The 57472-nt window shown below is 70.7% G+C and carries 50 protein-coding genes and 1 tRNA gene (2 of these 51 running past the window's edge); 15 read left to right on the forward strand and 36 right to left on the reverse strand.

Features of this window, described 5'->3' with window-relative positions; all coding sequences use genetic code 11:
- A protein-coding gene (gene cydD, locus ACIBF5_RS14065; protein WP_396811487.1) for a thiol reductant ABC exporter subunit CydD crosses the window boundary here: on the forward strand, window positions 1-1212 show its 3' portion. Its footprint begins 465 nt before the window's first position; the window shows 1212 of its 1677 coding nt (coding positions 466-1677); the start codon falls outside the window, past its left edge; the stop codon is at window positions 1210-1212.
- Window positions 1209-2987 (forward strand): thiol reductant ABC exporter subunit CydC, encoded by a 1779-nt coding sequence (gene cydC / locus ACIBF5_RS14070; protein WP_396811488.1) that lies wholly within the window; start codon window positions 1209-1211, stop codon window positions 2985-2987. Before cydD ends, cydC begins: the two co-directional genes overlap by 4 nt.
- A 229-nt stretch (window positions 2988-3216) precedes the next feature.
- Here the strand turns inward: cydC and ACIBF5_RS14075 are convergent, their stop codons facing one another.
- Window positions 3217-3558, reverse strand: coding sequence for a PadR family transcriptional regulator (locus ACIBF5_RS14075; protein ID WP_396811489.1), 342 nt, complete (start codon window positions 3556-3558; stop codon window positions 3217-3219).
- A 154-nt stretch (window positions 3559-3712) separates the two neighbouring features.
- Here ACIBF5_RS14075 and ACIBF5_RS14080 point away from each other — a divergent pair, with 154 nt between their 5' ends.
- The 3 genes from ACIBF5_RS14080 (at window position 3713) to ACIBF5_RS14090 (ending at window position 8821) form a co-directional block, all read left to right on the forward strand.
- Window positions 3713-4717, forward strand: a complete 1005-nt coding sequence (locus ACIBF5_RS14080) for a DNA primase (RefSeq protein WP_396811491.1) — start codon at window positions 3713-3715, stop codon at window positions 4715-4717.
- A 40-nt stretch (window positions 4718-4757) separates the two neighbouring features.
- The gene (locus tag ACIBF5_RS14085; protein ID WP_396811493.1) at window positions 4758-7460 is read left to right on the forward strand and encodes a transposase; all 2703 of its coding nucleotides are present in this window, start codon (window positions 4758-4760) and stop codon (window positions 7458-7460) included.
- Window positions 7461-7606: 146 nt separating this feature from the next.
- A complete protein-coding gene (locus tag ACIBF5_RS14090; protein ID WP_396811495.1) occupies window positions 7607-8821 on the forward strand; it encodes an ABC transporter substrate-binding protein in 1215 nt (404 codons plus the stop codon).
- Between the two features lie 373 nt (window positions 8822-9194).
- On the opposite strand, the gene ACIBF5_RS14095 is transcribed toward ACIBF5_RS14090, so the two are convergent.
- The 4 genes from ACIBF5_RS14095 to ACIBF5_RS14110 all read right to left on the reverse strand — a co-directional run bounded on the left by ACIBF5_RS14095 (window position 9195) and on the right by ACIBF5_RS14110 (window position 14135).
- Window positions 9195-9782, reverse strand: coding sequence for an ATP/GTP-binding protein (locus ACIBF5_RS14095; RefSeq protein ID WP_121157209.1), 588 nt, complete (start codon window positions 9780-9782; stop codon window positions 9195-9197).
- Between the two features lies 1 nt (window position 9783).
- Window positions 9784-10161: a DUF742 domain-containing protein gene (locus tag ACIBF5_RS14100; RefSeq protein WP_396811496.1), complete on the reverse strand. Its 378-nt coding sequence runs from the start codon at window positions 10159-10161 to the stop codon at window positions 9784-9786.
- Window positions 10162-10266: 105 nt separating this feature from the next.
- Window positions 10267-10671 carry a roadblock/LC7 domain-containing protein gene (locus tag ACIBF5_RS14105; protein ID WP_121157211.1) on the reverse strand — a complete coding sequence of 135 codons (405 nt, stop codon included), beginning with the start codon at window positions 10669-10671 and terminating at the stop codon, window positions 10267-10269.
- The gene (locus ACIBF5_RS14110; RefSeq protein WP_396811499.1) at window positions 10668-14135 is read right to left on the reverse strand and encodes a nitrate- and nitrite sensing domain-containing protein; all 3468 of its coding nucleotides are present in this window, start codon (window positions 14133-14135) and stop codon (window positions 10668-10670) included. Before ACIBF5_RS14110 ends, ACIBF5_RS14105 begins: the two co-directional genes overlap by 4 nt.
- A 577-nt stretch (window positions 14136-14712) precedes the next feature.
- On the opposite strand from ACIBF5_RS14110, the gene ACIBF5_RS14115 reads away from it, so the two are divergent.
- A complete protein-coding gene (locus ACIBF5_RS14115; RefSeq protein ID WP_396811501.1) occupies window positions 14713-14988 on the forward strand; it encodes a hypothetical protein in 276 nt (91 codons plus the stop codon).
- Window positions 14989-15015: 27 nt separating this feature from the next.
- Here the strand turns inward: ACIBF5_RS14115 and ACIBF5_RS14120 are convergent, their stop codons facing one another.
- Window positions 15016-16092: an adenosine deaminase gene (locus ACIBF5_RS14120; RefSeq protein WP_396811503.1), complete on the reverse strand. Its 1077-nt coding sequence runs from the start codon at window positions 16090-16092 to the stop codon at window positions 15016-15018.
- An 84-nt stretch (window positions 16093-16176) separates the two neighbouring features.
- On the opposite strand from ACIBF5_RS14120, the gene ACIBF5_RS14125 reads away from it, so the two are divergent.
- Complete coding sequence (locus ACIBF5_RS14125) at window positions 16177-17064, forward strand: putative RNA methyltransferase (protein ID WP_396811505.1); 888 nt, start codon at window positions 16177-16179, stop codon at window positions 17062-17064.
- A gap of 45 nt (window positions 17065-17109) precedes the next feature.
- On the opposite strand, the gene ACIBF5_RS14130 is transcribed toward ACIBF5_RS14125, so the two are convergent.
- From ACIBF5_RS14130 to trpS, 11 genes are all read right to left on the reverse strand, one after another.
- A complete protein-coding gene (locus ACIBF5_RS14130) occupies window positions 17110-17790 on the reverse strand; it encodes a DUF4272 domain-containing protein (RefSeq protein WP_396811507.1) in 681 nt (226 codons plus the stop codon).
- Between the two features lie 123 nt (window positions 17791-17913).
- The gene (locus ACIBF5_RS14135; protein WP_396811509.1) at window positions 17914-19194 is read right to left on the reverse strand and encodes a thymidine phosphorylase; all 1281 of its coding nucleotides are present in this window, start codon (window positions 19192-19194) and stop codon (window positions 17914-17916) included.
- A gap of 112 nt (window positions 19195-19306) precedes the next feature.
- Window positions 19307-20023 (reverse strand): cytidine deaminase, encoded by a 717-nt coding sequence (locus tag ACIBF5_RS14140; RefSeq protein WP_396811688.1) that lies wholly within the window; start codon window positions 20021-20023, stop codon window positions 19307-19309.
- Between the two features lie 65 nt (window positions 20024-20088).
- The gene (locus tag ACIBF5_RS14145; RefSeq protein ID WP_396811510.1) at window positions 20089-21369 is read right to left on the reverse strand and encodes an ABC transporter permease; all 1281 of its coding nucleotides are present in this window, start codon (window positions 21367-21369) and stop codon (window positions 20089-20091) included.
- 3 nt (window positions 21370-21372) lie between these two features.
- Window positions 21373-22731: an ABC transporter permease gene (locus ACIBF5_RS14150; protein WP_396811512.1), complete on the reverse strand. Its 1359-nt coding sequence runs from the start codon at window positions 22729-22731 to the stop codon at window positions 21373-21375.
- Between the two features lie 76 nt (window positions 22732-22807).
- Window positions 22808-24364, reverse strand: coding sequence for an ABC transporter ATP-binding protein (locus ACIBF5_RS14155; RefSeq protein ID WP_396811690.1), 1557 nt, complete (start codon window positions 24362-24364; stop codon window positions 22808-22810).
- A 278-nt stretch (window positions 24365-24642) separates the two neighbouring features.
- Complete coding sequence (locus ACIBF5_RS14160) at window positions 24643-25707, reverse strand: BMP family protein (RefSeq protein WP_396811692.1); 1065 nt, start codon at window positions 25705-25707, stop codon at window positions 24643-24645.
- A gap of 690 nt (window positions 25708-26397) precedes the next feature.
- On the reverse strand, window positions 26398-26838 hold the full coding sequence (locus ACIBF5_RS14165; RefSeq protein WP_396811514.1) for a hypothetical protein: 441 nt from the start codon (window positions 26836-26838) through the stop codon (window positions 26398-26400).
- A 298-nt stretch (window positions 26839-27136) separates the two neighbouring features.
- A complete protein-coding gene (locus tag ACIBF5_RS14170) occupies window positions 27137-28042 on the reverse strand; it encodes a YihY/virulence factor BrkB family protein (RefSeq protein ID WP_396811516.1) in 906 nt (301 codons plus the stop codon).
- A gap of 80 nt (window positions 28043-28122) precedes the next feature.
- The gene (locus tag ACIBF5_RS14175; protein ID WP_396811517.1) at window positions 28123-28677 is read right to left on the reverse strand and encodes a 2'-5' RNA ligase family protein; all 555 of its coding nucleotides are present in this window, start codon (window positions 28675-28677) and stop codon (window positions 28123-28125) included.
- A 150-nt stretch (window positions 28678-28827) separates the two neighbouring features.
- Window positions 28828-29853, reverse strand: coding sequence for a tryptophan--tRNA ligase (trpS, locus tag ACIBF5_RS14180; protein ID WP_396811519.1), 1026 nt, complete (start codon window positions 29851-29853; stop codon window positions 28828-28830).
- Window positions 29854-29983: 130 nt separating this feature from the next.
- Here trpS and ACIBF5_RS14185 point away from each other — a divergent pair, with 130 nt between their 5' ends.
- Together ACIBF5_RS14185 and ACIBF5_RS14190 are read left to right on the forward strand one after the other, a co-directional pair.
- A complete protein-coding gene (locus tag ACIBF5_RS14185; protein WP_396811521.1) occupies window positions 29984-30631 on the forward strand; it encodes an RNA polymerase sigma factor in 648 nt (215 codons plus the stop codon).
- The gene (locus ACIBF5_RS14190; protein WP_396811523.1) at window positions 30624-31874 is read left to right on the forward strand and encodes a WD40/YVTN/BNR-like repeat-containing protein; all 1251 of its coding nucleotides are present in this window, start codon (window positions 30624-30626) and stop codon (window positions 31872-31874) included. The genes ACIBF5_RS14185 and ACIBF5_RS14190 overlap by 8 nt, the downstream gene beginning before the upstream one ends.
- A 7-nt stretch (window positions 31875-31881) precedes the next feature.
- On the opposite strand, the gene ACIBF5_RS14195 is transcribed toward ACIBF5_RS14190, so the two are convergent.
- The gene (locus tag ACIBF5_RS14195) at window positions 31882-32994 is read right to left on the reverse strand and encodes a hemolysin family protein (RefSeq protein WP_396811525.1); all 1113 of its coding nucleotides are present in this window, start codon (window positions 32992-32994) and stop codon (window positions 31882-31884) included.
- Between the two features lie 213 nt (window positions 32995-33207).
- Here ACIBF5_RS14195 and galE point away from each other — a divergent pair, with 213 nt between their 5' ends.
- On the forward strand, window positions 33208-34197 hold the full coding sequence (galE, locus tag ACIBF5_RS14200) for a UDP-glucose 4-epimerase GalE (protein WP_396811527.1): 990 nt from the start codon (window positions 33208-33210) through the stop codon (window positions 34195-34197).
- Window positions 34194-35378, forward strand: a complete 1185-nt coding sequence (gene galK / locus ACIBF5_RS14205; protein ID WP_396811529.1) for a galactokinase — start codon at window positions 34194-34196, stop codon at window positions 35376-35378. Before galE ends, galK begins: the two co-directional genes overlap by 4 nt.
- Before the next feature lie 64 nt (window positions 35379-35442).
- On the opposite strand, the gene ACIBF5_RS14210 is transcribed toward galK, so the two are convergent.
- The 9 genes from ACIBF5_RS14210 to ACIBF5_RS14250 all read right to left on the reverse strand — a co-directional run bounded on the left by ACIBF5_RS14210 (window position 35443) and on the right by ACIBF5_RS14250 (window position 43986).
- Window positions 35443-36750 carry a sulfate adenylyltransferase subunit 1 gene (locus tag ACIBF5_RS14210; protein WP_396811531.1) on the reverse strand — a complete coding sequence of 436 codons (1308 nt, stop codon included), beginning with the start codon at window positions 36748-36750 and terminating at the stop codon, window positions 35443-35445.
- Window positions 36750-37661 (reverse strand): sulfate adenylyltransferase subunit CysD, encoded by a 912-nt coding sequence (gene cysD, locus ACIBF5_RS14215; RefSeq protein ID WP_396811533.1) that lies wholly within the window; start codon window positions 37659-37661, stop codon window positions 36750-36752. The genes ACIBF5_RS14210 and cysD overlap by 1 nt, the downstream gene beginning before the upstream one ends.
- Before the next feature lie 73 nt (window positions 37662-37734).
- Entirely contained in the window at window positions 37735-38574 is an 840-nt protein-coding gene (locus ACIBF5_RS14220; protein ID WP_396811535.1) for an inositol monophosphatase family protein, read from the reverse strand.
- A 123-nt stretch (window positions 38575-38697) separates the two neighbouring features.
- Window positions 38698-39288: an aminoacyl-tRNA hydrolase gene (gene pth / locus ACIBF5_RS14225; RefSeq protein WP_396811537.1), complete on the reverse strand. Its 591-nt coding sequence runs from the start codon at window positions 39286-39288 to the stop codon at window positions 38698-38700.
- A 78-nt stretch (window positions 39289-39366) separates the two neighbouring features.
- A complete protein-coding gene (locus tag ACIBF5_RS14230) occupies window positions 39367-40065 on the reverse strand; it encodes a 50S ribosomal protein L25/general stress protein Ctc (RefSeq protein ID WP_396811539.1) in 699 nt (232 codons plus the stop codon).
- A 267-nt stretch (window positions 40066-40332) separates the two neighbouring features.
- Window positions 40333-41313, reverse strand: coding sequence for a ribose-phosphate diphosphokinase (locus ACIBF5_RS14235; RefSeq protein WP_396811541.1), 981 nt, complete (start codon window positions 41311-41313; stop codon window positions 40333-40335).
- A 49-nt stretch (window positions 41314-41362) separates the two neighbouring features.
- Window positions 41363-42922 (reverse strand): bifunctional UDP-N-acetylglucosamine diphosphorylase/glucosamine-1-phosphate N-acetyltransferase GlmU, encoded by a 1560-nt coding sequence (gene glmU / locus ACIBF5_RS14240; protein ID WP_396811543.1) that lies wholly within the window; start codon window positions 42920-42922, stop codon window positions 41363-41365.
- Window positions 42923-43031: 109 nt separating this feature from the next.
- Window positions 43032-43103, reverse strand: a tRNA-Gln gene (locus tag ACIBF5_RS14245).
- Window positions 43104-43119: 16 nt separating this feature from the next.
- Window positions 43120-43986, reverse strand: coding sequence for a helix-turn-helix domain-containing protein (locus ACIBF5_RS14250; RefSeq protein ID WP_396811545.1), 867 nt, complete (start codon window positions 43984-43986; stop codon window positions 43120-43122).
- 152 nt (window positions 43987-44138) lie between these two features.
- Between ACIBF5_RS14250 and ACIBF5_RS14255 the strand changes: the two genes are divergently transcribed.
- A complete protein-coding gene (locus ACIBF5_RS14255) occupies window positions 44139-45110 on the forward strand; it encodes an acyl-CoA desaturase (RefSeq protein WP_396811546.1) in 972 nt (323 codons plus the stop codon).
- Between the two features lie 52 nt (window positions 45111-45162).
- A complete protein-coding gene (locus ACIBF5_RS14260) occupies window positions 45163-45849 on the forward strand; it encodes a TetR family transcriptional regulator (protein WP_396811548.1) in 687 nt (228 codons plus the stop codon).
- Between the two features lie 58 nt (window positions 45850-45907).
- Here the strand turns inward: ACIBF5_RS14260 and ACIBF5_RS14265 are convergent, their stop codons facing one another.
- The 5 genes from ACIBF5_RS14265 to rsmA all read right to left on the reverse strand — a co-directional run bounded on the left by ACIBF5_RS14265 (window position 45908) and on the right by rsmA (window position 50950).
- Window positions 45908-46381: a DUF4383 domain-containing protein gene (locus ACIBF5_RS14265; RefSeq protein WP_396811550.1), complete on the reverse strand. Its 474-nt coding sequence runs from the start codon at window positions 46379-46381 to the stop codon at window positions 45908-45910.
- 120 nt (window positions 46382-46501) lie between these two features.
- Entirely contained in the window at window positions 46502-46960 is a 459-nt protein-coding gene (locus ACIBF5_RS14270) for a DUF4383 domain-containing protein (RefSeq protein WP_396811552.1), read from the reverse strand.
- A 140-nt stretch (window positions 46961-47100) separates the two neighbouring features.
- Window positions 47101-48933: an ABC-F family ATP-binding cassette domain-containing protein gene (locus ACIBF5_RS14275; RefSeq protein WP_396811554.1), complete on the reverse strand. Its 1833-nt coding sequence runs from the start codon at window positions 48931-48933 to the stop codon at window positions 47101-47103.
- Between the two features lie 104 nt (window positions 48934-49037).
- Window positions 49038-49994 carry a 4-(cytidine 5'-diphospho)-2-C-methyl-D-erythritol kinase gene (locus tag ACIBF5_RS14280; RefSeq protein WP_396811556.1) on the reverse strand — a complete coding sequence of 319 codons (957 nt, stop codon included), beginning with the start codon at window positions 49992-49994 and terminating at the stop codon, window positions 49038-49040.
- Window positions 49995-50080: 86 nt separating this feature from the next.
- A complete protein-coding gene (gene rsmA, locus ACIBF5_RS14285; RefSeq protein WP_396811558.1) occupies window positions 50081-50950 on the reverse strand; it encodes a 16S rRNA (adenine(1518)-N(6)/adenine(1519)-N(6))-dimethyltransferase RsmA in 870 nt (289 codons plus the stop codon).
- A 197-nt stretch (window positions 50951-51147) separates the two neighbouring features.
- Between rsmA and ACIBF5_RS14290 the strand changes: the two genes are divergently transcribed.
- Entirely contained in the window at window positions 51148-52308 is a 1161-nt protein-coding gene (locus ACIBF5_RS14290; RefSeq protein ID WP_396811560.1) for an Lrp/AsnC family transcriptional regulator, read from the forward strand.
- 108 nt (window positions 52309-52416) lie between these two features.
- On the opposite strand, the gene ACIBF5_RS14295 is transcribed toward ACIBF5_RS14290, so the two are convergent.
- Window positions 52417-53352 (reverse strand): TatD family hydrolase, encoded by a 936-nt coding sequence (locus tag ACIBF5_RS14295; RefSeq protein WP_396811562.1) that lies wholly within the window; start codon window positions 53350-53352, stop codon window positions 52417-52419.
- A 170-nt stretch (window positions 53353-53522) separates the two neighbouring features.
- Here ACIBF5_RS14295 and ACIBF5_RS14300 point away from each other — a divergent pair, with 170 nt between their 5' ends.
- Window positions 53523-54773 carry a hypothetical protein gene (locus ACIBF5_RS14300; RefSeq protein WP_396811564.1) on the forward strand — a complete coding sequence of 417 codons (1251 nt, stop codon included), beginning with the start codon at window positions 53523-53525 and terminating at the stop codon, window positions 54771-54773.
- 36 nt (window positions 54774-54809) lie between these two features.
- On the opposite strand, the gene ACIBF5_RS14305 is transcribed toward ACIBF5_RS14300, so the two are convergent.
- From ACIBF5_RS14305 to ACIBF5_RS14315, 3 genes are all read right to left on the reverse strand, one after another.
- Window positions 54810-55835 carry an ABC transporter substrate-binding protein gene (locus ACIBF5_RS14305; protein ID WP_396811566.1) on the reverse strand — a complete coding sequence of 342 codons (1026 nt, stop codon included), beginning with the start codon at window positions 55833-55835 and terminating at the stop codon, window positions 54810-54812.
- A gap of 106 nt (window positions 55836-55941) precedes the next feature.
- On the reverse strand, window positions 55942-56772 hold the full coding sequence (locus tag ACIBF5_RS14310; RefSeq protein ID WP_396811568.1) for an ABC transporter ATP-binding protein: 831 nt from the start codon (window positions 56770-56772) through the stop codon (window positions 55942-55944).
- A protein-coding gene (locus tag ACIBF5_RS14315) for a FecCD family ABC transporter permease (protein WP_396811694.1) crosses the window boundary here: on the reverse strand, window positions 56769-57472 show its 3' portion. It continues 319 nt past the right edge of the window; only the last 704 of its 1023 coding nucleotides appear in the window; its start codon lies off the right edge, out of view; its stop codon occupies window positions 56769-56771. Before ACIBF5_RS14315 ends, ACIBF5_RS14310 begins: the two co-directional genes overlap by 4 nt.

Genomic DNA, 57472 nt, shown 5'->3' on the forward strand with positions numbered 1-57472 from the left:
GACTGGAGCTCCGCACTGATCATCGCGGCCACTCTGCCGCTCATCCCGGTCTTCGGGGCGCTGCTCGGCTGGCAGGCCCAAGCCGCCACCGAGCGGCAGTGGCGCCGACTCAGCATGCTCGGCGGGCACTTCCTGGACATGGTCGCCGGCCTGCCGACCCTGCGTGCGTTCGGCCGGGCCCGCGCCCAGGTCGACGTGGTCCGGCGGATGGCCGACGGCCACCGGGCCGCGACCATGAAGACGCTGCGGATCGCGTTCCTCTCCGGGCTGGTCCTCGAACTGGTCGCCACCCTCTCGGTCGCCCTGGTCGCGGTCCCGATCGGGCTGCGCCTGCTGCACGGGGGGCTGGCCCTGCAGACCGCGCTGCTGGTACTCCTGCTCGCCCCGGAGGCGTACCTGCCGCTGCGGACCGCCGGCAGCCGCTTCCACGCCAGCATGGAGGGCCTGACCGCGCTCGACGACGCCCTCACCGTGTTAGGAGGGGCCCCCTATACATCGGAATCCGATAACAAGGGGCCCTTCCTTACTCCCGGCGAGATTCGGTTCGAGGGGGTGACGGTCGAGTACGAACGCGGTGTCGCGCTGCGGGACGTGTCGCTCACCATCCGGCCCGGTGAACGAATCGCGGTGATCGGACCGAGCGGGGCCGGCAAGAGCACGCTGCTCGGCCTACTCCTCGGCAACGTCGCCCCGACCAGCGGTCGGATCACCATCGACGGCGTCGACCTCGCCACCGCCGACCTGGAGCAGTGGCGCCGGCAACTGGCCTGGGTGCCACAGCGGGCACACCTCTTCGCCGCCTCACTGACCGACAACATCCGCCTCGGCCAACCCGACGCACCGATCGAGGCGGTCCGCGCCGCCGCCAGCGCCGCCGCACTCGACGACGTCCTCCAGGACCTGCCGGACGGGCTCGACACCCTGCTCGGCGAACGCGGCCACGGCCTCTCCAGCGGACAACGACAGCGGGTCGCCCTGGCCCGCGCCTTCCTGCGGGACGCGCCGATCGTGCTCCTGGACGAACCCACCGCCCGGCTCGACGGCGGTTCCGAGGCCGCCGTACTCGCCGCGACCCGGCAACTCGTCGCCGGTCGCACGGCCGTGCTGGTCGCCCACCGGCCGGCGCTGCTCGCCGAGGCGGACCGGGTGATCCGGGTCGAGGACGGACGGGTGACCGAACTCACCGCCGGCCGGACGGAGGTGGCGGTGTGAGCACGCGGGACAGGCAACGCCTCGGATCTGAGCGGGCGGTGCTCCGGCTGGCGCGACCGTACCTGGGTCGACTGGTCGGGGCCGGGCTGCTCGCCGCCGGGACAGAACTCGCCGGGCTCACCCTGATGGCCACCGCCACCTGGCTGCTGATCACGGCCGCCGGGCAACCGCCGCTGGACGTACTCACCGTGGCGATCGTCGCGGTCCGGGCACTGGCGATCGGCCGGGGCGTACTGCGCTACACCGAGCGGCTCGCCGGACACGACGCCACCCTGCGCATCATCACCGACGTACGGGCCAGGGTCTTCGCCACCCTGGCCAACCGGCGTACGACCAGCGACCAGCACACCGGCGACGCGCTGAGCCGGCTCGTCTCCGACGTGGAGGCGGTACAGGACCTGCTCCTGCGGGTCCTGGTGCCGGGCGCGGCGGCGGCCGTGGTGAGTCTGCTCGCCATCGCCGGCACCGCCGCCATCGCACCGGCCGCGGCACTGCCGCTCGCGCTCGGCCTGCTACTCGCCGGGGTGGCCCTCCCGTCCGCCGCCACCGCCCTGACCCGGCGGACCGCCGACCGGGTCGCCCCACTGCGCGGCGCGCTCGCCGTGGACGCGGTCGACCTCACCCACGGCGCCGCCGACCTGGCCGCCTTCGGTGCCACCCGGGCCGCCCTGGAACGGGCCGACGGACGCGCCCGTGAGCTGGCCGGACTCGAACGGCGGCTCGCCGCCGCCGGTTGGGCGATCGACGGGCTCGGGGTGCTGCTCTCCGGCGCGACGAGTGCCGCCGTGGTCGTCACCGCCCTGCACGCCGGGGTCGACGGAGTCCTGGTCGGCGTACTCGCGGTCGGCACCCTGGCCGCGGTCGAGGTGACCCTGGCCCTGGTCGGCGCCGCCCGCCAGTGGACCCAACTCCGTGCCGGCCTGCGCCGGGTCGCCGTACTCCTGGCCGAGGACCAGAACGCCGAGGACCAGAACGAGGACGACGCCGGGCTGACCGCGTCCTCCACGGAGGGCGTCGGCTGCGCACTGGACGAGGTGACGGTCCGGTACCGGGCCGGCGCACCGGCCGCACTCGACCGGGTGAGTCTCGAACTGCCGGCCGGTTCCCGGGTCGCCGTGGTCGGGCCGAGCGGGGCCGGCAAGAGCACCCTGATCGGCGTACTGACCGGGGCGGTGCGACCGGAGAGCGGTCGGGTCACCCTCGACGGGCGGGACGTACGGGCGTACCGCCCCGAGGAACTGCCCCGGATCGTCGGCGGACTGCTCGCCGAGGCGTACGTCTTCCACGCGACGGTACGGGAGAACCTGCTGCTCGGCCGGGCCGACGCGGACGACGACGAGTTGGCCACCGCGACCGCTGCCGCCGGTCTGCTCGACTGGGTACGCCAACAGCCGGCCGGCTGGGACACCGTCGTCGGCGAGGACGGCGGTCAGCTCTCCGGTGGCCAACGGCAACGGCTGGCGCTGGCCCGTGCCCTGCTCGCCCGCCCCCGGGTGCTGGTGCTGGACGAACCCACCGAAGGGCTCGACCCCGAGGCCGCCGACCGGGTGCTGGTCACGGCCACCGGCGCGGTTCCGGCCGACCATGCCGTGCTCCTGGTCACCCACCGGCTACGCGGCCTGGACCGGTACGACCAGATCCTGGTCCTCGACGGCGGACGGGTGATCCAGCGTGGGCGGCACGAGGATCTGCTCGGGCAACCCGGCTGGTACCGGGAACAGTGGCTCACCCAGGAGGCGGCCGAGGGCGGCTACCTCGCCCTCTCCGCACACTGACCCGACACTGAGACGGGTCGGGGACGGGACTCGGGAATCCGCCGGACCTCAACGTGCGCTCCGTCGGCGACGGCGGGCTACCTGGCCGCCGATGATCGCGGCCTGGATCATCCTGAACACGACCTTCGGGCTGTTGGCCTGGATGACGGTACGGGTCATCGGAGCGACCCGACTCCGGCCGCTCGCCGGATGATCGACACGTACGCGCACCGTCTGGGCCCGCCGTCGGTCAGGCTGACACCTCGGCGGGGCCGTCGACGCCGAGGAAACGGCCGACCGTCGAGCTGAGTTCCTGCCAGCTCGTACGTTCACCTGCCAGGGCCCGGTGGCCGGCTCCGGTGAGCTGGTACGTCCGCCGCTCCCGCCCGTTCACGGTGCTCCAGGTGCTGTCCACGTATCCGGCTCGCTCCAGCCGGCGCAGGGCGGGGTAGATGGTGCCGGTGGGTAGGTTGAGCGTGCCGCCGCTGCGTACCTTGAGCGCCTCGATGATGGCGTAGCCGTGCAGCGAGCCTCCTTCGAGCACCGAAAGCAGGAGTGCGTCGAGATGGCCGTGCAGCGCCTGGGCCTTCATAGGTAGCAAGGCTACTAATAGATGGTGGCCTCGCCAACGGGGTGCCGGCACCCGGCTCACAGAACGGCCGACTAGGGTGTGTGCGCAGAGTCACCCACCCGACAGTCCCACCCCGATCGGGTGCCGCAAACCTTGAGTGCACACGGAGGTCAGCGTGGCCCGCCAGTCGCCCCACCGGCCCGACGCCGACGAACCCGACACCGAGTTCGACGAGAGCAGCCGGCCCACCGACACCGCGACCGAGAGCACGGCGGACGCGGCAGCCGACCCCGTCGAGGACGATCCGGACCTCGACGACGAGGACGCGGTAGCCGAGCCGGCGAACCGCGCCCTCTGGGAAGACGTACGCATCGATCCGCTGGAGATCGCGCTCCCCTCGGGCAGCGGCTTCACCCTTCGGGCGTACCGGATGTCCAACCAGGTCACCCCGACCGAGATCGGCGAGCGGGACGACGACGACCCGTTCCACGCCCGGGCACGTCGAGACGAGGACGAGGAGACCGTCGTCTTCCTCGACGAGGAGTTCGCCGAGAGCCTCGAATCCGAGGACCGCGAAGTGGACCCCCGACGCGGGCGTGCGCTCCGCGACGACGACGACGTCGACGAGACCGACGAAGAAGAGCTCGACGACCAGGCAGACGAAGCGGACGAAGAAGACGAGGATGAGGAAGCCGAAGAAGTTGCGGTCTTTCTCACTCACCGGGGCAAACTGCTGCTCTTCAAGAGCCGCGAGTCACTGGTGAGCTTCGTCCTGTCCGGAGCCCCGCACGACATGGCCGAACTGGACACCTGGGACGACCTGGTCGCACGGGTCCAGCCTGCGGATATCGCCCCCGTGAGCGAAGACTCGTACGAACTCGACCTGGTCGTGGAGAACCTCCGCGGCGGGCACGACACCTGGGACCCGAAGCTGCTCATCTCCGCCGGCGAGGTCGCCCGCGACCTGGCCTTCGCGCTGCGGCTCCCATCCGTACTGGATATGCTCTCGACCGGCAACAGCCTCGATGACCTGGACGAGGCACTCCGTGCGACGGCCAACGGCGGCCTCGGCGGATTCATGGGGCGCCGCCGGTTGAAGAAAATCGGGGCACAAACCGCAAGTTTGGGTTGGCGCACGATTATCGGCAAGATCTCTGCAGCGGTGGACTGGCGCGACTGACCTCTCACCAGGGAGCATCAGTCTTTGGCACACACCACCTGTGTCTCGGGAGGAGGACGACGCCGTGGCGCTCGTGCGGGTGTACTGCGGTCTGGCCTCGGCGGATTTGTCCGCGGGACCGGCTTCGGCCGGATCCACGCTGACGTCTGCTGTGGTTGACGACGCAGGCCGGCTGCTCCACGTCGGCGAGATCGGCGACGACCCGGCTGGCTACGCCCAGCTCGGCGCGCTCCTCGTCGAACGTTCGGGCGGACTGAGCGGTGTGGCGATCGCCGCCGACAGCGACGACCACCTGGTCACCTCGCTGCTCAGCGCGGCAGGCCGTCCTCTGGCGATCGCCGACGACGACTCGGTGGACGACTTCGCCGAGCGCTTCGCCGACGACGAGTCGCAGGAGGAGATGGAGGGCTCGCCGGCCCAACGGCGGGCCGTCGGCCTGGCCCGGGCACTTCAGGCCGGCGCACTCTCCGCGGTGACCCTCCCGGCCCCCCGGGACCTCGCCGGCTACAAGCCCGTACTCGCGGCCCACGCGGCGCTCGCCAGCGGGCGCCACTCGGCTGCGGGGACGCTCCGCGAGGTTCTCCGCGAGCTCTACCCCGCCGCACTCCGCGCCTACCCCGACCCGGCCGACCCGGTGCCGCTCGCGGTGCTCGACGCCCTGCCCGAACCGGGCATGCTGACCGGCGCCGGCGGTCGCGGCCGGGAGAGCGCGGTTGCCGTCGACGCCATCACCGCTCACCTTGTCGCCGACGGCGTGGCGGAGGCGAACGAGATCTCGGAGGCGGTCACCGCGCTCCAGGTGGCGATCGCCGAAACCCCCCGCCGGGCCACCGTCAACAACAAGGCCGTCACCTCGGCCGTGGCCGAGGCCGTACGACAGGCCGTGGCGGCGGTACGCGCCTGCGACGCCGGCTGCGACGCGCTGGTGGCCACGCTCGCGGCCCGGGTCACCACCCCCGCACCGCTGGCTGGTCGTCGGACCGTACGACGCGGCGCCGAGGAAGCCGTGCCGCTGGCCGCAGGTGCGCACGGCACCGGCAGTCACGGCGTACTACGGCCGGCAAGCCAGCAGCCGGTGCCGTCGGTCGGCCGGCGCAGTCGGCCCCAGCCGGCCCCGGGCAGCGGCGTACCGTCGACTCCCCAGCCGATGACCGCACCTCCGGTGGCACCGGCGCCGATCGCACCGCCGCCGCTGGCCCCGCAGCCGGTCGTACCGGCGGCCTCGCTGCCCGGCCTGAACCGGCCGGCCGCCGCGCCAGCGGCACAGCCTCAGCGTGACCTGCCCACTCCGGTTCCCGCCGCCCCGGCCCCGGCCACGCAGTGGCGGGATGCGCCGGCCAACCGGCCGGTCTCCTCGCCGCCTCCGCCGCCCCCGGGCATCACCCCGATCGTCCCGGTGCAGCGCAGCGGCAACGTGCCGCCCGTCGACGCGGGAGAACCGTTCCGGGCGACCCTGACCACCGCCGCGATCAACAGCGCCCGGAGCGAACGCCGTCCGACGCCGATCGTGCCGCGTCCGAAGACCAACCGCGAGTCCGCTCCCACCACGAACGGGTTCGGAGCTACCGACCTCAGCGTGCCCGTGCCCACGCCCCGGCCGGACACCACCACACCGCCGCCCGGTTCCCGGGCGAACTGGCCCCTGGTCAGCCCTGGCGACGACCGGGACGAGCGTGCGGACCGCGAACGTGCCGACCGCGAACGTGCCGACCGCGAACGTGCCGAACAAGACCGGGCCGAACGTGACCGTGCGGACCGGGAGCGTGCGGACCGGGAGCGTGCGGACCGGGACCTCGCTGAGCGGGAGCGGAGCCATGCCGCCCTGGGCCATGGCGACTACGGCCGAATCGAACGCGAGCGCAACGACCGGGTCGAGCGCGATCGGGGCGAACGGGAGCGCGGCGGGCGGGACCTGGCGGCGAGCGCCGAACCGGCGTACCAGTTCGACCGGCAGTCTTCGGCCGGCCTTGACCTGCCGGCGTCGACCGGAGCCGGCGACGGCCGGGTAACCCCGCCCTGGCTCGCGGACGACCTGCCGCAGGAGCCTCCGATGCTGCGGCTCGTGGAGCCGCAGCCGTTGGCCGACCGTGCCCTGCGCGAGCCAGCCGACCGTGCCCTGCGCGAGCCAGCCGACCGTGCCCTGCGCGAGCCGGCCGACCGTGCCCTGCGCGAGCCGGCCGGTGTGAACACCAACCCGCACCTGGACGGTCCGCCGCTGCGGCTGGTCGAACCCGAAGCACCGGAGCGCAACCCCCGGGTGACCCGGGCGGCGCGACGCGCCACCGAGCCGAGTACTCCCCCGGTGGCCGAAGGCGACGGCGACCTGCTCATCTTCGCCGCGGCCCGCTCCGCCTGGTTCACCGGTCACCCGGAGGACGACGCCGACGTCGAGTGGTCCTCGACCGCCGACACCGGTTGGCGCGCTGCGGAACAGGCGGCCCGACCGCAGGTCGGCGACGAGACGCGGGCCGGTCTGCCACGGCGGGTCCCGCAGGCGAACCTGGTTCCCGGCTCGCCGCTACGCGACGAACGGCCACTGCGGATCGTGCGCGACGCGGCCCGGATAGCGGAGCACACCACCGGATATTTCCGGGGTTGGCGTCGGGGTCAGGAGATCGGCGGCTTTGCCGTCGGCGGGCGCCCCGGTCGCGAGGCCGCCGGTGGCTGGGACTTCAGCCGCGATCACAACGACCGGGACGACGATCGGGAGTACGAGTACCGGTCCGCCGGCTACCGCTCCTGATCGCACGGCCGAGCGCGATCGACCTGGGGTAACGTCACATCTCCCTGGCCACACCATAAATATTTCACGGCTGTACTATCCGCTCGGCAACGTACCGGCGGAACAGCAGACGGCCGGGACACCACGGCGCGGAGAGGCGGCATCTGATGGCGAGACCGGCGATCGGCTCCTCCGCCCTAACCCGTCGTGGCCTCCTGGTTGCCAGCGCCTCCAGCCTCTTCCTCACCGCCTGCGGCAGCGGCGACTCCGACGTCCAGTCGGGACCCACCCGGGGGCCGCAGAATCTGGTCATCGGCGCCAACCTTGAGCTGACCGGCGCCGGCGCGGCGATGGGGGTGCTCCAGGAACGGGCGTTGCGGATCACCGTCGACACGCTCAACGAAGAGGGCATTCAGGTCGGCAACACCCGCCGCAAGATCCGACTGGTGGTCCAGGACAACGGCAGCGACCCGAAGAAGGCCGCCGAGCAGGCCGCCGATCTGGCCGGGCGTGAGCAGGCGAACGTGGTCATCGGCGGCACCATCGCCGAGACGTCGATGGAAATCATCAAGGTCGCGCAGCAGGAGCAGCTTCCGTTCATCTCCCTTGCCTCCGCCGACGAACTCGTGGTCCCGCTGGCCCAGCGCAGCTTCATCTACAAGCTCACCCCTGACGCGACCGACGTCGCCCGTCAGCTGGCCCGCCTGATCACCTCTCAGAAGCTCCGCAAGGTCACCCTGCTGGCCGCGCCCGGCCTCCACGGCAACTCGGGCGTACGGGCCGTCACACAGTCGATGAAGACCTCCGGCGTACCGCTGGCCAAGACCCTGCGGCTGCCCGCCACCGGTGCCGACCTCAGTTCCATCGCCGACCGGACGGTTTCGGGCAAGGCGGACGCGGTGGTCGTCTGGGCGACCGCCCCGACCTCGGGTGCCACTGCCCGCGCGCTACGGGACGCCGGCTACCAGGGGCCGATCTTCTTCGACGCCGGTGCGGTGGCGGAGGAGACCCTCTCGGACCAGAACGCCAAGGCGGTCGAGGGGGCGTTCGTGGTTCACCCGATGGCGCTGAGCGGATCGTCGCTGACCAACACCACCAGCGCCAGCCTGGCTCGCCGTGACTTCGTCTTCCGCTACATCCAGGAACACGGCTCGTTCAGCGGGTTCGCGCCGTACGCGTCGGACGCGGTCCAGTTGATCGCCGCAGCCGCCCGGCTCGCCAACAGCGTCGACCGTGGTCGTATCCGGGTGTACCTGGCCCGCCAGGTGACCGAGGGGATCGCCGGATCGTACGCGTTCGCCCCGATCCGGCATGGCGGGATGGAACCAGACTCGCTCGGGGTGTTCACCGTCAGCCGTGGCGAGTGGACCCGGATCTCCTGACCTTCACGCCAGCCTTGCCCTCACGGCCGGCTGATTCCCGGCGGTTCGGCGCCGAGCCGGCTGGCCCACCTTGACCCGCCCCGTTCACGGGGACACGCCACTGGGCCCCCCGAAGACACCACGTCGACTACCTCCGTCACCGGGGCGACCTCCCGGCCTCCGTTGTCGCCCTTGCGCGGGTGGTAGACACGGATGGGCGCGAGATTCGTCGACGCGCGTCGGCGGTACGACATGGAGGTTGTGGGGCGCACACGAAAGTGCGGCGCGGCACCCGGGCGGGCGAGAACCGGCTGCGCATGGCAACCGGCGGTGCGCATCGCAACCGCCTGGTCGGGCACAGGGCCCTGACCAGGCGGTCGATCCGCTATTCGGCTCAGGCGGGGGCAACCGCGCGTGACCTGCGCATGGTGAGCACGTACTCCACCAGCGAGATCAGCACGTGCTTGGTCGACTCGCGGTTACGCGCGTCGCAAGCGACCACCGGAACGTCACTCGAGATGGCGAGTGCGTCCCGCACGTCCTGCGGGTCGTGGTACTGCATCCCGTCGAAGCAGTTGATGGCCACCAGGTACGGCAGCCGCCGATGCTCGAAGAAGTCGATCGCCGCGAAGCAGTCGGCCAGTCGACGGGTGTCGACCAAGACGACCGCCCCGATCGCGCCCCGTACCAGCTCGTCCCACATGAACCAGAAACGTGTCTGGCCCGGGGTGCCGAACAGGTAAAGGATCAGATCTCGGTCGATCGAGATACGGCCGAAGTCCATGGCGACCGTGGTGGTCGTCTTACCCGGCACCTGTCGCGTGTCATCGACGCCGACACCGGCGGACGTCATGATCGCCTCAGTGGTCAACGGCGTGATCTCCGAGACCGAGCCGACCAGCGTCGTCTTGCCGACGCCAAACCCACCGGCGATGACGATCTTCGCCGATGTCACGCGCCCGACCGTCGGGCGGTGCGACATGTCAGAGCCTGCGAAGTCCACTCAGCACCCTCTCCAGCAGTTCAGTGCCCACCGCGTCGTTAGAGTCGTCCAGGATTGTTGGTTCGTGCACCGCGACCAGGCCTTCCGCGGCCATGTCGGCGATGAGGACCCGGGCCACTCCGAGCGGCAGCTGCATCCGCGCCGCGATTTCCGCGAGCGATTGCAGCCGACCGTCACACAGCGCGGCGATGTATTGGTGCTCCCGACCCTGGCCGCCCTTGGCGTTGCCGGCGGACCGGCCACGCGCCGTCGTCTCGACCAGTGCCTCCAGGGCGATCTCAAGCCGGGGACGGGTCCGTCCACGGGTGACGGCATATGGCCTGACCAGCGCGCCAGTTGGCTCGTCGCGCTCAGCCATCGCCGTCCACCCCCTTCTCACCCTGTCCATGACCCGAGCCCGTGGAGCCCGTCGTCCCTTCGTTGCCGTCGCACCCGTTGTCGGGGTGGCCGACCGGCGGCACTCCTAGCCCAGCATCCCCGCCGCGGCCCGCGGCGCTGGCGTGAGCGCGTCTCCCACCCGGTCGACGAGCAGTGCCATTTCGTACCCGACCTGTCCCACGTCGCTGTTTCGAGCGGCGAGCACCGCGAACGACGAACCGTCCGAGATAGACATGAGGAACAGGAAGCCATTGTCCATCTCGACCACGGTCTGCAAAACCGCGCCACCCTCGAAACAACGTGCCGCGCCCTGGGTGAGGCTAACCAGCCCGGAGGCGATGGCGGCGAGCTGGTCGGCTCGGTCGCGCGGAAGGTCCCGTGACGACGCGAGGAGCAGACCGTCCGCGGAGACGGCGATCGCGTGTGCGACGCCCGGCACCCGGTCGGCGAAGTTGGCAAGCAGCCAACCAAGATCCTGCGTAGATGTCATGCTTCATGCTCCTTCTGACCGCTCCCGGCCGCGGGGCCTAGGCCGGCCTGCGGGGATTGCTGACCCGGAGTCGCTTCCGGGTTGGTCGAGGGGTCGTCCGAGGGGTTGGTACGGCCACGCTGCACCCCTCGGTGGTACGCGGACAGCAGGCCGCGCACCGCCTCCGGTGTCCGGCGTTGCACCGAGACGCTCGGCTTTTCTACCGCGCCGGGAACCAACTGTGCCATCGGCACCCGCTTGGGAAGACCCTTCTGAGTGGTTTCGGCGACCGGAACCGCGGTAGCCGCGGAGGCGGCGCGCCACCCGTCGTCGGCAGCCGTCTGCCAACCGCCGGGCGACTCACTCGGGCGGGTGGCGCCGTTGCCGTAACCGACCGAGCCCCCCGTTGTCTCTCCCGCCGCCCCTGCCCCACGGACCGAGCCGGCGGAAACCGGAGCGGCCATCGAGGAACCGACAGTCGCGCCGGAAGGTCCATTCTGGACGGTACTACGGGTGGCGTCAGCCGTGACGTACCGGGCCTTGTCCACGACGTCGGCACTGTCGCCGGCATCGCTCTCGTCGTTGACCGCCCGCCGGGTACGGAACCAGGCGGATTCCAGCTCACGGAAGATGGGCAGTTCCATGGTCTCGTCAGCGAACCGTGGCCGGGCCTCGACCGCCGCGGCCGACGGGACCGTGATCGGTGGCTCGACCGGGGGTCGCACGACCCTGGGCAGCTCGGCGGTCATGTCGAGCGCCGCAGCCAGCCGCTCCGGAACCGAGGGCGCCGGGGCATCCCGGTCGGCGGCACTGACCGGCGGCCAGGCCGGCGGGGCACCCACGGCCGGGGCCGCGGGCGGCATCGGCGGCTGTGGCGGCGCCGAGACCGGCTGGCTCGACACCGGCGGTGCGGAGACCGGAGGAGCAGAAAACGGCGGTGCGGAGAACGGCGGTGCGGAGACCGGAGGAACGACCGGCGGCGCCAGTGCGGCGTCGGCCGGGTGTATCTCCGGGGTGGTCGGCATCTGCCGGGGGATGTTCGGAGACGGGGTGCTCGTCGGCTCCGCGTCGCCGCCGGACTCGGCCGCCCGTCGCTGTGGCAACGGGTCGATCCCCTGACCGTTGGACGAACGCGGGCTGAAGCCGTCGCTGCCGTTGCTGCCGGACTTCGCGCCGGTCAGGTCGGACCACGCCGGCATCCCGCGTCCGGCGCCGTTACCAGCGCCGGTGCCGTTACCGAGACCGGCACCGTTACCGAGACCGCCGCCGTTCGTGCCCAGACCGCCACCGTTGCCGAACGCTGCCGCAAGTCCACCGCCGTTGAGGCCAGCGGGCTCGAACGGTCGACCGGCCGGGCTCACGTCCCGCTCCGGTGCACGCTGTGCCGGTGGAACCGGGCTGCTCTCCAGCGCGAGTGGCTCCCCGAAGTTCGGCCGCTGCGAGGGTGGCTGCTGCGCCGGGGTGGTGTAACCACCCGACTGCTGCGCACGCCCGGAGAGCGCCCTCGGCACGAGCACCGAGGTGGGCATCGTGACGTCGGCGACCGTACCCCGGTCGGAGCCGGGCCGCAGTTCGACCTTGACCCCGTGCCGGGCTGCCAGTCGGGCGACCACGACCAGGCCCATCATCCGGGAGACCGCCACGTCCACCTGCGGCGGCGTGGCCAGGCGCTCGTTGAGGTCGTAGAGCTGGTCGGCGGTGATACCGATGCCCCGGTCCTCGACGTAGAGCGACGCGCGGTCACCGACCCGCCGGGCCTCGACCATGACCTGCGAGTCGGGCGGCGAGAAGGCGGTGGCGTTGTCGAACAGCTCGGCGACCAGGTGGACCAGGTCGTTCACGGCGTGCGCCGCGACCTCGATGTCACGGTCGACCACCCCGAACTCGATCCGGGTGTAGTGCTCGACCTCGGACTGGGCAGCCCGGAGCACATCGATCAGCGCGGCTGGCTCCCGCTGCACGCGGGTGGAGTCCGCACCGGCGAGCACCAGCAGGTTCTCGTCGTTACGTCGCATTCGGGTGGCCAGGTGGTCGAGCTGGAACAGCTCCGCCAGCCGGTCGGGGTCTTCCTCGCCACGCTCCAGTCGGTCCAGGTGACCGATCAGCCGGTCGACCAGGATCTGCGAACGGCGGGCCAGGTTGACGAACATCGTCGCGACGGAGGAGCGGAGCGCGGCCTGCTCGGCCGCGGTCCGGACGGCTTCGAGGTGGACCGCGTTGAACGCCTCGGTCACCTGCCCGAACTCGTCCTTGCCCCGGACCGGCAGCGGCTCGGCGATCTGGTTGGCCAGTTGTACCGGCGACATCTGGGCCGACAGCGCCGGGTCGCGTAGCCGGGCGACCGCCTGGGGAAGGCCGTACTGGGCGATCGAGAGTGCGCCGTGGCGGAGTTCACGCAGCGAGCGGGCCATCGAGCGGGCCACGATCCAGGCGAACAGGATCGCCAGCAGGAGCGTGGCGAGCAGCAGCGTGGTCTCGACGAAGACCTGCTGGCGTACCTCGTTGCGGATCTCGGTGGCGCGCTCGACCGCGTCGCCGTCGAGCCTCGCCTCGACCGTACGGATCAGCTTGGCGTTGCCGACCATCGCCGCGTCCCACTTGTCCGCGTCGAACGGGGCATCCGACATGTCGTCGTTGGTCTTGCCCCGGATGTAGCCGCTGTAGTTGTCCGCCTCGCGCTGGTCGGAACCGGCCACGGTCTGCTCGTAGAACTCGGCCTCGGACCGGGTGGCGACGGACTGGAAGGACTGCAACGCCTGCTGCTGACCGGTCTCGGTGGCGATGTAGTCGGTACGCAGGACCGGCGTCAGCTCCTTCTGGATGAGCGCGCGGTGCACCACGACGCGACGTACGGAGAGGAACTCCTTGGCCCGGGAGGTCGCGGTGGCGGCCCGCATCCGCTCGCTCAGCGCACTGTCCCCGGCGAGCTGCGAGGCCGAGTCACGGATGTCGAGCAGGTCGCTGATCAGGCCCTCGTACGACTGCGAGGCGTCAGTGATCTTGAGTTTGCCGTTGATCACCTGGCTGCGCGTGCCGGGCAGGTCGGCGAGGCTCCGATCGATCCGGGTCAGTAGGGCGGTGAAGTTGGCCGGCAGGTCGCTCAGCTCGGCGCGCTGCTCGGAATACGGTCCCTTGGCGCCGTCGATCTTCGGGTGCACATCGCTGTACGCCTTCTGGTACTTGTCCTTGGCCTCCCCCCGGTCCGGCACGCCGAGCAGCAGTACCGCCGCCGCGCGCTCGTCCTGCAGGCCGTCGACCAGTTGGCCGGACGCCTGCGCCAGGTTGGCCAGGGTTCGCGCCCGTTCGGCGTTGTTGTACGTCCGCAGGTGGTCGATGAGCCCGGTCGTGCCGACCACGACGGTGGCGAGCGTCGGCACGATCATGATGATGCCGAGCTTGGACCAGATCGGCATGTCACGGAGCCGGCCCATTGGCCGGCGGAGACGCGACAGTAAAGAGTTCGCCGTGTTCGGCTGCTTGCTCACGTCACCGCCCTCCCTTTTCGGCGCCCGTGTGTCGCTCCGGGCACCGCCCATCGACCGACCCGGACGGGTCGGACCTCCGAGATTCCATCACGACACAAGTCAAAGAGAAAGCCCAGGTTGTCCGTCGCGGACCGTGTGATGGGATGTTCATGCAATTTGCTAGCAATCCGTCTGCTGGGAGTAACTCAAAGTAATGAGATCCTCTGTCGGAGTGGTACTGCTCGCTGGCCCTTCAGGCTCCGGAAAGTCCTACATCGCCCGTCGCACCGGGCTTCCCGTGCTCTCCCTCGACGATTTCTACAAGGACGGTGACGACCCTACGTTGCCGCGTCGAGCCGGTCTTGTGGACTGGGAGTCACCACAGGCGTGGGACTCCGCTACGGCCGTGGCGACGATTGCCGCGTTGGTACGGAACGGCAAGGCTGAAGTGCCGGTATACGCGATCGACGCCGACCGACGGGTGGACATTCGGACATTCGATCTAGACGGATCGCCACTCTTTATCGCCGAAGGGATTTTTGCTGCGGAGATCGTACCCGAATGCCGTCGACTGGGGTTGCTCGCCGGAGCGTACACGTTGCGTCGCCCACGCGGCGCCACCTTCTTTCGCCGTCTGGTACGCGACCTGAGTGAGCGGCGTAAGACCCCCGGGCTGCTGGTGCGGAGAGGAATCGCACTCGCCCGCACCGAACCCACGGTGCTGCGCCGACAGACCGGACTCGGCTGTCTGCCGTCCCGGGGTGGACAGGTGATCCGACAGGTGGCCGCGCTGCACGCCACCGCCACCGGATCGGGCGACACCGCCGGATCCGGGGCGGGCGGCAACGGGGCCCGGGCGGGCAACCGCGCCTGAGGGCTCGGCCACCGCGCAAGGCGCGACTCACGCAAGCAGTTCGGCGTACCCGGGCTTGATCACTTCGTTGATGATCGCCAGTCGCTCATCGAACGGAATGAAAGCGCTCTTCATCGCGTTGATGGTGAACCATTGCAGTTCGGCCCAGCCGTAACCGAACGCCTCCACCAACAGTGCCATCTCCCGCGACATCGAGGTGCCGCTCATCAACCGGTTGTCGGTGTTGACCGTGGCCCGGAACCGAAGATCACGCAACAGTCCGATCGGGTGCTCGGCAATCGAGGCGACGGCACCGGTCTGCACGTTCGACGACGGACAGAGTTCCAACGGGATGCGCTTGTCCCGGACGTACGCCGCGAGCCGCCCCAGCACCGGCGTCGCCCCGGTGGTGATGTCGTCGACGATCCGTACGCCGTGCCCGAGCCGGTCCGCGCCGCACCACTGGATCGCCTGCCAGATCGACGGCAGCCCGAAAGCCTCACCAGCGTGGATCGTGAAGTGGAAGTTCTCCCGCTGGAGGTATTCGAAGGCGTCCAGGTGCCGGGTGGGCGGGAAGCCCGCCTCCGCGCCGGCAATGTCGAAGCCCACCACCCCGCTGTCGCGGAACCGGACCGCCAGTTCGGCGATCTCCTGCGAACGGGCGGCGTGCCGCATCGCGGTGAGCAGGGTGCCGATCCGGATCCGCTGACCGGCCGCCGCCGCCAGGGCGGTCCCCTCCGCGAAGCCGGCAACGGTCGCCTCCACCACCTCGTCCAGGGTCAGTCCCTGGTCCAGGTGCTGCTCCGGAGCAAACCGGACCTCCGCGTAGACGACCCCGTCCGCAGCCAGGTCCAGGGCGCACTCGGCGGCGACCCGACGGAGCGCGTCCGCTGTCTGCATCACCGCCACGGTGTGCGCGAACGTCTCCAGATACCGCTCCAGCGACCCGGAGTCGGCGGCGGTGACGAACCACCGACCCAGTTCCTCCGGATCCGTGCTGGGCAGGGGGTGCCCGATCGTGTCCGCCAGCTCGATGATCGTCGCCGGCCGCAGTCCGCCGTCCAGGTGGTCGTGCAGTAGCGCCTTGGGTGCCTTGACGATGTCTTCGTATCCGATTGCCACCATGACCAGACCCTAGTGCTCCGTCCGCCGGCGGACAGGTGGGGCACCGGCCGGGGGTACGACCGGGCACCGCCTAGGCTGGCGAGGGTGAGTCCCGATCCGCTGCGGTTCCTGCGCTGCCCGGTCTGCGGCGAGCCGCTCAGCGGAGTCGAGACCGAGGGTGCGAGGGCACTGCGCTGTCCACGGGGGCACAGCTTCGATCTGGCCCGTCAGGGGTACGTGAACCTGCTCGCCGGTCGCGCCCCCCACACCGGTGACAGCCCCGGGATGGTCACCGCCCGGGAGGAGTTCCTCGGCGCGGGACATTACGACCTGGTCTCGGCCGCCCTCGCCGCCGCCGCCACCGGCAGCAGCGCCACCGAGACCAGTGCCGCCGAGAGCGACAGCGCGGACGCGACGTACCCGAGGTTGGTGGTCGACGCCGGCGCCGGCACCGGCTGGCACCTCGCCGCGGTGCTGGACGCGATCCCGGACGCGGTCGGGCTGGCGCTCGACGTCTCCAAGCCGGCACTGCGCCGGGCCGCCCGCGCGCACCCCCGCGCCGCCGCCGCGCTCTGCGACACCTGGCAGACTCTGCCGCTGGCCGATGCCTCCACCACGCTGCTGCTCAACGTCTTCGCGCCGCGCAACGGACCGGAGTTCCGGCGGGTGCTCCGCCCGGACGGACTCCTGCTGGTGGTGACGCCCGCCGCCGACCACCTCACCGAGTTGGTCGAACAGCTCGATCTGCTCCGGGTCGACCCGACGAAGTCGGATCGGGTCGCAGGGAGCCTCGGCGACGGGTTCGACCTGGTCGGGCGGAGCCGGCACATCCGCCGGATGCGGCTGCGGCGAGCGGAGGTGGCGACCCTGGTCGGCATGGGGCCGAGCGCCTGGCACATCGCACCGGCGCGGCTCGCCGCCCGGATCGAGGCCCTACCGGAGCCGGTCGACGTGACCGCCGCCGTCGAACTCGGCGTCTACCGCCCCCGCTGACACCTCCGCTCCCGGAGGCGGGCGGTGGCGCGGAGCCACCCCGGGTCAGGTCGACAGGTCGACTTCCTCCCAGCCGGCCGGCGGGTCGTGGTACGGGCCACGGAAGATGACCGCCCATTCCAGCGCCCACCGCCGCTGCCCGATCGCGTTCGCGTCGATCATGCTCGGCCGGGGTGCGCCCAGCCGCTCCAGCTCCAGGTGCCCCCAGTCGAGGCAGTAGTAGAGGTCCAGCAGGGCGGCGACCTCCACCGCGTCCCGGGGGGCGACCAACGTACGGGACCGCCACTGGGTGAACGTCTCCCCCGCCGGCAGGTTCGGCAGCAGGTCCATCAGCCGCTCGTCGGTCGGCTCCGACGGGTCGAGGTGCTTGGTCAGGCCCAGCACCCAGGCCAGCGCGAAGACCGCGTCGTGGTGCAGTACGAACGAACGGTGGTCGCCCCGCCCACCCATCACGAACTGCCACTCCGGCGGGGTGACCGACTCGACCAGGTGCGAACCGAGCAGCCAGCTCATCCCCGCCTCGGCCGGCATACCGAAACAGCGCGACAGGACCAGGTGCAGGACCGCCGTACGAGCCTCGATCTCGCCCGTCGGGCGCAACTCCACCTCGTCGCCCGGCTCCCACACGAGGGGGAACTGGGCCGGCGGCACCGGCAACCCCAGGCGGCTGATTTCGTCAAGATTCGCGGCGCGCACGGCCCGGGGGTCGGGAGCGGGTACGGTCACAGCTACGTCCCTGCCAGTCAACAGCGGCTCAAACGCCGGATGATCCCCCTGGCCAGCGAGAATAGCGGTTCCGTCGCGACGGCACCATGCCACCCCGCCGGTCGTACCGGGGGACCTGACCGGTCAGCCGATCCGCTCGATCACCAGCGGCGGCACCACCGGTGCGGCGTCGGCGATGGTGACCGCAGCCTCGGCCGTCGTACGGGCCGCCGGAATCCGGGACGGGGCATCGGTACGCAGCTCGTAGAGGACCTCACCGGCACGTACCCGGTCCCCGGGGCGCTTGTGCAGCAGAACTCCCGCACCCGGGCTGACCGCGTCCTCCTTGCGGGCCCGGCCGGCGCCGAGTCGCCACGCGGCCACCCCGATGCCGTACGCGTCGACGGCGGCGACGTAGCCGTCCCGGTCGGCACGGACCAGTTCGGTCTCGGCTGCCACCGGCAGCGGGGCGTCCGGGTCGCCGCCCTGTGCCCGGACCATGGCCCGCCAGGCGTCCATCGCCCGGCCGTCACGTAGCGCCGGCTCCGGGTCGACGTCGGTCAGGCCGGCCGCGTCGAGCATCTCCCGAGCCAGGGCGAGAGTCAGCCGCACCACGTCGGCCGGTCCGCCCCCGGCGAGCACCTCGACCGACTCGGTCACCTCGACCGCGTTGCCGACCGCGAGCCCGAGCGGGGTGGACATCTCGGTGAGCAGGGCGACGGTCCGTACGCCGTGCGCGGTGCCGAGGTCGACCATGGTGCGGGCCAGTTCCCGGGCGTCGTCGGCCGACTTCATGAACGCCCCGCTCCCGACCTTCACGTCGAGCACCAACGCGCCGGTTCCCTCGGCGATCTTCTTGCTCATGATCGAGCTGGCGATGAGCGGGATCGCCTCGACCGTGCCGGTGACGTCACGCAGCGCGTACAGCTTGCGGTCGGCCGGGGCGAGGTGGTCACCGGCGGCGCAGATCACCGCGCCGGTCTCCTGGAGCTGTCGGATGAACTCGTCGTTGGTGAGCGCGGCCCGCCAACCGGGGATCGACTCCAGCTTGTCCAGGGTGCCGCCGGTGTGCCCGAGTCCCCGCCCGGAGAGCTGCGGTACGGCGGCACCGCAGGCGGCGACCAGTGGCGTCAACGGCAGTGTGATCTTGTCGCCGACACCGCCGGTGGAGTGCTTGTCCACCGTCGGGCGACGTACGCCGCTCAGGTCGAGCCGTTCCCCGCTGGCGATCATCGCGGCAGTCCACCGGGCGATCTCCGCTGGGCTCATGCCCCGCAGCAGGATGGCCATGGCGAGGGCCGACATCTGCTCGTCGGCGACCTGTCCCCGGGTGTACGCGTCGACCACCCAGTCGATCTGGCCGTCGCTGAGCACGCCGCCGTCGCGCTTGGTCCGGATCACCTCGACCGCACTGAACGCACTCATGAGCCTTCCACCCTGCCTTCGTCGAGAGTTGGGATCCGGGGCGCGGTCACACCGATCCGGTGCGGGCCCCGGTTGACGTCCACGGGCGGCCGTGCGCCGCCCGAGCGCGCAATCAGTCGGTCGCGGACCCGGGCCACCGGATGGGAATCTCCATCGGCGGCTCGCCCTCGCCGGCCCAGTAGAGAATGCCGGCGGCGTCGACCACCACCACCCGGGGCGTACGGGCGTGCCCCCAGGCGACCGCGTCGTCCGGATCGCCCCAGCTCGGCGCCTCCTCCAGCACCCCGGTGGGTTCGTCACCGTCGTCGCCCGCGGACCGCTCCCAGTAGCCGGTCCAGACCTGCTGGCCGCCGGAGACGTCGGGGTGGACGAAGACCGTACCCCGGCCCCGCCAGGCGGCGAGTCGTTCCGGCACCGTCGGCAGCACCGGTGGGGCGACGACCGCCTCCAGGTCGGCGACGTCGAACGCGTGGGGTAGCAGTTCGGCCATCCGCAGCGGCCGTGGTGTCGCCTCGACCAGGCACTCGGGGCCGCCCTGTTCCCAGAGCAGTTGCCGGCACCGACCACAGGGCATCAGCGGCTCCCCGGTGGCGTCGACGCAGGAGACCGCGACCAGTCGACCTCCCCCGGTGGCGTGCAGCGAGGAGACCATCCCGCACTCGGCGCAGAGCGCCACGCCGTACGCGGCGTTCTCGACGTTGCAGCCGACCACCACCCGGCCGTCGTCGACCAGCCCGGCCGCCCCGACCGGGAAGTTCGAGTACGGGGCGTACGCGTGGCGCATCGCCTCGGTGGCGGCTGCCCGCAGTGCCGCCCAGTCGATCTCCATTGTCACGTCCCTATCCTGCCTCGCCGCTGGTCAGGCCCGCTAACTGACGGGTGGGCCGACCCCTGTCAGCCCTTGATGTAGGGCTTTCCGTCGGCGGCCGGCGCCCGGACCCGGCCGACCAGCCCGGCGACCGCCAGGATGGTGGCGAGGTATGGCAGCATCGCGAGGAAGTCGCTCGGGATGACGCTGTTGATCGCGCTCAGGTAGGTGCCGAGCTGGTCGGCGAAGCCGAAGAAGAGCGCGGCGAGCAACGCCCCGGTCGGGCTCCACCGGCCGAAGATCAGCGCGGCAAGCGCGATGAAGCCCTTGCCGCCGATCATGTTCTTGCTGAACGTGTAGAGCGCCAGCGTGTACGAGGCACCGCCGATCCCGGCGACCATGCCGCCGAGCAGCACGTTGCGGTAGCGCAGCCGCAGCACCCGTACGCCGAGGGTGTCCGCGGCGGTGGGGTGTTCACCGACCGAGCGGGTCCGCAGCCCCCAACGGGTCCGGAACAGCCCGAAGTGGATCACCAGCACCAGGACCAGGGCGAGGTAGAGGAAGATGTTGCTCTGGAAGATCGCCGGACCGATCACCGGGATCTCCGACAGTAGCGGGACCGACCAGTTGCCGAAGTGCGGCGGCTGGTTGTACGTGGCCGCGTCCGTCTGCATCAGCCGCTCGTAGAGGAACCCGGTCAGGCCGACCGCGAGCAGGTTCAGCACGATGCCCATCACCACCTGGTCGACCAGGTACCGGATGGCGAAGACGGCGAGCAGCAGGGAGATGAACGCGCCGCCGATCGCCGCCGCCACCAGCCCGACCCAGACACTGCCGGTGAGCGAGCCGAACAGGGCCCCGGCGAAGGCGCCCATCAGTAGTTGGCCCTCGATCGCCACGTTGACCACGCCGGAACGCTCGCAGAGCACTCCGGCCAGCGCCCCGAAGATCAGCGGGAGGGCGAGCAGGAACGTGTTCCGGACGATGTTGACCAGCGGCATGAAGTTCTGTCCCGCCGGTGCGGCCGAGACCTGCCAGCAGAGGAAGGAGAGAACGAAGCCGACCACGCCGATGCCGATCAGCAGCGCGAACCAGCGTCGGGGCACACCGACCAGCAGCGCCGCGCCGGCCGCCGCGCCGATCAGCCCGAAGAGGATCGCGCCGACCGTACCGTTGATCTCCAGGGCGGCACCGGCCGCGTCCTCGCTGAGGGTGAACCGGGCGAGTTCCCCGGTGGCGAGCGCCCCGAACAGGGCCGCCGCGAGCACGCCGAAGGCGAGCAGCCCGAGGCCGATGCGTCGGTCGCGGGTCCAGAACCCCTGGTGTACGGGGGCCTGGGCGACATCCCCCACTGCCGTCGTGGACATCGGCTACCAGCCCTTCGCCATGCTCGTCTGCAATCTCGCGGCCCGCGCGGCGCGGAGCTGGAAGATCGCCTTAATCAGGGCGGGTGCGGCGATGAAGATGACGATCAACGCCTGCAACACGGTCACCAGTTCCAGGGAGATCCCGGCGTACGACTGCATCCGGTTCCCGCCGGCCTGCAACGCACCGAAGAGCAGCGCGGCGAGCAGCACACCCCAGGGTTTGACCCGGCCGAGCAGGGCCACCAGGATGCCGTCGAATCCGATCTGCGCCACCACCAGCGGGGTGAGCGCGCTGGCCGTGGTGCCGACCACCATGTTCGACCCGCCGAGTCCGGCGAGCGCCCCGGAGATCACCATGAGCAGCACGTACGTCTTGGTGACGCTGATCCCGGCGGTCCGGGCGGCGTCCGGGTTCGCCCCCACCGCGCGCAGTTCGAAGCCGAACGTGGAGCGGTTGAGCAGCCAGGCCACCGCCCAGGTGGCGAGCAACGCGAGCAGGATGCCGGCGTGCACCCGCAGGTCGCCGCCGAGCAGCCGGGGCAGTTGTGCCGAGCCGTCGACCGGGCGGCTGATCGCGTCGGTCCGGTCCGGGTCGTGCACGACCTTTTGCAGGATCACCCAGGAGAGCAGGTAGACCGCCACGTAGTTGAGCATGATCGTGTTGATCACCTCGTGGGCGCCGGTGCGCGCCTTGAGGAAGCCCGGGATGAAACCCCAGATCGCGCCACCGAGCGCCCCGGCGAGCAGCGCCACGATCACGTGGATGACCGGTGGCAGCGGAATCAGGAAGCCGGCCAGCGCGGCCAGGATCACGCCGAGCGTGGCCTGCCCCTGGGCGCCGATGTTGAACAGCCCGCCCCGGAACGCCAGCGCCACCGCCAGACCGGTGAAGACCAGCGGTGCGGTGTACGTGAGCGTCTCGGAGATCGGCGCGAAGACCAGTTCCCAGCCGTTCGTGCCGTTGATCCAGCCCTGTACGGCGGCCGGGTCGACCACGGCGCCCTTGAACAGGTTGGCGTACGCCTCGCTGACCACGGCCCAACTGGAGTTCAGCGCATCCTGCGGACGGGCGGTGATGTAGCTGTAGGTGTGCAGCACCTCCGGGTCGGAGATGATGATCAGGATCGCACCGATCACCGTCGCCAGCACGATCGCCAGGATCGTCACCGTGACGGTGTTCGCCGCCCAGAGGTTCTGCAGGAAGCTGCGGAGCAGGAGCGGGCCACGTCCCGGCGGGGTGGTCGGCTCGCCGCCCGTACCCGGGGTGGGTGGATCCGCGTTGGCGGCTGCGGACCGCGCGGCTCGCGACTGCTCCGCCGGATCCTTGTCCGGCGACGCGGCAGCACCATCAAACTCGCTCATGCCGCCGCCTCGCTCCGCTCGCCGCCGCCATGAGGCACATCAACGCTGAGCCCGATGACTCGCTCGCTCCGCTCGCTCATGCCGTTTCCTCGTCGGTTGGGGTGTTACCGGGAGTCGGGATCCCCGCCTCGTCGGTGATCCCGGCCATCAGCAGACCGATCTCCTCGCGCGGGGTCTCCGGTCCGACGATGCCGAGGACCCGGCCGCGGTACATCACGGCGATCCGGTCGGCCAAGCCGATGACCTCGTCCAGTTCGCTGGAGATCAGGAGTACGGCGGTGCCGATGTCCCGTTCACGCACGATCCGCTGGTGGATGAACTCGATCGAGCCGACGTCGACACCCCGGGTCGGTTGCGAGGCGACAAAGAGCTTCAGCGGCCGGGCCAGTTCCCGGGCCACGATGACCTTCTGCTGGTTGCCGCCGGAGAGCGTGCCGACGGGCGCGTCGGCGCTCGGCGTACGGACGTCGAACTGGGTGATCCGTTCCTCGGCGGAGCGGGCGATCTCCTCGGGCCGCAACCGCAGTCCGGCGCCGAACGGCGGCTGGTCGTAGATGTCCAGGACCAGGTTCTCGGCGACGCTGAACTCCTTGACCAGCCCGTCGACGCTGCGGTCCTCGGGCACGTAGCCGACCCCGGCGCGGAGCACCTTCTTGGTCGACCAGCCGTCGATCCGCTGGCCGGCGAGGCTCACCGAGCCGGCCAGCGTCGGCCGTAGCCCCATGATCGCCTCGACCAGCTCGGTTTGGCCGTTGCCCTGCACTCCGGCGATGCCGAGCACCTCACCAGCGCGGACGGTCAGGTCGACGCCGTCCACCGCCCGGTAGGCGCGGTCGTCGTCGACGACCAGTCCCTCGATCTCCAGGACCGGTTCGCCCGGCGCGGCCGGTTCCTTCTCCACGACCAGGCTGACGGTGCGGCCGACCATCTGGGCGGCGAGTTCGTCCTCGCTCGCCTGCGGGCTCGCCGTGCCGACGGTCTTGCCACGCCGGATGACGGTGATCCGGTCGGCGATCGCCTTGACTTCCTTCAGCTTGTGCGTGATGAACACGATCGACTTGCCGGATGCCTTGAGCGCCCGCATGACCGCGAGCAGTTCGTCGGTCTCCTGCGGGGTGAGCACCGCGGTCGGCTCGTCCAGGATGAGCAGGTCGACGTCGCGGGTGAGCGCCTTGACGATCTCGACCCGCTGCTGCACACCGACCGGCAGGTCCTCGATCACCGCGTCCGGGTCGACCTGGAGGTTGTAGCGCGCGGAGACCTCGGCCACCTCACGGCGGGCGCGCCGCCGGTCGAGCCAGCCGGCGAGGCCGCCCCGGACCTGCTCGGCACCGAGCATGACGTTCTCGGTGACGGTGAAGACCGGCACCAACATGAAGTGCTGGTGCACCATGCCGATCCCGGCACCGATGGCGTCCGCCGGGCCCTTGATCCGCAGCGGGGCGCCGTCGACCAGGATCTCGCCCTCGTCGGGCTGGATCAGGCCGTACAGCACGTTCATCAGGGTGGACTTGCCCGCGCCGTTCTCGCCGAGCAGCGCGTGGATCTCTCCTGGCTCAACCGTCAGATCGATGTGGTCGTTGGCGACCAGCTCACCGAACCGCTTGGTGATGCCGCGCAGTTCGAGTCTCAGCGCAACCTCCTGGAGTGCGGGCGATGGTGCAGCCTAGCCGCCACCGGGACGGGGCGGGAGGGTGAACGGGTCAGCGCTGTCGGCCCGTTCGGCCGACGGTCGAGCATGGTACGAGGCTTGCCGGAACGCTCGATCAGGAGCCTTCCGACCGGGGCCTTATACGGCCGCTCCGGTGTCCGGCGGGGAAACCGCGGGCACCGGAGCGGCCGGGGCGTTGCTGCGTGCTGACGAACCGGCCACCGGAGGTGATGTTCCCACCTTCGGTGGCCGGTCCGGCGTCACTTCGGCTGGGCCGGGGAGGTGACGGTGACGGTGCCCGCGGCGATGTCCGCCTTGAGCTTCTCGACCTCGGCCTTCAGCTCGGCCGGAACCTTGCTGTCGAAGTCGTGGTACGGGGCCAGCTCGACGCCGTTGTTGGCGAGGGTGCCGGTGAAGCCCGGGTCGTGCGCGAGCTTCTCGCCCTTGGCCGCCTTCTCCACGGCGTCCCGGACGGTGTCCGGGATGTTCTTGACCACGGTGGTGATCAGTGCCGGGCAGTTCTGGGTGCTCTCGCAACCGTCGACGTCGACCCAGATCGCGTTGAACTTGCCGCCCGACGCCTGCGCGGCGGCCGTGGTGCCCTGCCCGGCGCCACCGGCGACCGGCATGACGATGTCGGCGCCCTGGGCGACGAGGGTGTCGCTGACCTTCTTGCCCTCGTCCTGCTTGACGAAGTCGTTGGTGAACGACCCGTCCTGGGTGGCCTTGTTCCAGCCGAGCACCTGGACCGACTTGCCCTTGACCTTGTTGTACTGCGCCACGCCGTCGGCGAAGCCGTCCATGAAGATGGTCACCGGCGGGATCTTCATTCCGCCGTAGGTGCCGACCTTGCCGGTCTTGGTCATGCCCGCGGCGAGGTAGCCGGCCAGGAAGGCGGCCTGCGCGGTGTCGAACTGCATCGGGTAGATGTTGCTCTCCGGCAGCTTCGCGTCCACGATGCCGAACTGCTGGTCCGGGTGCGCCTTCGCGATCTTCGAAGTGGCGTCGCCCATCAGCCCACCGACCGCGAGGATGAAGTCGCAGTCCTGGTTGACGTACTGGGTCAGGTTCGGCTCGTAGTCAGCCTCGGCCTTCGAGGCGACGTACTTGATCTCAATGTTGGGGTCCGCCGCCTTGGCCTCCTGGAGGCCCTTCCAGGCGGAGGTGTTGAACGACTTGTCGTCGATACCACCGACGTCGGTCACCATGCACGCGTTGTACTTCTTGGCGGCGGTACCAGTGCCACCGCTCTCGCTCGGCGCCTCGCCGCAGGCGGCCATGCCCAGCGCGAGCCCGCCTACCGCGAATACCGAAACGATCCGCATCCCACGCACTGAGCGCAAGACGTCTCCTTCCCCATGCGCACCGACTCGCGGTGGCAGCCCTTCGCCGGCCTGCACCCTGCACCCGGCGTCCCACGTTAGGACGGGAGCGTACGCCCGCGCCCACCCACCGGCCGACAATCGTGCCCGACTGTTGAGTGGCTGTTACCCTCACGTAACTCTCTCGTGGTCGAAATCACTCTGAGTGCTGGTACACCACCGACCACAACCACTTAAACGCCCCTTAAGGGGAGTTTTCCCTGGTCAGGTCGGCACCACCGAGTGACTAAGCGGGAACGGTTGGCCAAGTTCCGCATTAATAACAATTTCACGCCCCGTCGAAGTCGAGGGTATTCGGCTCTTCTCGGTATTGGCCGGAATGCGTTCGGTGATCGCGATGACAGGCGGCCAGGTGTGTGTCCGGGCGCGGCATGCCGGATCGGGCTCTCCGGCGGCCACGCGTACGGATCGCCGGCGGCGCGGCCGGCGCGGACCCGATCACCGGGTTCGAACCGCCGTCGACCGGGTACCCCCGCCCTAACCTGGTCGTCCGTTGTGCCCCGCGCCGACGGGCGACTGGGGCTGATGACCCCTTGTGGTGGGGGGTGCGATGGTGCCGCCGGTGCTCCGGGAGTGTCGCCCGGGGCACCGGCGTCGCTCACGGGCGGACCACCGAGGTCACCGCCGACAGGGTCAACCGCTGAGGTTGCCCAGCTTGTCGGCGATCCGGGCCATGCTCGCCCGCAGTTCCTCCGGGGTCGGCGCGGGCCGCGGTTCGGCGTGCTGGTGCACGCTCTCCGAACCCGTCTCCTCCTGGAGCATGTCCTCGTAGTCGCCGTAGAGGTCGGCATCCTCGGCCTGGACCGCGTCGTCCTCGGCCGCTATCCGCGAGGCGGCGATCTCACCGCGGATCTCGTCGGCGCTCAACCGGGGCAGCAACGGTTCGACCACCGCCATCAGGTCCTCGTCCGCCACCACCGACTCGGCCAGGGCCAACGCCTGGGGCCGCTCGTACGGTCCGCAGACCACCGGCTCCCACTCCTCGTCGTCGCCGAGGGGGCCGAACGTGATGATCCACGGCAGGTCATGGATCGGAGATCCGTCCGGCAGTTCCAGCGTCACTAGTGCGCCCACGCGAATCATCATGGTCCGCACCCCGGGCAACTCGGTGGCATTTGCCCGAATTACACTAACTTGCCACCTTAGCTCGCCCCGTCGGCCCGGCGGTCGCCTCAGCTCAGGCAGCGACGACCGCCGGGGGCCCAGCGGTGACCCGGTTCGCGAACCGCTCGACGGAAACCGCCCGAGCGGCTACATGATCTTCACGGGCACGACGCCAGCATGCCATCATGTGGATCTTCGTCACAAGAGGCTGCAACAACTTCACTGCGCGTATTGGTGCGCGGCGATAGAAAATCAGCCGTCAACCGCGTCAGCGGGGCTCTCCCACCCGTGGCGGGCCCGGCGCCGGAGGATCGTCAGCCGCCAGGTCGATCACCCGTCCCCGGTGGCTCGTCGCCGCCAACGCGGCACCGAAGAGCAGCAACTGGTTGAGCAGATAGAGATAGACCAGCAGGCCGACGGTGCCGGCCACCGCCGTGTACGCCAGGTTCCGCTCGAACCGGACCACGTAGTAGCGGCCGACCGAGTTCAGCAGGGTCACGCCGAGCGCCACCAGCAGCACCGGCGAGAAGAGCCGACGCGGAGTGATCCGGAGCCGGGGCACCGCCAGCATGAGCGCCGTCGCCAACACCATGTTGATGACCAGCGCCAGTACCCAACTGGTGATCGATACCAGCACCGTGTGCGAGCCGATGGCCAGTCTCAACACCGACTGGAGCGTGTCCACCGCACCCACCGAGATGCCCAGCAACAGGAACACACCGAGCACCACCACCAGGTCGATCAACTGCCGGATCACCACGTACCCGGGCTGCTGGTTGAGCCGGTAGATCAGGCGCTGCGAGGACCGGATCGCCTCCACCCAACCGATGCCGGTGATCACCAGCAGGACCAGGCCGATGATGCCGACCCGCCGGGCCCCCTGCTGGATCTGTTCCGGATCCAGGAACGGCAGGTTCTGCCGGAAGAAGTGGGCGGTTCCCTCGTTGACCCGCTGGCTCTCGCCCAGCACCGTACCGAAGATCCAGTACGCCACCAGGCCGAGCGCGAACACCGCGAAGAACCCGTAGTACGCGATGCCGGCGGCGAGCCGCCCGCCCAGCACCTCGACGTAACGCCCGACCGCGCGGCAGAAATGGTCGAACACCGGCGACCGGCCACGCCAGATCTGCACCCGCCGCTCGGCGCGTCCCACCACCCGATCCAGGAGGTTCACGCCGTCATCCTCGCCGATCCGGGCGGATTCGGCGCGCCGACCACGCGCGAGCACCCCGAGCCGGCGTACGAACCCCGGGCTCAGCCGCCCAGCAGGTAGTCCCGACGCGGCTGCCAGCGCGCCTCACCGCTGTGCGAGAAGAGGGTGAACTTAACGACCTCGATGTGTGCCTCGAAACCCGCCAGGTCCTCGTACACCCGGTCCAGCGCCGTCGGGTCCACGTCGTGCGCCACCGTCACGTGCGGGTGGTACGGAAACCGCGTCTCCCGACGCAGGCCAGGCGCGGCGTTGATCGCCTCGGCCAACAGCTCACACTCGCTGATCCCGGCCGCCACCGCCACGAAGACCACCTCGGTGATCGGCCGGAACGTACCCGTCCCCCGCAGGTGCAGGGTGTACGGCAGGTGGTCGGCCGCCACCTTCTCCAGGTGGGCCTCCACCGCCGGTAGGTGTTCCGGGGCGATCTCTGTCGGCCCGAGCAGGGTCAGGTGCGCGGGCACGTACGCCGCCTGCGGATCACCTGCCTCGGCCCGACGCCGGGTGAGCAACCCACCCCACGGTTCCGGGATGTCCACCGCGACCCCGATCCGGGTCGGGGTGCTCTCGGTCTGCTGCGACCCGTCCGTACGAACCATGCTCCGCTCCCACGCCGCCGGCGACGGACGCCGGCCGACCCTCATCCTCGCCGGTTCGTCCCCGGTCGGATCCCGCCGGACCGCCGGCCGGCGACCCGCCGCCCACGGCCGGTGCTGCCCGACCGCGGGCCTACAGTGCCGGCCCGCTCGCTAGTCATGCCGGGCCGCGGGCAGGAAGCCGATCCGGTCGTACGCCGTGGCCAGGGTGGTCGAGGCGACCGCCCGTGCCTTCTCCGCGCCGATCGCCAGCAGCTTGTCCAGCTGTGCCGGATCGTCGAGGTACGTCCGGGTACGTTCCTGGATCGGCGTGACGAACTCGGTCACCACCGCGGCCAGGTCCTTCTTCAGGTCCCCGTATCCCTTGCCCTCGTACGCCTCGACCAGCTCGTCGATGCCGCGGGCGGTGAGCGCCGCGTAGATGGTGAGCAGGTTCGAGACGCCGGGCTTGGCGGCCTGGTCGAAGGTGACCTCCCGGCCGGTGTCGGTGACCGCCGACCTGATCTTCTTCGCGGACCGGGCCGGGTCGTCCAGCAGCTCGATCAGACCGGCCGGCGACGACGCCGACTTGGACATCTTCGCGCTCGGGTCCTGCAAGTCGACGATCTTGGCGGTGTCCCGCACGATGAACGGCGCCGGGACGGTGAAGGTGGCCCCGAACAGGGTGTTGAACCGCTGCGCCAGGTCCCGGGTCAGCTCCAGGTGCTGCCGCTGGTCCTCACCGACCGGAACCGCGTCCGCCTGGTAGAGCAGGATGTCCGCGGCCTGCAGGATCGGATAGGTGAAGAGCCCGACGCTGGACCGGTCCGCACCCTGCTTGGCGGACTTGTCCTTGAACTGGGTCATCCGGCTGGCCTCGCCGAACCCGGTGATGCAGCTCAGCACCCAGGCCAACTGGGCGTGCTCCGGCACCTGCGACTGCACGAAGAGGGTGCACCGCTCCGGGTCCAACCCGACCGCGAGCAACTGGGCCGCCGCCACCCGGGTCCGCTGACGCAGCACCACCGGGTCGTGCCCCGCGGTGATCGCGTGCAGGTCGACCACGCAGTAGAACGTGTCGTGCGTCTCCTGCATCGCGACCCAGTTGCGGACCGCGCCCAGGTAGTTGCCCAGGTGGAAAGAGTCGGCGGTCGGCTGGATGCCGGAGAGCACCCGGGGTCGGGCAGGTACGTCGGACATGCCGGCAATTCTGACAGCAACCCCCGACCCACGTCATGACGGGCCTGTGCCAAGTCCCCCGGCCCCGTTCGCGGGAACCGGGACGACGGGTCGGGACTCGTACCCTGAGGACCGGAAGGGCGGCGATCGGGTGCCAGACCAGAACGGCAGGGGCGGGACCTCGGCGGACAGGGCGATCGGCGAGCTCTACCACGGCTGCTACCGACGCCTGGTCACCCAGGTCTACGCGTTCACCCTCGACCTCACCGAGGCGCAGGACGTGGTGCAGGAGGCGTTCGCCCGGGCACTGGCCAGGCCACGCGGTCTGACCGACGTCGAGAACCCGGAGGCGTGGCTGCGTACGGTCGCGATCAACGTGGTCCGCCGCCGGTGGCGTCGCCGGCAACTGCTGGACACCATCCTCCGCCGGGACCGGCCCGTACTCCGGCTGGTCGAGGCGGCGCCCGGACCCGAACGGGCCGACCTGCGCGAGGCGCTCGCCGACCTTCCGGTCGGCTACCGCGAGGTGTTGGTGCTGCACTACTTCGCCGATCTGCCGGTGGACGAGGTCGCCCAGGTGCTCGGCGTGGCGGTCGGGACGGTCAAGTCGCGACTGCACCGGGGACGGATGGCGCTCGCCGCCCGGCTCGGCGACTACCGCGACGGTGCCGCGCCACCCGACCCCACCAACCCCGCCGCCCCGCCCCGGCCAGCCGGCGGCCCGCGCCGACCCACCACCGACACCGGATCCTCCCGACCCGCCACCGACACCGGCAGCACCGAGGTGACCCATGCCTGAGCCCACCTTCCCCAACCGGCTCGACGAACGGCTGGCGCACGGCCGGACCGAACTGTTGGACCGGATCGAGCAGCCACCGCTGGAGCGGATCCAGCACCGGGCGCGACGTCACCGGCGCCGGTCCCGGCACGCCACCACCGGCGCCCTCGCCGCTGTGGCGGTCACTCTCACCCTCCTGGTACGTCCCTGGGCCGGCGGCAACGATCCGACCCCGCCGCCACCGGTCGCCGGGACCCCCACCCCGGGCCCGATCTACAGCGACGCCGGAATCACCGTCAACGGACTCGACGGGCCGGTCGTCGACGTACCGGGCATGATCACCGACGTCGAGTTCACCGACCCCGACCACGGCTATCTGCTCGCCGAGTGCGTCGATGGCGGGGCATGCCCGGCAAGCGTGGCCCGGACCGCCGACGGCGGCCTCACCTGGCAGATCACCGAACTCCCGACTGCCACCCGGGGACGTACCGGGCTGGGCCTCCTCGCCTTCGCGGACGGGCGGCTGGCGGTCACCGGGGATACGACCTACGTCTCCGCCGACGGGGGCCGTACCTGGCAGGTCGGTGGCCGGGCGAAACCGACCCCGCCTCAGCCCGGCGACCGGCTGTACCGCCAGCCGGCCGCCCCCGGAGGCGACGACTGCGACGGCGGCGTCTCGATCTGGCGACCCTCGGAACCCGCCGATCTGGGCAGCGTCGACGTCGGTGGGATCAGCGTCTGCTGGGTGGCGTCGGACAGCACCGGCGACGGGGCCTGGTGGATCGGCGGGACACGCAACGGTCAGGCGGTCGCCGCGCTCACCCGGGACGGTGGCGCAACCTGGATCGAGTCGGTGCTCGGACCGGCCGAGGGCCCGGCAAGGGTGCGGGTGGCGGTGCTCGGCAACCAGGCGTACGCGGTCGTCTCCGACGTTGACGGCACGATCCGCCGGTTCTTCCACTCGATCGACGCGGGGCGGACCTTCACCCCGGTCACGGCCGGTCCACCGGTCGGAGGGCCGGAGCGTCTCGCCGGTGACCTGGTGCCACTGCTCGACGGCCGGCTGCTGGTGGCCGGGACGGACAACCACTGGTACGTCAGCGCCGACCGGGGCGCGACCTTCCACCGAGCCGCCGCAACCCTGCCACCGGTCGGCGGACTCGCCCGTACCGACGCGGGTTATGTCGCGTACCAGCTCTTCAGCAACGGCTGGGCGGCGTACTCGGCGGACGGCTCGACCTGGCGCAAACTCCAGATCCGCTGAGCTGGCGTCAGTCGGGCGGGGGCGGCTCGGGCGGGCGGATCCCGCGGCGCTGCTCGGGCAGGTGGGCCAGGGAGATGCCGATCCGGGCCACCCGACGGCCGTCCAGGGCGAGCACCCGCAGCACCCAGCCGGCGTCGTGCCCGTCCCGGTCCGGGTCGGCGCCGGCGTCCGGGTCGGCGTCCGCGTCGGCATCGGCGTCTGCGTCGGGGTCGGGGTCGGGGTCGACCGGCGCGGGTTCCTCCTCCGGCCGCCGGGCCGGGCCTGCCGAACCGGTCGGATCGGCGGGTACGCGGACCTCGTCGCCCGGTTCCGGCACCCGACCCAACGCGGCCATCACGAACCCGCCCACGGTCTCGTACGGGCCGTCGGGCAGGGCGAACCCGGCCCGGTCGGCGAAGTCGGCCAGGTTGAGCCGGCCGTCGACCACCGCCGGCAGCCCGGCGCCGACCGGCTCGGGGGCGGCGTCGTACTCGTCGTGGATCTCGCCGACCAGTTCCTCGATCAGGTCTTCGAGGGTGACGATGCCGGCGGTGCCGCCGTACTCGTCGACCACCACGGCGAGATGCTGCCGCTCCCGGCGCATCTCGGTCAGCGCGGCGAGCACCCGCTTGCTGCCGGGTAGCTGCTTGACCTCCCGGGTCAGGTCCCGGATGGTGGCGGGGCCGTCGTGCTGGGGCCGGAGCAGCACATCGCGCAGGTGCACGAAACCGATCACGTCGTCGTGCGGCAGGTCGACCACGGGGTAGCGGGTGTGGGTTTCCGCCCGAACGAGCTGGCCCGCCTCGTCCAGGGTGAGCCGGGCGTTGAGGAACACCACGTCGGTACGGGGCACCATCACCTCACGCACCAGGCTCGCGCCGGCCACCAGCACCTCGTCGATGATCCGCCGTTCCACCGGGTCGAGCACGGTGTTCGCGGCCACCAGGTCACGCAGTTCGGACTCGCTGATCCGCTCCCGTCCGGAGGTCGGGCTCGCACCGAGCATGCCGGTGACCAGACGGGTGGCGGCGTCGGCCGCGCGTACGACTACCCGGGCCAGCCCACGGGCGACCGGGCCGGGTAGTCGAGTAGGACGCCCCGGCGGTCTGCGCCGGGGCCCGGTACTGCCGGATACCCGCATGTCAGTGATGGTAGACACCCTCTGAGCGCTGGGTGAGGAGATGCCGACCCGGACATGGCATGTTCGAGTCTGTTGGATAATGATTGAACGTGATGGGGCAGCGTTAACGTCACCCGGCTCCGGCGGCGCCCGTAATCTGTCCCCGCACACCCCCGGGGTCCTCGCGTGCGCGGCGCACACACCCCGGCGGACCCAGGCAGGGAGGGCAACCACGTGAAACTGCTCGTCACCGGTGGCGCCGGCTACATCGGCAGCATCGTCACCCGGCTCCTGATCGACGCCGGACACCAGGTGGTCATCCTGGACGACCTGCGTACCGGCCACGTCGAGGCGCTCGCCCCCGAGGCGACCTTCGTCCAGGCCCGGATCCACGACGCCGCCCAGGTGCTCACCCCGGACGCGGGCTTCGACGGGGTGCTGCACTTCGCGGCGCTGATCGCCGCCGGCGAGTCGATGACCCGGCCGGAGATCTACTGGGAGAACAACACCGTCGGCTCGCTCGCGCTGATCGACGCGGTACGCGCCGCCGGCGTACCCCGGTTCGTCTTCTCCTCCACCGCCGCCGTCTACGGCAACCCGACCGAGCTGCCGATCACCGAGAACGCGGTCAAGGCCCCGACCAACACGTACGGCGCCACCAAGCTCGCGGTCGACATGGCCCTCACCTCCGAGGCGATCGCCCACCAACTCGGCGCGGTCTCGCTGCGCTACTTCAACGTCGCCGGCGCGTACATCCGACCCGAACGGCAGCTCGGCGAGCGGCACGACCCGGAGAGCCACCTGATCCCGATCGCGTTGGAGGTCGCCGCCGGCCGTCGGGAGAAGTTGCAGCTCTTCGGCGACGACTACCCGACCGCCGACGGCACCTGCGTACGCGACTACATCCACATCGAGGACCTGGCCCGCGCCCACCTGCTCGCGCTCGGCGCGGCCACCCCGGGCGAGCACCGGATCTACAACCTCGGCAACGGCAACGGCTTCTCCAACCGTCAGGTGGTCGAGGTCGTCCGCGAGGTGACCGGCCACCCGCTGCCGGTGGAGATGGCGCCGCGCCGCGAGGGTGACCCGGCCGCACTTGTCGCCTCCTCGGACCGGGCCCGGACCGAACTCGGCTGGGTGCCGGCCAAGCCCACCCTCGCCGACATGGTCGGCGACGCCTGGAGCTTCTACCGCCAACACATCCTTCCGGAGAAAACCGAATGAGCCAGCCCGACCAGCCCGGCAGCGCCGCGGACATCCCCGCCCGCGCCACCGCCGGCTACACCTCCGAGTACGGTGAACCACCCGCCGGCCGATGGGCCGCCCCGGGCCGGGTGAACCTGATCGGGGAGCACACCGACTACAACGACGGCTTCGTGCTGCCGTTCGCCCTGCCGCAACAGACCGTGGTCGCCGCCGCCACCACCGGAGAACCCGGCTGGACGGTCTGGTCGGAGCAGTCCGGCGAACGGATCGAGTTCGACCTCGACGATGTCAGCGAGCCGGGCCGGGTCAAGGGCTGGGGCGCGTACGTCGCCGGCACCGTCTGGGCACTGCGCGACGCCGGGTTCGACGTACCGGGGGCGCGGATGGCGATCGCCTCCGACGTACCGCTCGGGGCCGGTCTCTCCTCCTCCGCGGCGCTGGAGTCGGCGGTACTCACCGCCCTGGCCGACCTCGGCGGGCTGGACCTGCCGGTGGACGACCGGCCGGGGCTGGCGCAACGGGCGGAGAACCGCTACGTCGGCATCCCCTCCGGGATCATGGACCAGTCGGCGTCGATCCGCTGCCAGGGCGGGCACGCGCTCTTCCTCGACTGCCGCTCGCTCGCGGTCGAGCAGATCCCGTTCGACCTCGACTCGGCCGGGCTGACCATCCTCGTGGTGGACAGTCGGGCGCCGCACCAGCACGTGACCGGCGAGTACCGGGCCCGCCGCGCGGCGTGCGAGGAGGGGGCGCGGGCACTCGGCGTACCGGCGCTGCGGGACGTACCGATCGACGGGCTGGACGCCGCCCTCGCCCGGCTCGACGACCCGATGATCCAGCGGCGGGTACGGCACATCGTCACCGAGAACCAGCGGGTGCTGGACACGGTCGAGCTGCTACGCGCCGGTCGGGTACGCGAGATCGGTCCGCTCCTGACCGCCTCGCACGTCTCCATGCGGGACGACTTCGAGATCACGGTGGCGGAGGTGGACGTCGCGGTCGAGGCGGCGCTCGCCGCCGGGGCGTATGGCGCCCGGATGACCGGCGGCGGCTTCGGCGGCTGCGTACTGGCCCTGGTCGACACCGACCGGGTGGAGGCGGTCGCGACCGCCGTCGCGGACGCGTACGCCGAACGGGGCTTCACCGCCCCCCACTCGTGGCCGGTGCTCCCCACCCCCGGTGCCCACCGCCTCCCCTGAGGGGTAAGGAAGGGCCCCCTCCTATCGTTTTTCGTATAGGAAGGGGCCCTTCTTAACGCGTGGGTCAGGCGGTGTCGACGATCATCCCGGCGGCGACCGTACGGTTGGTGGTCTCGTCGATCAGGATGAAACCGCCCGTGGTGCGGTTGCGCCGGTACTCGTCGGCGAGGAGCGGCACGGTGGTCCGGAGCCGGACCCGGCCGATCTCGTTGAGTCCGAATTCGCTGGCGGTCTCGTCGCGGTGCAACGAGTTCACGTCGAGTCGATAGTGCAGCCCACGGACGACCGTACGGGCCGACCGGGTGGTGTGCTTGATGGCGTACTTCGCGCCCGGACGCAGCGGTTGGCTCTCGTCCATCCAACAGATCATCGCCTCGATGTCCTGGGCGACCGCCGGCGCGTTGTTCGGCCGGCAGATCAGGTCACCCCGGGAGATGTCGATCTCGTCGGTCAGCCGGACCGTGACCGACATCGGTGGGAACGCCTCGGCGACCGGGCCGTCCGCCGTCTCGATGGCGGCGATCCGGGAGGTGAACCCGGACGGAAGCACCATCACCTCGTCGCCCGGCTTCAGTACGCCGGAGGCGACCTGCCCCGCGTAGCCCCGGTAGTCGGTGATGGTGGTCGACTGCGGCCGGATCACGTACTGCACCGGGAAACGTACGTCGACCAGGTTCCGGTCCGAGGCGATGTGGACCCGTTCGAGGTGGTGCAGCAGCGACGGGCCCTCGTACCACGGGGTGTGTTCGGAACGGGTGACGATGTTGTCGCCGTGCAGGGCGGAGATCGGCACCACGGTCAGGTCCGGCACCTCGAGTTTCGCGGCGAAGGCGGTGAACTCGTCCGAGATCCGCTCGAACACCTCCTGCGACCAGTCGACCAGATCCATCTTGTTCACGCAGAGGACCAGGTGCGGCACCCGCAGCAGGGAGCAGAGGAACGCATGCCGCCGGGACTGCTCGACCAGCCCTTTCCTGGCGTCGACCAGGATCAACGCCAGGTCTGCGGTGGAGGCGCCGGTGACCATGTTCCGGGTGTACTGGATGTGCCCGGGAGTGTCGGCGATGATGAACTTCCGCCTCGGGGTGGCGAAGTACCGGTACGCCACGTCGATCGTGATGCCCTGTTCACGCTCGGCCCGTAGCCCGTCGGTCAGCAACGCCAGATTGGTGTATTCGTCGCCCCGGGCGGCGGACACCGCCTCCACCGCCGCCAACTGGTCGGTGAAGAGGGACTTCGTGTCGTAGAGCAGCCGGCCGATCAGGGTCGACTTGCCGTCGTCGACGCTGCCCGCGGTGGCAAACCGCAGCAGGTCCATGGCCCGCCCCTCCGGGGCCGCGCTCTCCACCGACGGGACCGCAGTCGTGCTCATCAGAAGTAGCCTTCCCGTTTGCGGTCTTCCATGGCGGCCTCGCTCACCCGGTCATCGCCCCGGGTCGCCCCACGCTCGGTGATCCGGGTCGCGGCGACCTCCTCGATGACCAGTTCCACCGTGTCGGCGTCGGAGCGGACCGCCGCCGTGCACGACGCGTCGCCGACCGTGCGGTAACGCACCTGGGCCTTGAACGGTTCCTCCGCGCCCCTCGGCCGAATGAACTCGTTCACCGCGTACAGCATCCCGTCCCGCTCGATCACCAGCCGCTCGTGCGCGTAGTAGATCGACGGCAACGCCAACCGCTCGCGGGCGATGTAGTGCCAGATATCCAGCTCGGTCCAGTTCGACAACGGGAAGACCCGGATCGACTCGCCCGGGTGGTGCCGACCGTTGTACAGCGACCACAGCTCCGGCCGCTGGTTCTTCGGATCCCACTGGCCGAAGTCGTCCCGGAAGCTGAACACCCGCTCCTTGGCCCGAGCCTTCTCCTCGTCCCTGCGTGCGCCGCCGAAAAGCGCGTCGAACCGGTACTTCTCCACGGCAGCCAGCAACACCGGGGTCTGAATCCGGTTACGCATCCCGTCGGCCGACTCACGGACCAGACCCGCTTCCAGGGCCTCGGGCACGCTTGCGACCACGAGTTGCAGGCCGAGTTCGGTCACCCGCGCGTCGCGGTACGCGAGCACCTCGGCGAAGTTGTGCCCGGTGTCGACGTGCATCACCGGGAACGGGATCCGGGCCGGCGCGAACGCCTTCTGGGCCAGCCGGAGCATCACGATCGAGTCCTTGCCCCCGGAGAAGAGCAGGACCGGGCGTTCCAGTTCGGCGACCACCTCACGCATCACGAAGATGCTCTCGGCTTCCAGGGCGTCCAGATGCGACACCCGGTACGCCGCCGTGCCGCTCATCTCGCACGCCCGCTGGATCGGCTGCTCATGGGCATTCCAGACCTTTCCGGTCGGTCAACTCCCGATATCGGGCCTAGGCTACCCGGAGATGCCTCCGCAACGCTGCGAGCAACCGGGTAGCAAGATCTTTACGGCATACCACCAGATCCGGCAACCGGGGATCAGGCCCGTTGTATTGCAGCGCAGAACCATCGATTCGGGAAGCGTGCAGTCCAGTGGCCGTCGCCACAGCCACCGGCGCGGCCGAATCCCACTCGTACTGGCCACCGGCGTGCACGTACGCGTCGACGTCACCGCTGATCACCGCCGCGATCTTCGCGCCGGCCGACCCCATCGGCACCAACTCCGCACCGACCTCGTCGGCCAACTCGGTCAGGAACGCCGGCGGCCGGCTCCGACTCGCCGCCAACCGGATCGTCCGGCCCCCCGGCGCCGTCGCGGCCAACAACGTCATCGGCGGGTACGCCGGCGGATGGTCCGTACCGAGCACCCGGTGCTGCGCCGGCAACGCCACCGCCCCACCGACCAGCCCGTGCGCGGTCGTCGCCGTGCGCGCCCAGAGCGCCACGTGCACCGCCCAGTCGGAGCGCCCCTCCTCGGAGAACTCCCGCGTCCCGTCCAACGGATCGATGATCCACACCCGGTCGGCGGCGAACCTCGGCGGCGCCGACGGCCCCAGATCGGCCGCCCATGCCTGGCGTGCCCCCTCGTCCTCCTCCGAGAGCACCGCATCCGCCGGACGCCAACGGGCCAACTCGGTACGGAGCAGATCGTGCGAGATCTTGTCCCCCGCCGCCTTGAGCGCACCCGGATCGGCGTGCCCCATCTCGGCCCGCAACTCCATCAACGCGTCCCCGGCCCGGGCCGCCAACCAGCGGGCGAACGCTCCGTCGATCACCGGTGGGGCACCCATCAGCGGGCTCCAGGGGTCGGGACGGCCGGAACCGCCGCACCACGAACGATCACTGACCGCCTCCTCAACCGACGGAATCCGCCTCCCCGGCCCTGCCGGCACCTTACCGCCGGCCCGACCAGATCAGGCGCTGTGGTACGCGTTTTGCGTCCACTCCAGCCCTCGCAGGATCACCGACTCCACCGCGTCGGCGGCCCGGTCCACCTGAAACTCCAAGTCCTTGCGCTCGGTCGACGAGAAATCCGCGAGCACGTAATCCGCCGGATCCTGCCGCCCCGGCGGCCGGCCGATCCCGAACCGGACCCGGACGTACTCCTTCGTCCCCAGCGACTTCGACATCGAACGCAGCCCGTTGTGGCCGCCCTCGCCGCCACCACACTTCGCCCGCAACTGCCCGTACGGGATGTCCAGCTCGTCGTGCACCGCGATCACCTGCGCCGGCGGCACCTTGTAGAACTGGGCCAACGCCGCCACCGGACCACCCGAGAGGTTCATGTACGTCAACGGCTTCACCAACACCAGCTTCGGCCCACCGAACCCGAGCCGTCCCTCGGCGACATCCGCCACCGCCCGCTTGTGCCGGCCGAACTTCGCCCCCACCCGGGCTGCCAGCAGATCGACGACCATGAACCCGACATTGTGCCGGTTGCCGGCGTACTCCCGACCGGGGTTGCCCAGCCCGACCAGCAGCCACGGAAACGCCTCGTCCGCCACACCCGTCTCCCCACACGCCCAGTGATATGCCAACAGGCGCCCCCGAACCGGTCGGGGGCGCCTGCGTCACAACATCGATCAGGCTTGCGCCGAAGCCTCGGCGGTCTCGCCCTCGGCAGCCTCGGCGGTCTCCTCGCCCTCGGCGGCTTCCTCGCCCTCGGCAGCCTCCTCGGCCTCCTCGGCCGGCGCCTCCTCGACGACCCCGGCGCCCTCGGCCTCAAGCTGCTCGGCGGTCGGGGCGGCGGTGATCACCACGAGCACCGAAGCCGGGTCCGCTACCAGCTCCACGCCCTGCGGCAGCTTCACGTCGCCAGCGGTGATCTGCGTGCCGACCTCCAGGCCCTCGATCGAGACCTCAAGGTTCTCCGGCAGCCGGGTCGCGTCGGCACTCACCGAGAGGGTGTCGTGCTCGTGCATGACCAGCGTGTCGGCAGCCGCCTCACCGGTGAGCTGCACCGCGATGTCGACGGTGACCTTCTCGCCCCGGCGAACCAGGAGCAGGTCGATGTGCTCGAAGGTGTCCTTGATCGGGTCCCGCTGGATCGCCTTCGGCAGGGCGAGCGCCTGGGTGCCGTCGCTCACCTCGATCGCGAAGAGCTGGTTCGCGCCGCCACGACGGATCGCCGCGGCGAACTCACGCGCCGGGAGCGCGATGTGCTTGGGGGCCTCGCCGTGGCCATACAGCACGGCTGGCACCTTGCCGGCCCGACGGGTACGACGGGCACCACCCTTGCCGAACTCGGTACGGGGCTCGGCGCTGATCTTTACCTCGGACACGGGGAAACTCCTGATATCGTCGCTACGGCGGAACGTCGGCTGGCGGTGCTGGGGCGAGGGGCTCGCTGGGGCTCTGCGTGCAGAGCACTCCCCGGAGCACCGCGTCGATGACGGGCCCTCCGTGCGGCGCTTCTGTCAGCGGCCCGCTGGGCACCCTCGCCGTGGCAACCGCACTATTCTACCCGAGGTTCGACGAAGCATTCAGCCGGTACCCCTGGTAATCGCGCTGGCCCCGCTCCGCGGCGCCAGCGCCCACCAAAAACGACCTCAGCTCAGTCCGCCAAAGAGCGTGGTCACGGACCCGTCGTCGAAGACCTCCCGGATCGCCCGCGCCAGCAACGGCGCGATCGACAACACGGTGATCTTGTCCAGGTGCTTCTCCGGCGGCAACGGCAGCGTATTGGTCACGATCACCTCGCTGATCCGGCTGTTCTTCAACCGCTCGATCGCCGGATCGGAAAGCAACGCGTGGGTCGACGCGACGATCACATCCGAAGCACCCGACTCGTACAGGATGTCCGCTGCCTTGCGGATCGTGCCACCAGTGTCGATCATGTCGTCGACGATCAGGCAGACCCGGTCCTCCACGTCACCGACCACCCGGTTCGCCACCACCTGGTTCGGCTTCAACGGATCACGGGTCTTGTGGATGAACGCCAACGGGCAACCGCCCAGCCGGTCGGTCCACCGCTCCGCCACCCGGACCCGCCCCGAGTCCGGCGCGACCACCGTCATCGGCCGGCCGGCGTACTGGCGCTCGACGTACTCGGCCAGGATGTCCATCGCGAACAGGTGATCCACCGGCCCGTCGAAGAAACCCTGGATCTGCGCGGTGTGCAGGTCGACGGTGAGAATGCGGTTCGCGCCCGCCGTCTTCAACAGGTCCGCCACCAGCCGGGCCGAGATCGGCTCCCGCCCCCGGTGCTTCTTGTCCTGCCGGGCGTACGGGTAGAACGGCAACACCACGGTGATCCGCTTCGCCGAACCACGCTTCAACGCGTCGACCATGATCAGGGTTTCCATCACCCAGCGGTTCACGCCGTGCGTCACGGACTGGACGACAAACGCGTCCGAACCACGCACCGACTCCTTGAACCGTACAAAGATCTCACCGTTGGCGAACTCGTACGAGTCAGAGGGCGTCGGCGCCACCCCCAGTACCTCGCCGATCTCCTTCGCCAACTCCGGGAAGCCCCGCCCGGAGAAGAGCATCAGGCTCTTGCGGTTTTCGGCGACGATGCTGCCCATCGGCTCGTCTGCTCCCGTTAATCGGTGGTTCCCGGCAGTGGACCAGGGACTATTCGGTTGCAGTATCTCCCTTGGCGAGACCGAGGCCACCTGCATCGGCCGTCACGTGGGTTGCCTCACCCTGGCTTGCGCCGCCGCCCCCCGAGGGTGCGTTTTCCGTCGCCCCGGCCTGGCCACCAGCCGCCCGCTCCAGGGCACGTTCCGCAGCCTCCGCCGAGCGGGTACCAGCCCGCCGTCGGGCCACCCAACCATCGATGTTGCGCTGCCTGCCCCGGGCCACACCGAGCGCCCCCGCCGGCACGTCCTTGTCGATCGCGCTACCCGCCGCCACGTACGCCCCCGGCCCCACCTCGACCGGGGCCATCAGGGTGGTGTCACAACCGACGAAGGCGGCCTCGCCGACCGTGGTGCGGTGCTTCGCCACCCCGTCGTAGTTGACGAAGATCGTCGCCGCGCCGATGTTGGCCCTGGCCCCGATCGTGGCGTCACCCACGTACGACAGGTGCGGCACCTTCGCACCGGCCCCAACCTCGGAGTTCTTCACCTCTACGAACGTACCCACCTTGGCCTGTTCGGCAAGTCGAGCGGCCGGACGCAGGTAGGCGTACGGCCCCACGCTCGCCCGGGGACCGATCTCCGCGCTGACCGCGTGGCTACGCAGCACCGTCGCGTCGGCGCCGACGCCGGTGTCGATCAGGGTGACGTCCGGCCCGACGACCGCCCCGGCCGCCACCGTCGTCACTCCGCGCAACTGCGTGTTCTGGTCCACCACCGCGTCCCGCTCAAGCGTGACGGTGACGTCGATCCAGGTGGTCGCCGGGTCGAGCAGTGTCACCCCGGCCCGCATCCAACCGGTGTTCACCCGGTCGCGCAGCAACGCCCGGAGGTTGGCCAGTTCGACCCGGTCATTGCAGCCGAGAGTCTCGGTGGCGTCCGGCGCCACGTGCACGACCACCGGCTCACCAGTCGCCACGAGCAGGCCGAAGACGTCGGTCAGGTACTCCTCGCCCTGGTCGTTGTCGGTGGAGAGCTTGCCGAGCGTGTCCCGCAGGCGGGAGGCGTCAAAGGCGTAGATGCCGGCGTTGATCTCGCGGAGGGCCCGCTGGGCGGGGGTCGCGTCGCGCTCCTCGACGATCTGCTCCAGCCGCCCAGCCTCGTCACGGACGATCCGTCCCAGTCCGGTCGGGTCCGCGACCTCGGCGGCGAGCACGGTCGCCGCGGCCCCCGCCGCCTCGTGCGCCTCGACCAGCGCGGCGACGGTCTCGGGCCGGAGCAGCGGCGCGTCACCGTTGATCACGATCACGGTGCCGGTCTGGTCGGGTGCCGCATCGAGCGCGATGCGTACGGCGTGGCCGGTGCCGCGCTGCTCGGCCTGGAGGACCGGGCTGGCGTCGGGCGCCACCTCGGCGAGGTGTGCGGTGACCTGCTCGGCACCGTGCCCGACCACGACCAGGGTGTGGTCCGCGGCGAGCGGCGCGGACGCCGCCAGCACGTGGCCGAGCAGGGTACGGCCGAGCAGCGGGTGCAGAACCTTGGGCAGTGCCGACTTCATCCGCTTGCCCTCGCCAGCGGCGAGAACGACGATGGTGCGGACGCGGGGCTGGGACACGAGAAGCTCCCGTCAGAGCGGTTGGCAGTCTGCGGCCCCATGCTAACCGCGCACCGCTGACCGGTCGCCAGGTTCCCCCGTACCGAACAAATCGGACTTAGAAGTACAGCTCGGCCGCTAGGACTCGAACCTAGAAAATCGCCTCCAAAGGGCGACGTGTTGCCAATTACACCACGGCCGATCGTGCTGCGCTCAGCCTAACCCGTGGGCGCCGCCGAGGTGAAGCCAGCGGGCGCCACACGGGCGATGGTACCGGCGACGACACCTTCGATCCATACATATAGATCGCGTGCGCGAGGCACCCGAACCACCAGACAACCGTGGTAGTCAGGACCCGTGTTGAGTCGGTTGGTAGTTGGCTTGTGTCTCTTGATCTGAGCCGGTCGGAACGACTCCAGTTCGATTCCCAAGCGCTCAGCCCACCACCGCCCCGCCGCCCCAACATCCGCTGTCTCGTGGATGCTGAGGCGATATCGCAACTCGTCACGCGTCCGCCCGGTCGCCTCGACAAAGCGAAGAAAGAGCTCCACCAGGCGGGGATCGCTGTTCACGAACGCCAGTTCGTACTGCTTGCGGTGTGGTTTGCTCTTCGCCCCCTCACACCAGTACATGATCGCGCCGAGCAGCATCAGTTCACGCAGGTCGAGGTTCCCCGTCCAGGCCTCCGCCCGCTGGCGCAGCGCCTCCTCGCGTACGGCCGCCGCGTCCCGCCGCTCTTCCGCCTTGCTGGCACGCAGGGCGCCAGCCTCCGCCTGGCGCTGCCGCGCCCGGGGCGAGTCGGGATCGAGGGGCAGGTGCTTGACCCACTGATAGGCGGTCGACTTGGCGACGCCGAGTTCGGTGGCGATCTCAGTGACCGACCAGCCCTCCTCCCTCAGCCGCAATGCGCGGGCGCGCACCTCGTCCTTGGCGTTCGGGCGCCGGGTCCACTCGGGAGCCGGGACGCCGCGCAGCAGCTCGTACAGCCGGTCTTTGCCGATGCCGAGGCGGGCCCGGATCTGGCCCACGGAAAGGCCCTCGACGGCGCGCAGCCGTCGGGCCTCGGTGGCGAGTTCGTCGGTCACGACCAGCAGATTAGAACGGGCGTACGACGCGTTTCGTCGAGAGCTCATAGGGAACTCCCAGAACTCACCCATGGCGACTTACGGTGCCGTAAGTTACGGTGACGTAGGCGTAACTTCGTGATCTCATCCCCCGTCCCACTCATCGAGGTGCCATGTCGACCACCCTGACCGAACCGACCGCCGAAACCGCCGACAGAGGTCCCAAGCCGCTCACCGAAGGCAAGCAGCCGGTGGGCATTCTGATCGCCCTCTGGTCCTTCGTGATCGTGCCCTTCATCGCCCTCGTCGCCGCCGTCCCGGTGGCCTGGGGCGGCTGGCTGACCTGGACCGACCTCGCGATCGGCGGGGTCTGGTACGTGGTCGCCGGGCTCGGCATCACGGTCGGCTTCCACCGCTACTTCACCCACGGCTCGTTCAAGGCGAAGCGGTGGCTGCGCGTGACCCTCGCGGTGGCGGGTTCGTTCGCGGTCCAGGGCAACATCACCCAGTGGGTGGCCGACCACCGGCGCCACCATGCCTTCTCCGACGTCGAGGGCGACCCGCACTCGCCGTGGCGGTTCGGTGAGAGCGTGTGGGGACTGACCAAGGGTCTCTTCTTCGCCCACATGGGCTGGCTGTTCCACCGCGAGCTCTCCAACCGGGCGCGGTTCGCCCCGGACCTGTTGGCGGACAAGGACATCAGTCGGGTCGACCGACTCTTCCCGCTGCTCGTGAGCATTTCGTTGCTGGCACCGGCGGCGGTCGGCGGTCTGGTGACCTGGTCCTGGCAGGGGGCGCTGACCGCGTTCTTCTGGGCCGGGCTGGTCCGGGTCGGGCTGCTGCACCACGTGACCTGGTCGATCAACTCGGTCTGCCACGTCTACGGCGAGCGCCCGTTCGAGGTGCGCCAGGGCGACAAGGCGTCGAACTTCTGGCCGCTGGCGATTCTCTCCTTCGGTGAGAGCTGGCACAACCTGCACCACGCCGACCCGACCTGCGCCCGGCACGGGGTGCTGCGCGGTCAGGTGGACATCTCCGCGCGGGTGATCTGGGCCTTCGAGAAGGCCGGTGCGGCGTTCGACGTACGGTGGCCGAAGCCGGAACGGATCGCGGCGAAACTGGTGAAACCGGCCGCACCGCAGTGATCAGGTCGCGCCGGAGCGCGTTGCGGGTGGCGTCACCTGGCAGGATGGCCGGGTGACAGAGAGCCCGAGCACGAGCGGGGGCAACGGGCGGGGGCGACCGCCGACGGCGCCGACCAAGCCAAATTCCCGGGTACGGATGTCTGCGGCGCAACGCCGCGAACAACTGATCTCCATCGGGCGACAGATCTTCGCCGAGCGCGGTTTTGACGCCACCTCCATCGAGGAGGTGGCGTCCCGTGCGAAGGTCTCCAAACCGGTGGTCTACGAGCATTTCGGCGGCAAGGAAGGTCTCTACGCGGTCGTTGTCGACCGGGAGGTCCGGGCCCTGCTCGACCGGGTGGCGGCCGCGCTGACGGCTGGTCATCCGCGGGAGTTGCTGGAGCAGGCGGCGTTGGCGCTGCTCAGCTACATCGAGGAGGAGACCAGCGGTTTCCGGGTGTTGGTCCGGGAGTCGCCGGTGATGTCGGCGACGGGCAATTTCAGCAGCGTGCTCAACGACGTGGCGCACCAGGTGGAGCACATCCTGGGGGCGGAGTTCAAGAGTCGTGGCTACGACCCGAAGCTGGCCGAGTTGTACGCGCAGGCGCTGGTGGGGATGGTGGCGTTGACCGGGCGCTGGTGGCTGGAGGTGCGCAAGCCGCGCAAGGAGACGGTGGCCGCGCATCTGGTCAACCTGGCCTGGCACGGGCTTTCGCATCTGGAGGCGAAGCCGACGTTGTTGACCCGCCGGGGCCGTTGACCCTGGCCCGGCTTGGCCCGGTCCGGCCGGGGCGGGTGCGGTGCGGGTGCGGTGCGGGTCAGCCGGCGGGGTCGGTCGACGCGGTGCGGCGGTAGTGCCGTTCTGCTTCGGCGCGCTCCGGTGGGCCGACCTTGTCGTAGAGGCCGGTGGCGAACGTCACCAGGCCGAAGATCATTGACACCACGACCGTGGCAACGGAGAAGTTGAGGATGTTCGCGTCGGTCTGGAGCACGGTCAGCATGACGATTCCGACGACGAGGAAGACCACCCCTGCGGTGAGGTTCATGAAGTGGCCGAGGTTGCCGCGTAGGGATGCGCCGATCAGGATAACGATGCCGAAGAGCACCGATACCAGTGAGAAGGCCAGGTTGGTACGAAGTCCGAGGGCGTACACGTCGTCGCGGCCGAAGAGTGAGTCGCCGGAGGTCTCGACGAGGCCGAAGATCCCGAAGATCAGGATGTAGAGTCCGACGAGCCCGGAGAGGACCCGGTAGAGCGGGCGCGCCGGGTGGTTGATGGGGATGTGAGCCATCGACCTCTCCTCCCGTACCGGTGACGATTCTTCCGAATTGTCACCCAGATCGGGGAGGCGTTTCCGGGGAACGCGGATCAGGGCCGTTCGGTACCGGCCCGTCACCCGGCGCCAGCCCGCTCAGAGCACCAGGCGCCCGTCCCGCCAGGCCCGCGCCTCGTCCTCGGAGCCGACCCGGCCGTACATGCCGGCCATCAGCAGCACCAGGCCGAGGAGCATGGTCACCATGACACCGGCGACCGTGAAGTTGAGGTAGTTGGCGTCGGTCCGGATGACCGCGAGGCCGGCCAGCGACACCAGCATCAGCAGGTAGCCGAACCACTTGTTGACCGTGGCGTCGACGTTACGGCCGATGCCGGTGCCGATCAGGACGAGCGCGCCGAGCACCACGGCGAGCGCCGAGTGGCCGAGGTTGGTCCCCTGGCCGAGCACGGTGGTGGCCTGGTCCTGGACGAACAGTTCGCTGCCGCTGGTCTCGATGAGCCCGAGGACACCGAAGATGACCAGGTAGAGGCCGGTCAGTCCGCCGATCGCGCGGTAGACCGGACGCGCGGGGTGGTTGACGGGGTTGTGGGCCATAGTCGTAACTCTCCAACGCCGTTCCGGTGAGGGTCGTCAACGATTGTCCCGCATGCGGCGGTGTGACGCCGCACACGCCCGGCCGCGAGCCGACCGGACCGGCCAGCGCTGGGTTCCGCTGCCCGGTCCGGAACCGGTTCTCAGGTCCCCGGCACCTGCTCGGCGAGGGCCAGCCAGGTTTCCTCGGTCTGCTCCCGTTCGGCCCGTACCGCGCGCAGTTGGTTGTCCAGTTCGGCGACCTTCGCGTAGTCGGTGGCGTGTTCGGCCATCTGGTCGTGCAGCGCGGACTCCCGCTGATCCAGCTTGGCGATCTGCCGCTCAAGCTTGCTCAGTTCCTTCTTGGCCAGCCGTACCTCCGCGGCGCTGAGCGGGGCGGCGCCGTCGTCCGTCCCACCACGCCCGGTCTCCTGGGGCGAGGGGGCGACCGCCGACGCGCCGGTGGTGGCGGTGCGACCCTGACCGGCACCGGCGCGGGAGAGGTATTCGTCGATGCCGCCGGGCAGGTGGACCAGCCGCCCGTCGCCGAACATGCCGTAGACCACGTCGGTGACCCGTTCGATCAGGTACCGGTCGTGGCTGGCCACGATGACCGTGCCGGGCCAGGAGTCGAGCAGGTCCTCCAACGCGGCCAGGGTGTCGGTGTCCAGGTCGTTGGTGGGTTCGTCGAAGAGGAGCACGTTCGGTTCGGCGGCGAGCAGTCGCAGCATCTGCAACCGGCGGCGTTCACCACCGGAGAGGTCACCGACCGGGGTCCAAAGTCGACGGTCGTCGAAGCCGAACACCTCGGCGAGTTGGGAGGCGGCCAGTTCCCGGTCGCCGAGGACGACGCGGCGGGCCACCTCCTCGACCGCTTCCAGCACCCGCAGTTGGTTGGGAAGCTCGGAGAGTTCCTGGGAGAGGAACGCCGGGCGTACGGTCGAGCCGATGTTGAGCCGTCCCGCCTCGGGTTCGCGTACCCCGGCGAGCAGGCGCAGCAGCGTGGTCTTGCCGGCCCCGTTGGCGCCGACGATGGCGATCCGGTCGCCGGGGCCGACCTGCCAGGTCAGGTCGTCCAGGATCAGCTTCGGGCCCGCCTTGAGGGTGACGTCCTCCAGGTCGTACACCTGCTTGCCGAGCCGTGAGGTGGCCAGCCGTTGCAGCGACATGGTGTCGCGCGGCGGCGGTACGTCGGCGATCAGCGCGTTGGCGGCGTCGATTCGGAACTGGGGCTTGGAGGTCCGCGCCGGCGGTCCCCGGCGCAGCCAGGCGATCTCCTTGCGGAGCAGGTTCTGTCGGCGTGCCTCGGTCGCGGCGGCGACCCGTTCCCGCTCCACCCGGGCGAGCGTCCAGGCGGCGAAGCCGCCCGCGTAGGCCCGTACGGTCTGGTCGCCGACCTCCCAGGTGGTGGTGCAGACGGCGTCGAGGAACCAGCGGTCGTGGGTGACAACGACGAGGGCGCCCCTACGGTTGACCAGGTGCCGGGCGAGCCAGTCGACGCCGGCCACGTCGAGGTGGTTGGTCGGCTCGTCGAGAATGAGCAGGTCGGCGGTGCGGACCAGGAGGGCGGCGAGCGCGACCCGGCGCCGTTCGCCGCCGGACATCGGTCCGACCGGCTGGTCGAGCCCGAGGTACGGCATGCCGAGTCCGTCGAGGATGGCCCGGACTCCGGCGTCGCCGGCCCACTCGTGCTCGGCGCCCATGCTCTGGTCCAGCCAGGCGGTGCCGAGCACCACGTCCCGTACGGTCGCCTCGGCGTCGAGCTTGAGGGTCTGGGGTAGCCAGGCGACCCGCAGGTCGCGACGGTGCGTCACCCGCCCGTTGTCCGGTTCTTCGAGCTTGGTGAGGAGTCGGAGCAGGGTCGACTTGCCGGCCCCGTTGAGCCCGACGACACCGATCCGGTCTGCGTCGTCGAGGCCGAGGGACACGTCGGTGAGCAGTTGCCCGGCCGCGCCATAGCCCTTGGACACCCGGTCCAGGTTGACGATGTTGGCCACGAGCCCACCTTCCATGATCAAAGGCGCCCCGGGTGCCGGTCGACCGGCACGGGAGGACGCCTGGAGTAGTCCAAGCCTACGCGGGTGGCGTACCCGTCGGCCGGTCAGATCACCCGGGCGCCGGGGACGGCACCGGTGGCGGTGCGGGCGGCCCGGCAGACACCGGCGGCTTCCAGTTCGACGGCGATCCGGTTGGCGCTGGGGCCGTCGGCGGCGAGGAAGACGCAGGTGGGGCCGGAGCCGGAGACCATGCCGGCGAGTGCACCGGCGGCCTCGCCGGCCTTCAGGGTGGCGGCCAGGGCGGGTCGCAGTGACAGGGCGGCGGCCTGTAGGTCGTTGCCGAGGTTCGCGGCGAGTACGGCCGGGTCACGTTGGCGCAGCGCGGCGAGCAACCCTTCGGCGGCGGTCAGTGGGGGCGGGGCGGCGCCGTCGGCGCGCAGCCGGTCCAGTTCACGGAAGGCGACCGGGGTGGAGATGCCGCCGTCGGCGACCGCGACCACCCAGTGCCAGGTGGTGGGTCGGGCCAGTACGGGGCTGACCGCCTCGCCGCGTCCGGTGCCGAGCGCGGTGCCGCCGTAGAGCAGGAACGGGACGTCGGAGCCGAGGTCGGCGGCGATCAGGGCGAGTTGGTCGCGGGAGAGGTTGGTGCCCCAGAGGGTGTCGCAGGCGACGAGGGCGGCGGCGGCGTCGGCGCTGCCACCGGCGAGTCCGGCGGCGAGCGGGATCTGCTTGCGCAGGTGTAGCCGGGCGTGCGCGGGTACGCCGACGTGTTCGGCGAGGGCGCGGGCGGCCCGGATGACCAGGTTCTCCTCGTCCAGGGCCAGTTCGCCGGTGCCTTCGCCCTCCATGGTGAGGGTGAGGGTGTCGCCACGTCGGGCGGTCAGCTCGTCGTGCAGCGCGATGGCGTGGTAGATCGTGTTCAGTTCGTGGTAGCCGTCGGGCCGCAGCGGGCCCACTCCGAGATGCAGGTTGATCTTTGCCGGGACGCGTACCTTGACCGGGCCGCTCGCGCCGCGCCGGGCCCGCTCGTCGTCATCGTCCGGCCGCCATGCCTCGGTCATCGGGCACGGCCCGGGACCCGGGACGCCGCCGCTGCGGCGAGGTGGCGTGGGGGCGACACGGGCCTGGTTACGAGCACGGCGACAGCCTACTCGGCAGGGTCCGGAGCGGGCTGGGCCGACGCGGCGATGGCGGCGAACTGCTCCACGGTGAGCGATTCGCCCCGCGCGCCGGGGTCGACACCTGCCGCGTCGAGCAACGTTTCGGCGCGGGCCGCGCCACCGGCCCAGCCGGCGAGCGCGGCGCGCAGGGTCTTGCGACGCTGGGCGAAGGCGGCGTCGACGACGGCGAAGACCTGTCTGCGGGGTACGTCGGCGCGGGGCGGTTCGCGACGGGTGAAGGCGACCAGCCCGGAGTCGACGTTCGGCACCGGCCAGAAGACATTCGGTGGGACCTTGCCGGCGCCGCGCGCGTTGGCGTACCAGGCGAGTTTGACCGACGGGATGCCGTACGTCTTGGAGCCGGGGCCAGCGACGAGCCGGTCGGCGACCTCCTTCTGCACCATGACCAGTCCGGTACGGAGACTGGGCAGTTCGGCTAGGAGGTGCAGCACCACCGGCACGGCCACGTTGTACGGCAGGTTCGCGACCAGCGCGGTCGGTGCCGGTTGACCCAGTTCGGCGGCGGTGATCCGCAACGCGTCGGCGTGGTGCACGGTGAGCCGCCCGGCGGCTTCCGGAGCCCGTTCGGCGACGGTCGCGGGCAGCGCGGCGGCGAGCGTCGGGTCGATCTCCACGACGTGCACGTGCCCGGCCGCGGCGAGCAGCCCGAGGGTGAGTGAGCCCAGCCCGGGGCCGACTTCCAGGGCCACGTCGGCCGGGGCGAGTGCGGCGGCGGCGACGATCCGGCGGACCGTGTTCGGGTCGTGGACGAAGTTCTGGCCCAGTTTCTTGGTCGGCGCGACGCCGAGTCGGGCGGCCAGTTCCCGGATCTCCGCCGGGCCGAGGAGTCCGGTCATGAGGCCAGAGCCTACGGGGCCGGATCCGGCCTGCGGCCGGCACGCCCGGTACGGTGGCGTACAACTCCGCTTTCGCCACTAAATTGGTGAAAACGTGACATGTCACCGTTGCTGACCGGCGATCCGTACTCCACGCTGGTCACCGTGGACCGACCGAACTCGATGACGCCCGCCCCGCGTGGCTCGACGACCGCGACGTGGACTGCCGGGACCCCGTCGACTGTCGCGCCCGCGTGATGGCGACCGGCCCGTACGACCTCGATCCGACCGACCGTCGCATAGTCGCCGCCCTCCAGGCCAACGGCCGGGCGAGTTGGACCGAGATCGCCGCACTGATCGGAACGTCGGTGACCACCGTGGCCCGCCGGGCCCAACAGCTGATCGCCGACGGTCTGGTTCGGGTGGCCGTCGCACCACAACCCGGGGGCGGACCGGCCGACCTGCTGATCGTCCGGGTCCACTGCGTACCGGGCGAGCAGCTCCCGACCGCGCGGGCGTTGGCGGCCCGGCCGGAGGTACGGTTCGTCGCCGTGGTGACCGGGGCGCACGACCTCGTCGCCGAGGTGCTGGTCACCCCCGGGACCAGCATGCACAGTGTGCTCACCGGGGTGCAGCGCATCCCCGGGGTACGCGGCACCGTCGCCGACCTGTTGCTGCACACGTACAAGTCCGACCACGAGTGGAGTCGCCAACTGCTCGACGACGTCACCGCGCCCGCCACTCCACCGGTGCACGACTGTCCACCGGACCATCTGGACAAGGTCGACGAGCGGATCGTACGGGCGCTCCGCGACGACGGGCGGGCGAGCTTCCACGCCGTCGCCCTCGGGTTGGGGATCAGCGAGAGCACCGTACGGCGACGGTTCGAGGCGCTGTACGGCACCGGCTGCGTACAGGTGATCACCCTGGTTCCGGCGGCGGCCCTCGGGTTCAAGGCAGAGCTGCTCTTCTGGCTCTCGGTCGCCCCGTCCCGGTTGGACGCCGTGGCCCGGGAACTCGCCGCGCTGCCGGGTGTGCGCTACGTCGCCGCGACCCTCGGCCAGGAATCGCTGATGTGCGAGGTGATTCTGCCGGCCCACGCCGACGTACTCGACTTCACCACCCGGACACTGGCCCGGATCGACGGCGTACGGTCCTGGGCCGCCGGGGTCGAACTGCTCACCGTCAAGCGCGGCTTTGTCCTCACTCCGTGGGCGGCCCGGCGCTTCGACCACGCCGAGCCCGCACACCCGGCCCCGGACGTCGAGATCGGGCCCAGCGGTAGCGCCACCGCCCTCGACGACGGCACGACCCTCCCCCGGCCCCGGTCGGCCCGTGGCATCCGGCGCGCCGGTCGGGTTCCCGCCCGCCGCCCCTGATCTCCCACCCCCACCCCCACCCGCGCCTCGCCGCCGCCCCGGCGCGGGAGTGAGTGACGTTAGGAAGGGGCCCTTCCTATACCGAAAGCGATAACAAGGGGCCCTTCCTTACCAGGGGCCGAAGACGCGGTCGCCGGTGGCGGAGATGGCGGCGCAGAGCTTCTCCAGGTCCGTACCGGTCGCCTCGGCAAGGGTGCGGACGGTCAGCGGAATCAGGTACGACGCGTTCGGCCGCCCCCGGTACGGCATCGGAGTCAGGTACGGGGCATCGGTCTCCACCAGCATCTGGTCCAGCGGCGTCACCTTCGCCGCAGCACGCAACGCGCCGGCGCTGCCGAAGCTGACCGTACCGGCGAAACTCAGTACATAGCCGCGCCGTACACACTCGACCGCGAACTCCTCGTCGCCGGAGAAGCAGTGCAGCACCACGGTTCGGGGCGCCCCCTCGGAGTCGAGCACCCGCAACACCTCGGCGTGCGCGTCCCGGTCGTGGATGATCAGCGCCTTGTCGTACCGCTTGGCGATGGCGATGTGGGCGCGGAAACTCTCCTCCTGCGCCGCCCGCCCCTCGTCGCCGGTGCGGAAGAAGTCCAACCCGGTCTCGCCGATGCCGCGTACCCGCTCCTGCCCGGCGAGCGCCTCGATCTCCCGCAACGCGCCGTCGAGGTCGTCCAGGCGCGGGGCGTCGTTGGGGTGTAGGGCAACGGCGGCGAGGACGGCCGGATAGCGGCGGGCCGCCTCGGCCCCCCACCGTGACGACGGCACGTCGACACCGACCTGGACCAGCCGGTCGACGCCAGCCACGGCCGCCGCGTCGATCAACGCAAGAACCGGGTCGACGCCGGGATCGGTGGCGACGGACACGCCGGGATCGGTGGCGACGGGCACGCCGGGCACGCCGGCCTCGGTGACGGTGATGTCGAGGTGGGTGTGGCTGTCCAGCACGGGCAGCGGCAACGGCTCGGGCGCGGGCGGAAACTCCCCGGCCCGACGGGCGGCCCGCTGCTGGCGGGATTCGGTCGGCTCACTCATTCCGGTCAGCATCACATACCAGGCTGGCCCTACCGCCGCGTACCCGCTGAGCTGATCGTCTCTCGGCCACCCGGACGGCCCTGTACGCCCTTCGGCTTGACATCGACGCATTTTCGGTCGTTGTCCCTCTCCGTCACCTCTCGTTCACCTGGAGGGCATCGGGCCCTCCTAGCGTCGCGCGCATGAGCGTCACCCCGCAAACACGGGACGTACCAGAAGCGCCGGTCGGGCTGGTGGTGACGTACGCCGGAGCCACCTACCAGGCCGAGGAACTGACCCGGGGCGCCGCCTACGAGTTGTTCAGCGCCAGTGAGGTGGACGGGTTCAGCCGGGACCCCCGCCCGGACGCGCGGCTGCCCTGGCACCGGTTCGTGCACGCGAGCGAGGTCACCGCCGTGTACGGGTCGCGCGCGGCCAGCGACCCGGACCTGGAACCGCCGTTGACCGCACCGCTGAACCGGGCCCGGAGCTGGGACGACGTGCACCAGCTCAGCCAGACCCAGGCGGGCGCGAGCGACCCGATCCTGGCGAGTGTGCGCAACTCGGCGCTGATCCGGCAGGGCACACCGATGGTCAAGGTGCTCTCCGCCCGCCAGTTCGCCGGGCATCTACGCGGCTGGTTGCCGTACGGCTTCTGCTACCGCGAGTACGACGTCGCCCACCTGCGTACCCCGGCCGACCTGGCGCTGCTCCGTACCGATCTGGAGGCCGGACGGGACGGGACGGATGTCGCGTACGTGCTGCGCTGGCGGGCGATCGACCCGCTCGACTACGACGTACCCGGGGGCGACCGGCACTCCGGGTTGGTGGCGATCCCGCCGCACGACCGGGTCGGGCCGCCGGTGCTGGGCACCGGGTTCACCCCGAGCGGGCGCCACCTGATCCCGGAGTTCGTCACCCGGGACATGGCCGACCTGCCGTTGTCGGCGAACGCGGCCCTGGTCGCGTACTCGCCGGCCGGTGACGAGGTGGTGCTCTACACGTACCAGCCGGAGCAGCGGGGCTGGCTGCGGATGGCCGGCCCGCGCTGGCGTCACCTGCTGGCCGCCGCGCCGGGCGTCTCACCGGACCAGGATTACGTGCCGTTCGGCGACACCTCGCGCAGCACCCAGCTCGTCGGCGACTACCAGGGGCAGGAGTACGAGGCGCTTGCCGACCTGCCGGGCGGTTTCCGGGTGTTGGCGATGACCCGGGCGGCTCGCTATCCGGTGGAGGGTGTCCGCCGCCGGGCCCGGTTCGCCAACTGGCGTGGCGTGCTCTGTCTGGTGCTCGGCGAGCAGACGGGCTGGCTGCGACTGCGGCTGTGCCGACCGAACCCGGACAGCATCGCCACCTGCGGCGCCCAGTGTTACGAGCGCGGCGTCTACGAGACGTGGGCGCCCGCCCAGGAGATCACCGACGACCGGCTGATCGACCTGCCGTACGGCCGCTGACCCGACCGTACGGCAGGCATCCCCGCCGTGGGGCGTTCAGCCCAGCGGCTTGGCCTTGTTCAACCAGCCCGCGACCTCGCGGTAGATCGGCGCGGTCGCCGCGTAGCTGTACGGGGCCGCCGGCCGCCACCGGAAGACCTGACCGGCCTTGACCGCGGCGAGGTTGGTCCAGGTGGGAATCTTGTCGGCGGTCTCGGCGACCCCGGTGGCCTCCCGCCCGTCGTAAATGATCATATCGGCGGGGTACCGGCCGACCTGCTCCCAACTGACCTCCTCGAAGTACTCCTCGGGCTTCATCTGCCGCGACGGGGTGACGAAGGTGGCACCGAGCGAGGCGAGGTGCTTCAGGTCGGGGTGCGCGTTCGGGTCGGCGATGTAGAGCTTGTCGGGGTCCCGGGAGATAGCCGCGATCCGCAGGCCCGGCTTGGCCCTGATCGCCGACTTCACCTCGTCGACGGCGGCGTCGTAGTCGGACCGGGCCGCCTTCACCGGGGCGGCGTCCGGGTCGGCGCCGAGCTGGCCGGCGAGCGTCATGAAGTTGTCGATGATCGTGGGCAGGTCGAGACCGGGCATCTTCATCCCGATCGAGGGCGCCAGCGCGTACACCTTGTCGGCGCTGCTCTCCGGCACGTACCAGAGGCTCTTGTCGTCGAAGGAGAGGTCGACCAGGAGTTCGGGGCGCAGCGCGGCGTACCGCTCCAGGTTGAACTCGCCGTAGGTCTTGCCGACCACCTCGACCTTGGTCACGTCGATGTTGCCGGCCTGGTAGTTGAGCTTGCCGTCGGTGGTGCCCAGTTCCCCGTACACCCCGGCGACCTGGAAGCCGGCGTCCCAGAGCGCGGCGGCGGCGCTGCTCTGCGCGACCACCCGGGTCGGCCGGGCGGCCAGTTCGACGGTCTTGCCCCGGCCGTCGGTGTAGCGGAACGACTGCCCCGCACCGGAGCGGCCGTCGCCGTCGGTGGAGGTGGAGCCGGAGTCGCCGCAGGCGGCCAGGCCGAGCAGTACGCCGGTGGCGCCGACGCCCTGTAGGAATCCGCGACGGGTCAGGAGGTGCGAGGACATGGTTCTCCAGTCGTTGGTCTGTGCGGGTATCGGTGGTGCAGCGGTTGTCCGGGGGTGCAGCGGGTGTCGGGGGGTGCGTGGTGAGTCCCTCCGGATCAGCCGCACTTCAGCGGGTCGGGGTGAGCACGCGCCGCGCCTTCGGGATGATCAGCGGGGTGCCCGACTCGGGGTCGGTGATCACCCGGCAGGGCAGGCCGAAGACCTGCTCGACCAGGTCGGCGTCGACGATGTCGGCCGGCGTCCCCTGGGCCACCACCGTGCCGTCGCGCATGGCAATCAGATGGGTGGCGTACCGGCAGGCGTGGTTCAGGTCGTGCAGGACCGCGACCAGGGTGTGGCCCTGCTCCTCCCGGAGCCGGGCGACCAGGTCCAGCACCTCGATCTGGTGCGCGATGTCGAGGAAGGTGGTCGGCTCGTCGAGCAGCAGGATCGGGGTCTGCTGGGCGAGCGCCATGGCCAGCCACACCCGTTGCCGCTGCCCGCCGGAGAGTTCGTCGACGTACCGCCCGGCCAACTCGGTGACGTTGGTCGCGGCCATCGCCTGCGTCACCGCCGTCTCGTCCCCCGGCGACCACTGGCGCAGCAGCCCCTGGTGCGGGTAGCGGCCCCGGGCGACCAGGTCCTGCACGGTGATGCCGTCCGGCGCGATCGCCGTCTGCGGCAGCAGCCCGAGTTGGCGGGCCACCTCCTTGGCCCGCAGTCCGTGGATCGACCGGCCGTCCAGGTGCACCGTCCCGTGCCGGGGTACGAGCAACCGGGCCAACGCCCGCAGCAGAGTGGACTTGCCGCACCCGTTCGGTCCGACCAGGACAGTGAAGGAGTGGTCCGGGATCCTCACGCTCAACGCCTCGGCGACGACCCGGTGGTCGTACGCGAGGGTGGCGTCGGCACAGCTCAGCCGTGCCGGGTTCGGCTCCGTCCGGTCCGCCGAAGTCATCCGAGTCCTTTCCGCCATTGCCCGGCGAGCAGCCAGGCGAGATAGAGCCCGCCGATGCCCGCGGTCAGCACCCCGACCGGCAGGCTGACGGGGTGGAACAGACGCTGTGCGGCAAGGTCGCTGCCGACCAGCAGGGCCGCGCCCACGAACGCGGACGGGAGGATGTTCGGGCCGCCGCCGCGGGTGAGTCGGCGGGCCACCTGCGGGGCGGTGAGGGAGATGAACGCGATCGGTCCGGCGGCTGCGGTCGCGGTGGCGGTCAGGCCCACCCCGATCAGCATCACGCCGAGCCGGGTCCGTTCGACCGGTACGCCGAGCGCTCGTGCCGGCTCGTCGCCGAGTTCGAGCATCCGCAGGTCGCGGCCGAGCAGCACGGCCACGGGCAGGAGTACGACAAGGACGAGCGCGAGCGGCCGTACCTGCTCCCAGCCCCGACCGTCGAGGCTGCCGGTGAGCCAGAGCACCCCCTGGCGGGCGTCGGTGAACTCGGCCCGCGTGATCAGGTACGCGTTGACCGCGTCGAGCAGCGCGCCGATGGCGATGCCGATCAGGATGAGCCGGAACCCGGATCCGCCCCGTTTGCCGGCGAGCAGGTAGACCAGCATCGCGGTGACGACCCCGCCGGTCACCGCACCGAGCGCGGTGCCCGTACCGCCACCGCCGAGTAGCAGGATCACCACGAGCGCGCCGGTGGCGGCGC

Source organism: Micromonospora sp. NPDC050417, from assembly GCF_044458865.1.
Taxonomy (GTDB): Bacteria; Actinomycetota; Actinomycetes; order Mycobacteriales; family Micromonosporaceae; genus Micromonospora_G.

What these genes read in the sequence shown, in the direction of transcription:
- ACIBF5_RS14075 (WP_396811489.1), bottom strand. Translation starts at nt 3,558, where the DNA reads ATGAAGGCCCAGGCGCTGCACGGCCATCTCGACGCACTCCTGCTTTCG.
- ACIBF5_RS14090 (WP_396811495.1), top strand. Translation starts at nt 7,607, where the DNA reads ATGGCGAGACCGGCGATCGGCTCCTCCGCCCTAACCCGTCGTGGCCTC.
- ACIBF5_RS14095 (WP_121157209.1), bottom strand. Translation starts at nt 9,782, where the DNA reads ATGTCGCACCGCCCGACGGTCGGGCGCGTGACATCGGCGAAGATCGTC.
- ACIBF5_RS14100 (WP_396811496.1), bottom strand. Translation starts at nt 10,161, where the DNA reads ATGGCTGAGCGCGACGAGCCAACTGGCGCGCTGGTCAGGCCATATGCC.
- ACIBF5_RS14105 (WP_121157211.1), bottom strand. Translation starts at nt 10,671, where the DNA reads ATGACATCTACGCAGGATCTTGGTTGGCTGCTTGCCAACTTCGCCGAC.
- ACIBF5_RS14120 (WP_396811503.1), bottom strand. Translation starts at nt 16,092, where the DNA reads ATGGTGGCAATCGGATACGAAGACATCGTCAAGGCACCCAAGGCGCTA.
- ACIBF5_RS14135 (WP_396811509.1), bottom strand. Translation starts at nt 19,194, where the DNA reads ATGAGTGCGTTCAGTGCGGTCGAGGTGATCCGGACCAAGCGCGACGGC.
- ACIBF5_RS14140 (WP_396811688.1), bottom strand. Translation starts at nt 20,023, where the DNA reads ATGGAGATCGACTGGGCGGCACTGCGGGCAGCCGCCACCGAGGCGATG.
- ACIBF5_RS14145 (WP_396811510.1), bottom strand. Translation starts at nt 21,369, where the DNA reads ATGTCCACGACGGCAGTGGGGGATGTCGCCCAGGCCCCCGTACACCAG.
- ACIBF5_RS14150 (WP_396811512.1), bottom strand. Translation starts at nt 22,731, where the DNA reads ATGAGCGAGTTTGATGGTGCTGCCGCGTCGCCGGACAAGGATCCGGCG.
- ACIBF5_RS14160 (WP_396811692.1), bottom strand. Translation starts at nt 25,707, where the DNA reads ATGCGGATCGTTTCGGTATTCGCGGTAGGCGGGCTCGCGCTGGGCATG.
- ACIBF5_RS14175 (WP_396811517.1), bottom strand. Translation starts at nt 28,677, where the DNA reads ATGGTTCGTACGGACGGGTCGCAGCAGACCGAGAGCACCCCGACCCGG.
- trpS (WP_396811519.1), bottom strand. Translation starts at nt 29,853, where the DNA reads ATGTCCGACGTACCTGCCCGACCCCGGGTGCTCTCCGGCATCCAGCCG.
- ACIBF5_RS14190 (WP_396811523.1), top strand. Translation starts at nt 30,624, where the DNA reads ATGCCTGAGCCCACCTTCCCCAACCGGCTCGACGAACGGCTGGCGCAC.
- ACIBF5_RS14195 (WP_396811525.1), bottom strand. Translation starts at nt 32,994, where the DNA reads ATGCGGGTATCCGGCAGTACCGGGCCCCGGCGCAGACCGCCGGGGCGT.
- galK (WP_396811529.1), top strand. Translation starts at nt 34,194, where the DNA reads ATGAGCCAGCCCGACCAGCCCGGCAGCGCCGCGGACATCCCCGCCCGC.
- ACIBF5_RS14210 (WP_396811531.1), bottom strand. Translation starts at nt 36,750, where the DNA reads ATGAGCACGACTGCGGTCCCGTCGGTGGAGAGCGCGGCCCCGGAGGGG.
- cysD (WP_396811533.1), bottom strand. Translation starts at nt 37,661, where the DNA reads ATGAGCGGCACGGCGGCGTACCGGGTGTCGCATCTGGACGCCCTGGAA.
- ACIBF5_RS14220 (WP_396811535.1), bottom strand. Translation starts at nt 38,574, where the DNA reads ATGGGTGCCCCACCGGTGATCGACGGAGCGTTCGCCCGCTGGTTGGCG.
- ACIBF5_RS14235 (WP_396811541.1), bottom strand. Translation starts at nt 41,313, where the DNA reads ATGGGCAGCATCGTCGCCGAAAACCGCAAGAGCCTGATGCTCTTCTCC.
- ACIBF5_RS14255 (WP_396811546.1), top strand. Translation starts at nt 44,139, where the DNA reads ATGTCGACCACCCTGACCGAACCGACCGCCGAAACCGCCGACAGAGGT.
- ACIBF5_RS14265 (WP_396811550.1), bottom strand. Translation starts at nt 46,381, where the DNA reads ATGGCTCACATCCCCATCAACCACCCGGCGCGCCCGCTCTACCGGGTC.
- ACIBF5_RS14270 (WP_396811552.1), bottom strand. Translation starts at nt 46,960, where the DNA reads ATGGCCCACAACCCCGTCAACCACCCCGCGCGTCCGGTCTACCGCGCG.
- ACIBF5_RS14280 (WP_396811556.1), bottom strand. Translation starts at nt 49,994, where the DNA reads ATGACCGAGGCATGGCGGCCGGACGATGACGACGAGCGGGCCCGGCGC.
- rsmA (WP_396811558.1), bottom strand. Translation starts at nt 50,950, where the DNA reads ATGACCGGACTCCTCGGCCCGGCGGAGATCCGGGAACTGGCCGCCCGA.
- ACIBF5_RS14295 (WP_396811562.1), bottom strand. Translation starts at nt 53,352, where the DNA reads ATGCTGACCGGAATGAGTGAGCCGACCGAATCCCGCCAGCAGCGGGCC.
- ACIBF5_RS14300 (WP_396811564.1), top strand. Translation starts at nt 53,523, where the DNA reads ATGAGCGTCACCCCGCAAACACGGGACGTACCAGAAGCGCCGGTCGGG.
- ACIBF5_RS14305 (WP_396811566.1), bottom strand. Translation starts at nt 55,835, where the DNA reads ATGTCCTCGCACCTCCTGACCCGTCGCGGATTCCTACAGGGCGTCGGC.
- ACIBF5_RS14310 (WP_396811568.1), bottom strand. Translation starts at nt 56,772, where the DNA reads ATGACTTCGGCGGACCGGACGGAGCCGAACCCGGCACGGCTGAGCTGT.